This window comes from Modestobacter sp. Leaf380, assembly GCF_001424485.1.
Classification (GTDB): domain Bacteria; phylum Actinomycetota; class Actinomycetes; order Mycobacteriales; family Geodermatophilaceae; genus Klenkia.
Genome location: NZ_LMQC01000008.1, coordinates 1 through 56,616 on the forward strand (window position 1 = coordinate 1; position 56,616 = coordinate 56,616).

General features: G+C 74.9%; 59 protein-coding genes and 1 pseudogene (1 of these 60 only partly in view). 30 read left to right on the forward strand and 30 right to left on the reverse strand.

Going from position 1 to position 56,616, the window contains the following annotated elements; genetic code table 11:
• Positions 1–216 precede the first annotated feature (216 nt).
• Positions 217–693, reverse strand: coding sequence for a heme-degrading domain-containing protein (locus ASG41_RS06765; protein WP_056291634.1), 477 nt, complete (start codon positions 691–693; stop codon positions 217–219).
• Between the two features lie 58 nt (positions 694–751).
• Here ASG41_RS06765 and ASG41_RS06770 point away from each other — a divergent pair, with 58 nt between their 5' ends.
• On the forward strand, positions 752–1,888 hold the full coding sequence (locus ASG41_RS06770; RefSeq protein WP_056291638.1) for a hypothetical protein: 1,137 nt from the start codon (positions 752–754) through the stop codon (positions 1,886–1,888).
• Positions 1,889–1,906: 18 nt separating this feature from the next.
• On the opposite strand, the gene ASG41_RS23465 is transcribed toward ASG41_RS06770, so the two are convergent.
• The gene (locus ASG41_RS23465) at positions 1,907–2,059 is read right to left on the reverse strand and encodes an ANTAR domain-containing protein (RefSeq protein ID WP_157519119.1); all 153 of its coding nucleotides are present in this window, start codon (positions 2,057–2,059) and stop codon (positions 1,907–1,909) included.
• A 2-nt stretch (positions 2,060–2,061) separates the two neighbouring features.
• Here ASG41_RS23465 and ASG41_RS23470 point away from each other — a divergent pair, with 2 nt between their 5' ends.
• Complete coding sequence (locus ASG41_RS23470; RefSeq protein ID WP_157519121.1) at positions 2,062–2,220, forward strand: hypothetical protein; 159 nt, start codon at positions 2,062–2,064, stop codon at positions 2,218–2,220.
• A gap of 309 nt (positions 2,221–2,529) precedes the next feature.
• Here the strand turns inward: ASG41_RS23470 and ASG41_RS06775 are convergent, their stop codons facing one another.
• The 6 genes and pseudogenes from ASG41_RS06775 to ASG41_RS06800 form a co-directional block, all read right to left on the reverse strand.
• Positions 2,530–2,880, reverse strand: a complete 351-nt coding sequence (locus ASG41_RS06775; protein WP_056291641.1) for an STAS domain-containing protein — start codon at positions 2,878–2,880, stop codon at positions 2,530–2,532.
• 14 nt (positions 2,881–2,894) lie between these two features.
• Positions 2,895–4,661 (reverse strand): annotated as a pseudogene (gene ctaD / locus ASG41_RS06780) (cytochrome c oxidase subunit I).
• A 141-nt stretch (positions 4,662–4,802) separates the two neighbouring features.
• A complete protein-coding gene (locus tag ASG41_RS06785; RefSeq protein WP_235564582.1) occupies positions 4,803–5,093 on the reverse strand; it encodes a hypothetical protein in 291 nt (96 codons plus the stop codon).
• 2 nt (positions 5,094–5,095) lie between these two features.
• Complete coding sequence (locus ASG41_RS06790) at positions 5,096–5,689, reverse strand: hypothetical protein (RefSeq protein ID WP_082556663.1); 594 nt, start codon at positions 5,687–5,689, stop codon at positions 5,096–5,098.
• Between the two features lie 10 nt (positions 5,690–5,699).
• A complete protein-coding gene (locus tag ASG41_RS06795; protein WP_056291647.1) occupies positions 5,700–6,848 on the reverse strand; it encodes a zinc-dependent alcohol dehydrogenase in 1,149 nt (382 codons plus the stop codon).
• 208 nt (positions 6,849–7,056) lie between these two features.
• On the reverse strand, positions 7,057–7,341 hold the full coding sequence (locus tag ASG41_RS06800; protein WP_056291650.1) for a hypothetical protein: 285 nt from the start codon (positions 7,339–7,341) through the stop codon (positions 7,057–7,059).
• 74 nt (positions 7,342–7,415) lie between these two features.
• Here ASG41_RS06800 and fabG point away from each other — a divergent pair, with 74 nt between their 5' ends.
• The 3 genes from fabG to ASG41_RS06815 are packed head-to-tail and all read left to right on the forward strand — an operon-like array spanning position 7,416 to position 10,073.
• Positions 7,416–8,120 (forward strand): 3-oxoacyl-ACP reductase FabG, encoded by a 705-nt coding sequence (fabG, locus tag ASG41_RS06805; protein ID WP_056291654.1) that lies wholly within the window; start codon positions 7,416–7,418, stop codon positions 8,118–8,120.
• A 5-nt stretch (positions 8,121–8,125) separates the two neighbouring features.
• Positions 8,126–8,911 carry an enoyl-ACP reductase FabI gene (gene fabI, locus ASG41_RS06810; RefSeq protein WP_056291831.1) on the forward strand — a complete coding sequence of 262 codons (786 nt, stop codon included), beginning with the start codon at positions 8,126–8,128 and terminating at the stop codon, positions 8,909–8,911.
• Between the two features lie 31 nt (positions 8,912–8,942).
• Positions 8,943–10,073, forward strand: coding sequence for a ferrochelatase (locus ASG41_RS06815; protein WP_082556664.1), 1,131 nt, complete (start codon positions 8,943–8,945; stop codon positions 10,071–10,073).
• A gap of 22 nt (positions 10,074–10,095) precedes the next feature.
• Here ASG41_RS06815 and ASG41_RS06820 read toward each other — a convergent pair whose 3' ends face one another.
• Together ASG41_RS06820 and ASG41_RS06825 are read right to left on the reverse strand one after the other, a co-directional pair.
• Entirely contained in the window at positions 10,096–10,521 is a 426-nt protein-coding gene (locus ASG41_RS06820) for a hypothetical protein (protein ID WP_056291657.1), read from the reverse strand.
• Positions 10,518–11,468, reverse strand: a complete 951-nt coding sequence (locus tag ASG41_RS06825; RefSeq protein WP_056291660.1) for a WcbI family polysaccharide biosynthesis putative acetyltransferase — start codon at positions 11,466–11,468, stop codon at positions 10,518–10,520. Before ASG41_RS06825 ends, ASG41_RS06820 begins: the two co-directional genes overlap by 4 nt.
• Before the next feature lie 80 nt (positions 11,469–11,548).
• Between ASG41_RS06825 and ASG41_RS06830 the strand changes: the two genes are divergently transcribed.
• Positions 11,549–12,775 (forward strand): MFS transporter, encoded by a 1,227-nt coding sequence (locus ASG41_RS06830; RefSeq protein WP_235564584.1) that lies wholly within the window; start codon positions 11,549–11,551, stop codon positions 12,773–12,775.
• A gap of 1 nt (position 12,776) precedes the next feature.
• Here ASG41_RS06830 and ASG41_RS06835 read toward each other — a convergent pair whose 3' ends face one another.
• Entirely contained in the window at positions 12,777–12,974 is a 198-nt protein-coding gene (locus tag ASG41_RS06835) for a hypothetical protein (RefSeq protein WP_056291663.1), read from the reverse strand.
• 95 nt (positions 12,975–13,069) lie between these two features.
• On the opposite strand from ASG41_RS06835, the gene ASG41_RS06840 reads away from it, so the two are divergent.
• Together ASG41_RS06840 and ASG41_RS06845 are read left to right on the forward strand one after the other, a co-directional pair.
• A complete protein-coding gene (locus ASG41_RS06840; protein WP_056291665.1) occupies positions 13,070–13,717 on the forward strand; it encodes a dihydrofolate reductase family protein in 648 nt (215 codons plus the stop codon).
• Between the two features lie 8 nt (positions 13,718–13,725).
• A complete protein-coding gene (locus tag ASG41_RS06845) occupies positions 13,726–14,361 on the forward strand; it encodes a maleylpyruvate isomerase family mycothiol-dependent enzyme (protein WP_235564587.1) in 636 nt (211 codons plus the stop codon).
• Between the two features lie 4 nt (positions 14,362–14,365).
• Here the strand turns inward: ASG41_RS06845 and ASG41_RS23475 are convergent, their stop codons facing one another.
• The 5 genes from ASG41_RS23475 to hrpB all read right to left on the reverse strand — a co-directional run bounded on the left by ASG41_RS23475 (position 14,366) and on the right by hrpB (position 20,389).
• Positions 14,366–14,701 carry a hypothetical protein gene (locus ASG41_RS23475; protein WP_056291671.1) on the reverse strand — a complete coding sequence of 112 codons (336 nt, stop codon included), beginning with the start codon at positions 14,699–14,701 and terminating at the stop codon, positions 14,366–14,368.
• Positions 14,702–14,766: 65 nt separating this feature from the next.
• A complete protein-coding gene (locus ASG41_RS24590; protein ID WP_235564588.1) occupies positions 14,767–14,931 on the reverse strand; it encodes a hypothetical protein in 165 nt (54 codons plus the stop codon).
• 233 nt (positions 14,932–15,164) lie between these two features.
• Complete coding sequence (gene malQ / locus ASG41_RS06860; RefSeq protein ID WP_235564589.1) at positions 15,165–16,985, reverse strand: 4-alpha-glucanotransferase; 1,821 nt, start codon at positions 16,983–16,985, stop codon at positions 15,165–15,167.
• 67 nt (positions 16,986–17,052) lie between these two features.
• Positions 17,053–17,877, reverse strand: coding sequence for a CoA ester lyase (locus ASG41_RS06865; RefSeq protein WP_235564590.1), 825 nt, complete (start codon positions 17,875–17,877; stop codon positions 17,053–17,055).
• A gap of 46 nt (positions 17,878–17,923) precedes the next feature.
• A complete protein-coding gene (hrpB, locus tag ASG41_RS06870; RefSeq protein WP_056291680.1) occupies positions 17,924–20,389 on the reverse strand; it encodes an ATP-dependent helicase HrpB in 2,466 nt (821 codons plus the stop codon).
• A 117-nt stretch (positions 20,390–20,506) separates the two neighbouring features.
• Between hrpB and ASG41_RS06875 the strand changes: the two genes are divergently transcribed.
• The 5 genes from ASG41_RS06875 to ASG41_RS06895 all read left to right on the forward strand — a co-directional run bounded on the left by ASG41_RS06875 (position 20,507) and on the right by ASG41_RS06895 (position 25,182).
• The gene (locus tag ASG41_RS06875) at positions 20,507–21,556 is read left to right on the forward strand and encodes a TIGR03885 family FMN-dependent LLM class oxidoreductase (RefSeq protein ID WP_056291683.1); all 1,050 of its coding nucleotides are present in this window, start codon (positions 20,507–20,509) and stop codon (positions 21,554–21,556) included.
• A complete protein-coding gene (locus ASG41_RS06880; RefSeq protein ID WP_056291686.1) occupies positions 21,553–23,232 on the forward strand; it encodes an alpha-amylase family protein in 1,680 nt (559 codons plus the stop codon). The genes ASG41_RS06875 and ASG41_RS06880 overlap by 4 nt, the downstream gene beginning before the upstream one ends.
• 75 nt (positions 23,233–23,307) lie before the next feature.
• A complete protein-coding gene (locus tag ASG41_RS06885; protein WP_056291855.1) occupies positions 23,308–23,904 on the forward strand; it encodes a helix-turn-helix domain-containing protein in 597 nt (198 codons plus the stop codon).
• A 133-nt stretch (positions 23,905–24,037) separates the two neighbouring features.
• Positions 24,038–24,547, forward strand: a complete 510-nt coding sequence (locus ASG41_RS06890) for a hypothetical protein (RefSeq protein ID WP_056291689.1) — start codon at positions 24,038–24,040, stop codon at positions 24,545–24,547.
• 74 nt (positions 24,548–24,621) lie between these two features.
• Positions 24,622–25,182, forward strand: coding sequence for an isochorismatase family protein (locus tag ASG41_RS06895; RefSeq protein WP_056291691.1), 561 nt, complete (start codon positions 24,622–24,624; stop codon positions 25,180–25,182).
• Between the two features lie 13 nt (positions 25,183–25,195).
• Here ASG41_RS06895 and ASG41_RS06900 read toward each other — a convergent pair whose 3' ends face one another.
• The 3 genes from ASG41_RS06900 to ASG41_RS06910 form a co-directional block, all read right to left on the reverse strand.
• A complete protein-coding gene (locus ASG41_RS06900; RefSeq protein WP_056291694.1) occupies positions 25,196–25,969 on the reverse strand; it encodes a sulfite exporter TauE/SafE family protein in 774 nt (257 codons plus the stop codon).
• Positions 25,966–26,751, reverse strand: a complete 786-nt coding sequence (locus tag ASG41_RS06905) for a sulfite exporter TauE/SafE family protein (protein WP_056291858.1) — start codon at positions 26,749–26,751, stop codon at positions 25,966–25,968. Before ASG41_RS06905 ends, ASG41_RS06900 begins: the two co-directional genes overlap by 4 nt.
• Before the next feature lie 69 nt (positions 26,752–26,820).
• Positions 26,821–29,445, reverse strand: coding sequence for an RNA helicase (locus ASG41_RS06910; RefSeq protein ID WP_056291697.1), 2,625 nt, complete (start codon positions 29,443–29,445; stop codon positions 26,821–26,823).
• A 163-nt stretch (positions 29,446–29,608) separates the two neighbouring features.
• Between ASG41_RS06910 and ASG41_RS06915 the strand changes: the two genes are divergently transcribed.
• Positions 29,609–30,466 carry an SDR family oxidoreductase gene (locus tag ASG41_RS06915; RefSeq protein ID WP_235564592.1) on the forward strand — a complete coding sequence of 286 codons (858 nt, stop codon included), beginning with the start codon at positions 29,609–29,611 and terminating at the stop codon, positions 30,464–30,466.
• On the opposite strand, the gene mmuM is transcribed toward ASG41_RS06915, so the two are convergent.
• A complete protein-coding gene (gene mmuM, locus ASG41_RS06920; protein ID WP_056291700.1) occupies positions 30,463–31,365 on the reverse strand; it encodes a homocysteine S-methyltransferase in 903 nt (300 codons plus the stop codon). The genes ASG41_RS06915 and mmuM overlap by 4 nt on opposite strands.
• A gap of 14 nt (positions 31,366–31,379) precedes the next feature.
• On the opposite strand from mmuM, the gene arfB reads away from it, so the two are divergent.
• Positions 31,380–31,817, forward strand: coding sequence for an alternative ribosome rescue aminoacyl-tRNA hydrolase ArfB (arfB, locus tag ASG41_RS06925; protein ID WP_082556667.1), 438 nt, complete (start codon positions 31,380–31,382; stop codon positions 31,815–31,817).
• Positions 31,818–31,824: 7 nt separating this feature from the next.
• On the opposite strand, the gene ASG41_RS06930 is transcribed toward arfB, so the two are convergent.
• Entirely contained in the window at positions 31,825–32,202 is a 378-nt protein-coding gene (locus ASG41_RS06930; RefSeq protein ID WP_157519123.1) for a hypothetical protein, read from the reverse strand.
• Between the two features lie 31 nt (positions 32,203–32,233).
• The gene (locus ASG41_RS06935; protein ID WP_056291707.1) at positions 32,234–32,785 is read right to left on the reverse strand and encodes a carbonic anhydrase; all 552 of its coding nucleotides are present in this window, start codon (positions 32,783–32,785) and stop codon (positions 32,234–32,236) included.
• A gap of 178 nt (positions 32,786–32,963) precedes the next feature.
• Here ASG41_RS06935 and ASG41_RS06940 point away from each other — a divergent pair, with 178 nt between their 5' ends.
• The 3 genes from ASG41_RS06940 to ASG41_RS06950 are packed head-to-tail and all read left to right on the forward strand — an operon-like array spanning position 32,964 to position 38,370.
• Positions 32,964–35,510, forward strand: a complete 2,547-nt coding sequence (locus ASG41_RS06940; RefSeq protein ID WP_056291711.1) for a molybdopterin oxidoreductase family protein — start codon at positions 32,964–32,966, stop codon at positions 35,508–35,510.
• A complete protein-coding gene (nirB, locus tag ASG41_RS06945; RefSeq protein ID WP_082556668.1) occupies positions 35,510–38,062 on the forward strand; it encodes a nitrite reductase large subunit NirB in 2,553 nt (850 codons plus the stop codon). Before ASG41_RS06940 ends, nirB begins: the two co-directional genes overlap by 1 nt.
• On the forward strand, positions 38,059–38,370 hold the full coding sequence (locus ASG41_RS06950; protein ID WP_056291714.1) for a Rieske (2Fe-2S) protein: 312 nt from the start codon (positions 38,059–38,061) through the stop codon (positions 38,368–38,370). Before nirB ends, ASG41_RS06950 begins: the two co-directional genes overlap by 4 nt.
• Positions 38,371–38,374: 4 nt before the next feature.
• Here the strand turns inward: ASG41_RS06950 and ASG41_RS06955 are convergent, their stop codons facing one another.
• Both ASG41_RS06955 and ASG41_RS06960 read right to left on the reverse strand, forming a co-directional pair.
• On the reverse strand, positions 38,375–39,115 hold the full coding sequence (locus tag ASG41_RS06955) for a hypothetical protein (RefSeq protein WP_157519125.1): 741 nt from the start codon (positions 39,113–39,115) through the stop codon (positions 38,375–38,377).
• Between the two features lie 20 nt (positions 39,116–39,135).
• On the reverse strand, positions 39,136–39,915 hold the full coding sequence (locus ASG41_RS06960) for a hypothetical protein (RefSeq protein WP_056291721.1): 780 nt from the start codon (positions 39,913–39,915) through the stop codon (positions 39,136–39,138).
• A 146-nt stretch (positions 39,916–40,061) separates the two neighbouring features.
• On the opposite strand from ASG41_RS06960, the gene ASG41_RS06965 reads away from it, so the two are divergent.
• On the forward strand, positions 40,062–41,489 hold the full coding sequence (locus tag ASG41_RS06965; RefSeq protein WP_056291726.1) for a NarK/NasA family nitrate transporter: 1,428 nt from the start codon (positions 40,062–40,064) through the stop codon (positions 41,487–41,489).
• Between the two features lie 103 nt (positions 41,490–41,592).
• Here the strand turns inward: ASG41_RS06965 and ASG41_RS06970 are convergent, their stop codons facing one another.
• The 3 genes from ASG41_RS06970 to ASG41_RS06980 form a co-directional block, all read right to left on the reverse strand.
• Positions 41,593–42,711 (reverse strand): uroporphyrinogen-III synthase, encoded by a 1,119-nt coding sequence (locus tag ASG41_RS06970; RefSeq protein WP_056291878.1) that lies wholly within the window; start codon positions 42,709–42,711, stop codon positions 41,593–41,595.
• 91 nt (positions 42,712–42,802) lie between these two features.
• Positions 42,803–43,687 (reverse strand): polysaccharide deacetylase family protein, encoded by an 885-nt coding sequence (locus tag ASG41_RS06975; RefSeq protein WP_056291729.1) that lies wholly within the window; start codon positions 43,685–43,687, stop codon positions 42,803–42,805.
• A gap of 18 nt (positions 43,688–43,705) precedes the next feature.
• Positions 43,706–44,953, reverse strand: coding sequence for a YeeE/YedE family protein (locus ASG41_RS06980; RefSeq protein ID WP_056291732.1), 1,248 nt, complete (start codon positions 44,951–44,953; stop codon positions 43,706–43,708).
• Between the two features lie 55 nt (positions 44,954–45,008).
• Here ASG41_RS06980 and ASG41_RS06985 point away from each other — a divergent pair, with 55 nt between their 5' ends.
• The gene (locus ASG41_RS06985; RefSeq protein ID WP_056291737.1) at positions 45,009–45,218 is read left to right on the forward strand and encodes a hypothetical protein; all 210 of its coding nucleotides are present in this window, start codon (positions 45,009–45,011) and stop codon (positions 45,216–45,218) included.
• A 7-nt stretch (positions 45,219–45,225) separates the two neighbouring features.
• On the opposite strand, the gene ASG41_RS06990 is transcribed toward ASG41_RS06985, so the two are convergent.
• On the reverse strand, positions 45,226–45,807 hold the full coding sequence (locus ASG41_RS06990) for a uridine kinase (RefSeq protein WP_056291740.1): 582 nt from the start codon (positions 45,805–45,807) through the stop codon (positions 45,226–45,228).
• Complete coding sequence (locus tag ASG41_RS06995) at positions 45,804–46,868, reverse strand: MBL fold metallo-hydrolase (protein ID WP_056291746.1); 1,065 nt, start codon at positions 46,866–46,868, stop codon at positions 45,804–45,806. The genes ASG41_RS06990 and ASG41_RS06995 overlap by 4 nt, the downstream gene beginning before the upstream one ends.
• Before the next feature lie 19 nt (positions 46,869–46,887).
• Here ASG41_RS06995 and ASG41_RS07000 point away from each other — a divergent pair, with 19 nt between their 5' ends.
• The 10 genes from ASG41_RS07000 (at position 46,888) to ASG41_RS07045 (ending at position 55,917) form a co-directional block, all read left to right on the forward strand.
• The gene (locus ASG41_RS07000; protein WP_235564593.1) at positions 46,888–47,340 is read left to right on the forward strand and encodes a PH domain-containing protein; all 453 of its coding nucleotides are present in this window, start codon (positions 46,888–46,890) and stop codon (positions 47,338–47,340) included.
• 314 nt (positions 47,341–47,654) lie between these two features.
• Positions 47,655–48,284: a translation initiation factor IF-3 gene (gene infC, locus ASG41_RS07005; protein WP_235564598.1), complete on the forward strand. Its 630-nt coding sequence runs from the start codon at positions 47,655–47,657 to the stop codon at positions 48,282–48,284.
• 37 nt (positions 48,285–48,321) lie between these two features.
• Positions 48,322–48,516 (forward strand): 50S ribosomal protein L35, encoded by a 195-nt coding sequence (rpmI, locus tag ASG41_RS07010; protein WP_056291754.1) that lies wholly within the window; start codon positions 48,322–48,324, stop codon positions 48,514–48,516.
• Positions 48,517–48,556: 40 nt separating this feature from the next.
• Complete coding sequence (gene rplT / locus ASG41_RS07015) at positions 48,557–48,943, forward strand: 50S ribosomal protein L20 (protein WP_056291759.1); 387 nt, start codon at positions 48,557–48,559, stop codon at positions 48,941–48,943.
• 84 nt (positions 48,944–49,027) lie between these two features.
• Positions 49,028–49,819: an RNA methyltransferase gene (locus tag ASG41_RS07020; RefSeq protein WP_056291762.1), complete on the forward strand. Its 792-nt coding sequence runs from the start codon at positions 49,028–49,030 to the stop codon at positions 49,817–49,819.
• Between the two features lie 99 nt (positions 49,820–49,918).
• A complete protein-coding gene (locus ASG41_RS07025; RefSeq protein ID WP_056291766.1) occupies positions 49,919–50,671 on the forward strand; it encodes an ABC transporter ATP-binding protein in 753 nt (250 codons plus the stop codon).
• Positions 50,668–51,438 carry an ABC transporter ATP-binding protein gene (locus tag ASG41_RS25200; protein ID WP_157519131.1) on the forward strand — a complete coding sequence of 257 codons (771 nt, stop codon included), beginning with the start codon at positions 50,668–50,670 and terminating at the stop codon, positions 51,436–51,438. The genes ASG41_RS07025 and ASG41_RS25200 overlap by 4 nt, the downstream gene beginning before the upstream one ends.
• Positions 51,435–52,718: an MFS transporter gene (locus tag ASG41_RS07035; protein WP_056291771.1), complete on the forward strand. Its 1,284-nt coding sequence runs from the start codon at positions 51,435–51,437 to the stop codon at positions 52,716–52,718. Before ASG41_RS25200 ends, ASG41_RS07035 begins: the two co-directional genes overlap by 4 nt.
• Positions 52,715–54,199, forward strand: a complete 1,485-nt coding sequence (locus ASG41_RS07040; RefSeq protein WP_056291776.1) for an ABC transporter substrate-binding protein — start codon at positions 52,715–52,717, stop codon at positions 54,197–54,199. Before ASG41_RS07035 ends, ASG41_RS07040 begins: the two co-directional genes overlap by 4 nt.
• Positions 54,196–55,917, forward strand: coding sequence for an ABC transporter permease subunit (locus tag ASG41_RS07045; RefSeq protein WP_056291779.1), 1,722 nt, complete (start codon positions 54,196–54,198; stop codon positions 55,915–55,917). The genes ASG41_RS07040 and ASG41_RS07045 overlap by 4 nt, the downstream gene beginning before the upstream one ends.
• Here the strand turns inward: ASG41_RS07045 and ASG41_RS07050 are convergent.
• Positions 55,897–56,616, reverse strand: partial view of an MFS transporter gene (locus tag ASG41_RS07050; protein ID WP_056291782.1) — the 3' portion only. 474 nt of this gene lie beyond the right edge of the window; 720 of the gene's 1,194 nt are visible here — the last part of the coding sequence; its start codon lies off the right edge, out of view; the stop codon is at positions 55,897–55,899. The two genes, ASG41_RS07045 and ASG41_RS07050, sit on opposite strands and share 21 nt — an antisense overlap.

Consider the following 56,616-nt stretch of genomic DNA (forward strand, 5'->3'; position numbering starts at 1 on the left):
CTACGCGCTGCACGTCATCGCCCTGGTCAGGCTCTCCGCCCACCAACCCACCCGCGACTACGCCGAACGACGACGAGCCCAAGGCCTCAGCAACCTCGAGATCATCCGCTGCCTCAAGCGCTACATCGCCCGCGAGATCCACCACGTCCTGACCACTTGACGAGGCATAGGAGCATCTCTGGGGACCGACTCCCGGGAACGACTCCTGGGAACGACTCAGCCCGGCAGCCCGAGCACCTCACCCAGCACCCGGACCACGAGTGCGTGGTCGGCCAGCTGCGGCAGCCCGGACACCGCCACCGTGCCGACGCACCCGGTGCCGCGGACCAGCACCGGGAACGCGCCCCCGTGCGCGGCGTACACGCGCGGGTCCAGCCGGGCCGAGTCCTCGAAGCTGCTGCCCTCGGCGCGGAACCGCTCGCCGACCAGCAACGAGGAGTGCCCGTACCGGTCGACGACGGCGCACTTGCGGTCCAGCCAGCCGTCGTTGTCGGCCGAGGCGCCGGGCAGCGCGCAGTGGAACAGCCGCTGGCCGTTGCGGCGCACCGACACGGCCACCGGCAGCCCCTCGGCCAGTGCGGCGTCGCGCAGGGCGCTGCCCACCTGCCACGCGGTGGCCTCGTCGAAGGCGTCGAAGACCAGCCGGTCCTCCTGGGCGTGCAGCTCGTCCAAGGACGGGCGGTCGGTGTCCACGCGCCCAGTGTGGCCGACGTCCCCGGTTCTCCCGGGGCCGAGCTGGGCAGGTGCAGTCGTGCCCACCGCCGTCCGCCGCCGCCTGTCCCACCTCGTCCGGCGGCTGGATGCCGACCGGTACCTGCAGCTGCTGCTGCTCGGGTTCGGCGGGTCGATCGTGGTCACCCGGCTGTACCTGGAGGCCACCGACTACCCGACGGTCGGCGGGGACACCCTGCACATCGCGCACGCCGTCTGGGGCGGGCTGCTGCTCTTCGTGGGCGGCCTGCTGCCACTGGTGCTGGCCAACCGCTCGGCGATGCCGTGGGCCGGGCTGCTCACCGGCATCGGCGCCGGCCTGTTCGTGGACGAGATCGGCAAGTTCATCACCACCGACAACGACTACTTCTTCGCCGCCGCGGCCCCGGTGGCCTACGCGGTCTTCGTGCTGGCGATGTGGCTGTACTTCCGGGTCCGCGGCCAGCGCGACGACAGCCCGCGCTCGCAGCTGCACGCCGCCCTGGAACTGCTGGGCGACGTGGTGGACGGCGACCTGTCCCGCGGCGACCGCCGGGAGCTGGAGCGCCGGCTGGAGTCCGCCTGCAGCTCCGGCGTCGAGCGGCACGCCCGGCTGGCCGGGGACCTGCTGGAGCTGACCCGCAGCGGCGCCCTGGACGACGCGGTCGCCGAGCCGGGTCGGCTGCGCCGGCTGCTGGACCGGGCCGACGGGTGGCTGGACCGGCACCTGCACGCGACCCGGCTGCGCCGGATGACCACCGGGGCGCTGGCGGTGCTGGGCGTCGTGGCCGTCAGCGACCTGGCCGTCGTGGGCTTCATCGGCGTCGACCTGCTCGACGGCACCACCAGCGACCTCGCCGACGCCGCCAACGACTACGCCGCCGTCGGCATCCAGGACGCGCTGGGGACGACGCTGCTGCTGTCCCGGGTCGCCCTGGACCTCGTGGTCGGCGTGCTCCTGCTGACCGCCGCCGTCGCACTGCTCCGCGGGAGGGACCGGCGTGGCATCGAGATCGGCCAGGCCGGCCTGCTGCTGGCCCTGACCGTGGTCAACGTGCTGCTCTTCTACACCCAGCAGTGGGTCGCCTCCGGCGCCGCCGTCCTGGAGCTCGCGGCCCTGGGCCTGGTGTGGCGCTTCCGCCGGGAGGCGCTGGGGGAGACCCCGGACGGTGCGGACCACCGGCCCGACGACCGCTGAGGGCCGCCGGGCCGGTGCTCAGCCGCGCCCGGTCCGGGACGGCGGCAACGGCACCTCCCCGGTCCGCACCAGCTCCGCGGCGGTGTCGCGCAGCGTGCGGTTGCTGTTCTGGCTGGCGATCGCCAGCAGCCCGAAGACCTCGTCCGGGGTGACCCGGAACCGCTCGAGCACCGATGCCCTGGGCCATCCCGATCTCGCGGCTGCCGGCCAGCGCGCTCTTCAGCGACTCCACCTCCTCGGTGAGCCCGCCGCCCCACACCGCCAGCGCGGCGTACGTCGCCAGGGTCGCCAGGGTCGCCGCCACCTCGGGGTCGGCGAAGGCGTCCCGCTGACCGGCGTAGAGGTCGAGCCCCCCGATGACGTCGTCCTGCCCGCCCCGGTCCAGCGCGGTGCGGGTGACCGAGCTCGCGGCGTCCATCCGGTCGCCGAACCGGCGCAGCCGGCTGCCGATCTCGGCGTACAGCGCGGCCAGGTGCCGGGCGTCGGCGACCTCGTCGTCGGATCGGGTCACGAGGTCAGCCCTCGACCGGGGTCGGCCGCGCCGACGGTGGGACCCGGTTGCCGGGTACGACAGGGGAGTGGGCACGGGGGCTCCTTCTCAGCGGTGCGACGAGGGCGTGCTCGCGTGCCACCGAGGTGGGTCAGACGAGGTCGAACTGGTCGATCAGGCCGGTGATCCGCAGCGGGTGCAGGACGGCCCGCCGGGTGCCGCAGCGCAGCCGCAGCCGGCTCCCGGCCGGGGACTCCCTGGCCAGGTGGGCCAGCGCGGCCAGCCCGCCGGCGTCCAGGAACTCGACCCCGGTCAGGTCCAGCACCGGGCGCTGCGACACCCGGCAGGCGGCGCAGGCCAGCAGCAGGGGGCCACTGAGGTGGTCGAGCTGGCCGGCCGCACGCACGACGAGGTCAGGGGTGCGCTCGACGACCACGTGGCAGTCGGGGGTGGTGACCTCGGTCGGTCCGGTGTCGGTCCGGCCGGCACGCCGTGGGCGCACCTGCCGGGTCCTCGTCATGTCGGGTCCGGGTCGTTGGGCCCGTGCCGGGGGCCGGTCTCGGAGACCACGCCGTCGACCCCGGCGTAGGGCTCACGGCCCTTGTGGTGGCCGGCGTAGGCCTCGTCGTGCAGTCGCTGCTGCATCTCCGGGTGGTGCAGCTCGAACGCCGGGCGCTCCGAGCGGATCCGTGGGATCTGGGTGAAGTTGTGCCGCGGCGGCGGGGACGACGTCGCCCACTCCAGGGAGTTGCCGGCCCCCCACGGGTCGTCGCGCATGGCGAGCTGCCCGTGCAGCCAGGACTTCCGCAGGTTGTAGGCGAAGGGGAGCACGGAGGCCCCGAGGACGAACGAGCCCACCGTGGAGATCGTGTGCAGCACGGTGAACTGGTCGGTGCCCAGGTAGTCGGCGTACCGGCGCGGCATGCCCTCGGCGCCCAGCCAGTGCTGCACCAGGAAGGTGGTGTGGAAGCCGATGAAGGTCAGCCAGAAGTGGACCTTGCCCAGTCGCTCGTCCATCATCCGGCCGCACATCTTGGGGAACCAGAAGTAAACGCCGGCGAAGGCCGCGAAGACGATCGTCCCGAAGAGCACGTAGTGGAAGTGGGCGACGACGAAGTAGCTGTCGTTGAGGTGTCAGTCCAGCGGCGGCGAGGCCAGCAGCACCCCGGTCAACCCGCCCAGCAGGAAGGTGACCAGGAAGCCGATGGAGAACAGCATCGGCGTCTCGAAGGTCAGCTGGCCGCGCCACATGGTGCCGATCCAGTTGAAGAACTTGATCCCGGTGGGGACGGCGATCAGGTAGGTCAGGAAAGCGAAGAACGGCAGCAGCACCTGGCCGGTGGCGTACATGTGGTGCGCCCAGACGGTGAAGGACAGGAACCCGATCGCGATGGTGGCCGCGATCATCCCCTTGTAGCCGAAGAGCGGCTTGCGGCTGAAGACCGGGATGACCTCGGTGACGATGCCGAAGAACGGCAGCGCCACGATGTAGACCTCGGGGTGGCCGAAGAACCAGAACAGGTGCTGCCACAGCATCGGGCCGCCGTTGGCCGGGCTGTACACCTGTGCCCCCAGGTGCCGGTCGGCCAGCAACGCCATGAGCGCCGCGGTGAGGATCGGGAACGCGACGATGATCAGGATGCTGGTCACCAGGATGTTCCAGGTGAAGATCGGCATCCGGAACATCGTCATGCCCGGGGACCGCAGGCAGACCACGGTGGCGATCATGTTGACCCCGCCCAGGATCGTGCCCAGGCCGGAGACGGCGAGCCCGGCGATCCACAGGTTCGCGCCGGCACCGGGGGTGTGGGCGACGTCGTTGAGCGGGGCGTAGGCGTACCAGCCGAAGTCCGGTGCCCCGCCCGGGGTGATGATCCCGGCCATCACGATGAAGGCGCCGAAGAGGTACAGCCAGTAGGAGAACGCGTTCAGCCGCGGGAAGGCGACGTCGGGCGCACCGATCTGCAGCGGCAGGACCAGGTTGGCGAACCCGAACACCAGCGGCGTCGCGAACAGCAGCAACATGATCGTGCCGTGCATGGTGAACAGCTGGTTGTACTGCTCGTTGGACAGGAACTGCAGTCCTGGCCGCGCCAGCTCGCCCCGGATCAGCAGGGCCATGAACCCGCCGATGAGGAAGTACGCGAACGTGGTGGCCAGGTACATCAGGCCGATCGTCTTGTGGTCGGTCGACCGGATCAGGGCCAGGAAGCGTGAGCCTCGCGCGGCCGGCGGCTGCTCGGGCGGCCGGCTGACGACCGGCTGCGGGACGAGGGCGGTCATCGGGGGACCAGGGGCACGGGGCGGCTCCCAGGGAGACCTGCGCCGCGGTCCACCGGGCGCAGGTGCGAGGCGCTCCGGTGGCTCAGAGACCGATCGCAGACCAAACAGTTCCGCAGCCGCTGCGCAACAGCGGTGCCGGCGTCAGGGTCGCGGGTCGGTGCGCACCCAGCCGCGGTCGTCCCGGCGGCTGCCCTGGGCGGCCTGGCAGCGTCGGCAGACCAGCTGCACCTCCTCGGCGTGCCGGCCCGAGGACGGCTGCACGTCGCTCCAGCTCACGTGCGGGAACCGGGTCAACCGGGAGCGGCTCAGCGACAGCCCGCAGCGCGTCTCGTTGCGGCCGCGCTCCCAGGCGTGCACCTCACCGGCCGGGTACCGGACGCCGTCGTCGGGGTCGCGCCACTGGCCGGTGGCCGCGACCGTGGTGCCCGACACCCTCACCGGTGGCGCCGGGACAGCTCCCGCCAGAGCACGCGGCCGCCCAGCGTGACGGCGCCGGCCACCGCGGCCCAGGGGCCGGCGGCGACGAGCGGGTCGACCACGTGGTGCCGACGGTCGCTGCGCCCGGACCGGGAGGACAGCCCACCGGCGGTGACCTCGCTGCGCAGCCCGGTCGCCGGGACGTCGGGACGCCGGGAGACCAGTGAGCGCAGGTGCGCCCCGCCGGCGTCGACCCGGTCCCCGACGACCAGCAGCAGCCAGTGCGCCAGGCGGGCCTCGCTGAAGCGCCGGTAGGCGTAGCCCCGGATCGCCCCGGAGACCCCGTGCAACGGCTGGGCGGTGCCGAAGACCGGGGTGACGAACGCGTGCTCCACCGATCGCTCGCGGCCCTCCCACCCCGGCTGCCGTTCCGGGAAGTCCCAGTGCGCGCCGGTGGAGTCCGGGGCGTACTGCAGCTTGGGCGAGGACGGCCGGTCGGCCGGGTCCAGGTCCACGCCCCAGCCGGGGATGCGGGCGCGCAGCTCCTCCCGGCTCGGGGCCGGGGTCCGCTTGTCGCGCACGTAGGCGCTGGGGATCTGGTCGTCTGTCACGGGGCCCTCCTCAGGCCGGTCCGGGCACGACGAGCGGCTTGATGCAGCCGTCGAGCTTGGCGGAGAACACGTGGTAGGCCTCGGGGATCTCCTCCAGCGGGAAGCGGTGGGTGACCATCGCCCGCGGGGTCAGGTGGCCGTTGCGTACGTGCTCGAACATCCGCGGCCACTGGCGCTTGACCGGGGTCTGGTTCATCCGCAGCGTGAGCCCCTTGTTCAGCGCGTCGCCGAACTTCACCGCGTTCGGGATCGGCCCGTAGGCGCCCACCACCGACACCGTGCCGCCCTTGCGGACGCCGTCGATCGCCCAGTTCAACGCCGTCGCCGACCCGCCCTGCAGCTTCAGCTTCGCGCCGGCCAGCTGCTGGGTCAGGTTCCCGTCGGCCTCGGCACCCACCGCGTCGATGACGACGTCGGCACCGAGGAAGTCCGTCTGCCTCTTCAGCTCCAGCACGACGTCGTCGACGGTGTCGTGGTCCAGGGTCTCGGCGTGGGCCATGGTGGCGGCCTTCGCCAACCGCTCGGCGATGTGGTCGACCACCAGCACCCGGCCCGCCCCCATCAGCCACGACGACTGCGCGGCGATCAGCCCGACGGGACCGGCGCCCAGCACGACCACCGTGTCGCCCTCGGCGATCTCCCCGAGCTGCGCGCCGAAGTAGCCGGTGGCCGCGGCGTCGGTGAGCAGGACGGCGTCCTCGTCGTGCATCCAGTCCGGGATCGGCACCGGGCCGACGTCGGCGAAGGGCACCCGGACGTACTCGGCCTGGCCGCCGTCGTAGCCGCCGGTGGTGTGCGAGTAGCCGTAGATCCCGCCGACCGCGGTGGCGTTGGGGTTCACGTTGTGGCAGTTGGACAGCAGCCCGCGGGCGCAGAACCAGCAGCTGCCGCAGGAGATGTTGAACGGCACCATCACCCGGTCGCCGACCGACAGCCGCTCGACCGACGGCCCGACCGCCTCGACGACGCCGACGAACTCGTGGCCGAACGTGTGACCGACCCGGGTGTCGGGCAGCAGGCCGTGGTAGAGGTGCAGGTCAGAGCCGCAGATGGCGGCCAGGGTGACCCGGACGATCGCGTCGTTCGGGTGCTCGATCGCGGGGATCGGCTTGTCCTCGACCCGGACGGAGTACGGGCCGCGGTAGACCATCGCGCGCATGGGGGCCTCTCGGCGTCGGCGCGGGCCGGACGGGTCTCACCGGCCCCCCGAGCCTGCCCCCGGACGCCCCGACGGGCCACCCGAGCCCGCACCGACCCGTCCCCGTCCCGACGCGAGACTGCAGGACGGCGACGGCGACGGCGACGCGCCGGGGGACGGCGTGGCGACGTGTCCGTCCTGCAGGGTCGTCCCCGGCATCCCGGTGGCGTCAGGGTCTGGCGAGCAGGGCCTCGACGGCGGGGGAGCGGCGCACCCGGATCTCGCGTCCGCGCAGTGCGGCGGCGTCCAGGTGGTCCAGCACCAGGTCCAGCCCGGCGGGGGACATCGCGGTGACCGACCCGGCGTCGATCGCGGCGACCGGGACCGGCTCGCGGCCGTGCCGGGCGTGGAAGTCCGCGACCACCTCGGCGGTGACCGCACCGGCCAGGCACAGCACGCCGCCCTCGGAGGTGTTGAGCAGTCGCACCAGCCCCGGTGCCCCACGCAGGTCCATCCGCCCAGTGTGGCCGCCCGCAGCCCGACTAGGTTCACCGTGACGGACACGGGCGTGCAGCAGGGAGTGGTGGCGTGGGCAGGTCGGTGCTGGTGACCGGTGGCAACCGGGGGATCGGGCTGGCGATCGCCCGCTCGTTCGCCGAGCAGGGCGACGCGGTGGCGGTCACGCACCGGGGCAGCGGGGCCCCCGAGGGCCTGTTCGGGGTGCAGTGCGACGTCACGTCCAGCGCGGACGTGGACGCCGCCTTCACCGCGGTCGAGGAGCACCAGGGCCCGGTCGAGGTGCTGGTGTCCAACGCCGGCATCACCCGTGACGGGCTCCTGATGCGGATGAGCGAGGACGCCTTCACCGACGTCGTCGACGCCAACCTCACCGCCGCCTACCGGGTGGCCAAGCGGGCCGCGGCCAAGATGGTGCGCGCCCGCACCGGGCGGATGGTCTTCGTGTCCTCCGTCGTCGGGCTCACCGGTTCGGCCGGCCAGGTCAACTACGCCGCCAGCAAGTCCGGCCTGGTCGGGCTCGCACGCTCGATCAGCCGCGAGCTGGGCGGCCGCAACATCACCGCGAACGTCGTGGCGCCGGGCTTCGTGCGCACCGACATGACCGCGGAGCTGCCCGAGAAGCGGCAGCAGGAGATCCTGGGGCAGGTCCCGCTGGGCCGGTACGCCGAGGCCGACGAGATCGCCGGCGTCGTGCGGTTCCTGGCCAGCGAGCACGCGGGGTACATCACCGGGGCGGTCGTCCCGGTGGACGGAGGACTGGGGATGGGGCACTGATGGGCATGGCGGAGTCAGGGATCCTGGCGGGCAAGACGATCCTCGTGGCGGGTGTGCTGACCGAGGCGTCGATCGCCTTCTCGGTCGCGCGGATCGCGCAGGAGCAGGGCGCCACCGTCGTCCTGTCGAACTTCGGGCGGGCGCTGAGCCTGTGCCAGCGGATCGCCAAGCGGCTGCCGCAGGAGGCCGCCGTCGTCGAGCTCGACGTCACCGACACCGAGCACCTGGCCACCCTGGCCGAGCGCCTGAAGGCGGTGCTGCCCGAGGGCGCGCAGCTCGACGGCGTCGTGCACTCCATCGGCTTCGCGCCGCAGGAGGCCATGGGCGACGGGTTCACCGAGGTCGCGTGGGAGCACGCCGCCACCGCCTTCCAGGTCTCGTCCTGGTCGCTGGCCTCGCTCACCCAGGCCTGCCGGCCGCTGTTCGGCGACACCGCCTCGGTGGTCGGGCTGACCTTCGACGCCACGGTCGCCTGGCCGGTCTACGGCTGGATGGGCGCGGCCAAGGCCGCGCTGGAGTCCACCTCCCGCTACCTGGCCCGCGAGCTGGGCCCCGAGGGCGTCCGGGTCAACCTGGTCGCCGCCGGCCCGCTGCGCACGATGGCCATGAAGTCCATCCCAGGCAGCAAGCAGTTCGAGGAGGCCTGGGAGGGCCGGGCGCCGCTGGGCTGGTCGGTCACCGACACCGAGCCCGCCGGCAAGTCCGTGGTGGCGCTGCTGTCGGACTGGTTCCCGGCGACGACGGGGGAGATCGTGCACGTCGACGGTGGCTTCCACGCCGTAGGCGTGTGATGTCACAGTCACGCGGTCGGGGACTCATCTGATGCCGCAGGCACTCGACGTCGCGATCACCCCTGCCGGGCAGGCCCCGGACGAGGACCCCTCGCTCGCCGTCCGGAACAACGGGGGCGTCGACCCCTCGTCGGCCCCGGCGCCCGCGGGCCGCAGGGAGGCGGTGCTGTTGCTGTCCTTCGGTGGTCCCGAGGGCCCCGAGGACGTCATGCCGTTCCTGGAGAACGTCACCCGCGGCCGCGGCATCCCGCGGGAGCGGCTGCTCGACGTGCAGGAGCACTACCTGCACTTCGGCGGCGTCAGCCCGATCAACGAGCAGAACCGGGAGCTGATCGCCGCCATCGAGGCGGACTTCGCGGCCAACGACCTGGACCTGCCGGTCTACTGGGGCAACCGCAACTGGGCGCCCTACGTCGAGGACGCCTGGGCGCAGATGGCCGCCGACGGCATCGAGCACGTCTACGTCTTCCCGACGTCGGCGTTCGCCTCGGCCTCGGGCTGCCGGCAGTACCACGAGGACGTCGCCCGGGCCCGTGCCGTGCACCGCAACGAGGCGCCGACGGCGGAGAAGATGCCGCACTACGGCGACCACCCGGGCTTCGTGCGGGCCAACGCCGACGCGCTGCGCACGGCGCTGGAGTCGCTGCCGGCCGACGTGCGGGACACCGCACGGCTGGTGGCCACCGCGCACTCCATCCCCGACGTGATGGCCGCGGTCGCCGGACCCGAGGGCGGGCAGTACCAGCGCGAGCTGCTGGCCTCGGCCCGCCTCGTCGTGGACGAGGTCGTGCCCGGCCGTGACTTCGACCTGGTCTGGCAGTCCCGCAGCGGACCGCCGTCGGTGCCGTGGCTGGAGCCCGACGTCAACGACCACCTGGAGGCGCTGGCCGCCGACGGGACGCGGGCGGTCGTGCTCTTCCCGGTGGGCTTCGTGTCCGACCACATCGAGGTCATCTGGGACCTGGACAACGAGGCCAAGGAGACCGCCGAGCGGCTGGACCTGGGCTTCGCCCGGGCCAGCACCGCCGGCACCCACCCCGGCTACGTGTCGATGGTGCGCGAGCTGGTGCTCGAGCGCCGCGGCGGCAGCGAGCCGCGGCTGGGCACGAACTGCCCGGCGGCGTGCTGCTACGTCGCCCGGCCGGCCCGCCGCCCGAGCTGAACCCCGGCGGCAGGTGACCCGGTCACCTGCCGCCGGTCCACCCGGCCGTCATGGCCTGGACGACCGACCACTGGGCCGGGCTGAGCCACGACGGGTTGCTGCCCGCCGGCATCCGCAGGACCTCGGCGCTGCGCGCCACCGGGTCGGCGAGCAGCGCCTCCCGGGGCACCGGCTCGGGCAACCGCCGCCAGCGCGCCGGGAGCACCGGCCCGTCCTCGCCGGGTTCCACCGGCCCGGTCACGACGCCGACCGCGTGCACGCCCGGGTCGGCCCGGCCGCTGACCCACAGCACGCACGGCTGGCCCGCCGTCACCAGGTCCAGCCGGTAGGACGGGCGCACGCACCGTGCCAGGTCGACCTCGGTGTCCGACGCCCAGCCGGCGTCCAGGGCCCGGGCGGACTTCAGCAGCCAGGCGCCGATGTCCGCGCGGGTCAGCCGCGCCGTCACCCCAGCGCGTCCAGCCGGCTGCGGTGCTTCTCCACGGCCCGGACGGCGATCCCCGGCTGTCGGGCGTAGAGCTCCAGCTGGGCCCGCGCGATCTCGGGCCACGGCACGTCCCGGCCACCGATCGTCCAGCCCGGCCGGGGCGTGCCGTCCAGCCCCAGCGCGTCCAGCACGCCGGGGTGCAGCGGGGCCAGGCTGCCGCCGAGCATCTGGTGGTCGGGCACCGCGGGCTCCCCGGACCAGCCCAGGGTGGACAGCACCCCGGCGCCGACGGCGTGCAGGGTGGCGTTGGCCGGGTGGTTCACCGTCCACATCGCGGCGGCACCCCCGGCCACGACGGCGTCGGTGGTGTCCACGTCCAGCGCGGCGTTCCGGCGGCGCAGCTCGGCCTGGGAGGCGGCGGCCAGGTCCCGGACGGCACCGGGGTCGGGGGTGGCGTCCTCCAGGTGCTCGAGGGCCGCGTCGACGTCCAGCCCGCGCACGGCGGCGTCCAGCAGGCGCAGGTCGTGGTAGTCGGTGACGGGGGCGTCGACCCGGGCGCCGGCCTCGTCGTGGGCGTGCACCTGCCAGGGGAACAGGCCCTCGTAGTAGGTGGTGGGCACCCGGACGACGCGGGACCCGCTGCCCAGCAGGGCGACGAGCTGCTCGCTGCCGCAGCCGGGCACCCGGTACTCGTCGCGTACCGGCTGGGTCACCAGCACCCCGGCCAGCGGCAGCAGGGCGTGCAGCCGGGCGACCTCGGCCTCGTCCATCTCGAACACCGGGGGCAGCCGGACGAACTCGACGCCGTGGCCGGCGCCGGTTGGGGCGACCATGCGGCGGATCGACTCGGCCTGGCAGTTGCCCCAGACGAAGCCGACGGTGCCCGCCTCGACGGTGTCCGGGGAGAGCTCGCTCCAGCGGCGCAGGTGCTCGGGGACGCTCGGCGCCTCGACCTCGTGGGTGGTCACCGGTCCATCCTGGGGGCCCGGACGTGACATCGGCGACCCCGGCTGGCCCCGGGGGCCGTCGCTGACGCAGGGTGGGCCACGTGTCGGTGACGGTGGAGCTGCCCGAGGGACACCGGGCGGGGGAGCGCGGGCTGCACCGTGCCTCGCTGGCGGTCTTCCTGGCCGGCGTCGCCACGTTCGCGATGCTCTACGAGCCGCAGGCGCTGCTGCCCGAGCTGGCCCGGGCCTTCGACGTCACCCCGGCCGGGTCGACGCTGTCGATCTCGGTGGCCACGGTCGCCCTGGCGATCGGGCTGCTGGTGCTCGGTCCGCTGTCCGACCGCCGCGGCCGCACGACGATCCTGCAGGTCAGCCTGGCCTCGGCGGCGGTGCTGGCGGTGGCGATCGCGCTGTCGCCCAGCTGGGAGCTGCTGCTGGTGCTGCGCGGCGTGCAGGGCTTCGCGCTCGCCGGGCTGTCCGCGGTGGGCGTGGCCTACCTGCGCGAGGAGCTGCACGGCTCGGTGAGCTCCCGGGCGATCGGGCTCTTCATCGCCGGCAACGCGATCGGCGGCCTCACCGGCCGACTGCTCGGCGGCTTCCTCACCGACCTGGGCGGCTGGCGGTTGGCCCTGGGCGGGGTCGCCGCACTCGGGGTGGCCTGCGCGGTCGCCGTCCGGGTCCTGCTGCCGGCACCCCGCCGCTTCGTACCGGTGGACCGGCAGGGCTCGCTGCTGCGCTCGCTGGGCAGTGCGTTCACCGACCCGGCGCTGCTCATGCTCTACGGGATGGCGGCGTGCCTGATGGCCGCGTTCGTCGCGGTCTACAACGCGGGCACGTTCCGGCTGGAGTCCGAGCCGTACCTGCTCTCGCCGTCGATCGCCTCGCTGGTGTTCCTGGCCTACCTGCTGGGCTCGGCCAGCTCACCGACGGCGGGCTGGCTGGCCGACCGGCTCAGCCGCCGCCTCGTCGTCCCGGTCTCCATCGTGGTGATGGGCGGTGGGGTCGCGCTGACCCTGCTGGCGCCGCTGTGGTGCTTCGTGCTGGGGCTGTGCGTGCTGACGGTCGGCTTCTTCTCCGCGCACGCGGTCGGCAGCGGGTGGGTCGCGGCCCGGGCCTCGCTCGGTGGCCGGCCGGTCGGGCAGGCCGCCTCGCTGTACTCGTTCTGGTACTACGTCGGTTCCTCGGTCGGCGGCACGCTGGCCGGGCGCGCCTGGCAGGGGTCCGGGTGGCCCGCCGTCGCCCTGCTGGCGGGCGGGCTCACCCTGGCCACGCTGCTGCTCGCGCTGGCGCTGGTCCGCACCAGGTCGCTGCACCCGCAGCTGCGTTAGGTCACGCGGTCGCGTCGTGCTCGTCGGCGCCACCGGGCGCGGCGTCGTCGGAGCCGACGGCCTGGCGCTCCTGCTCGGTGCGGTGCTCCAGCACCTCGTCGGTCAGGTGCGGGGCCTTGGCGTGCTCCTGGCGGTCCTTCGGTGCGTTCTCGGTCGGGGTCATCACGTCGTCCAGGGACGGGGTGTCGGGTGCGCTCATGCGGGAGGCCCTTCCCGGTGCCGCGGGGTGCACACACCGATGAGTCCGGGAGCGGGAGGCAGTCTGTCCCGCGACGACCCCTGACCGGAGGACCCATGGCGCAGCAGGTGCGGGTGCAGAACTTCACCGTCTCCACGGACGGCTACGGCGCGGGGGAGGGCCAGAGCCCGGAACGCCCCTTCGGGCACGCGGACCCCGGTGAGCTGATGGCCTGGGCGCTGGGGACGGCGAGCATGCCCGGCATGTCCCGGCCCGACGGCAGCCGCGGCCTGGAGGACCGGCTGGTCCGCGACTTCGGCAACGGCATCGGCGCGGAGGTGATGGGGCGCAACAAGTTCTCCCCGCACCGCGGCCCGTGGACCGACCTGGAGTGGCAGGGCTGGTGGGGGGAGGACCCGCCGTTCCACACCCCGGTGTTCGTCATGACCCACCACGAGCGGCCCTCCTTCACGCTGTCGGACACCACGTTCCACTTCGTGTCCGGTGAGCCCGCGCAGGTGTTGGAGCAGGCGCTGGCCGCAGCCGGCGGGGGCGACGTCCGGCTCGGCGGTGGGGCGCAGACCATCCGTGCGTTCCTGGACGCCGACCTGGTCGACCAGCTGCACGTCGCCGTCGTGCCCCTGGAACTGGGCGGCGGCAGCCGGCTGTGGGCCTCCCCGGCGGAACTGGACGACCGCTTCCACCACGAGGCGGTGCCCAGCCCGACCAGCGGCGTCGTGCACCACCTGCTCTGGCGATGGTGACCGGCCCCGTGCCCACCGACGCCGAGCTGTGGCGCGCAGCGGCGCGGGAGCGGGCGGCGCTCGCCGACGACCTCGCGACGCTGACCCCCGAGCAGTGGCGGCAGCCCAGCCTCTGCCGGGGGTGGGACGTCGAGGAGGTCGTGGCGCACCTGACCGCGGCGGCCAGCCTGGGCCCGGCGGCCTGGGTGCGCAGCATGGCGCGGGCCCGGTTCCGGTCCGCCGAGCACAACCGGCGGCAGGTGGCGCGGCACCGTGGGGCGACGCCGGCGGAGACGCTGGAGCGCTTCCGGGCGGTCGTGGACAGCACGACGGCACCGTCGGGGCACACCCCGGCCTACGTGGGCGAGGTGCTCGTGCACGCGGAGGACGTCCGCCGCCCCCTCGGGCTGACCCACGACCCGGACCCGGCTGCGCTGGCCGCGGTCTTCGGCTTCGCGGTGGGTCGGGACTTCACGGTGGCCGGCCGCACGACGTCGGCCGGGCTCGCCCTGCGGGCCGACGACGGGCCGTCCACCACCGGGGAGGGCCCGGAGGTCACCGGTCCGACGCTGTCGCTGCTCATGGCGGTCGCCGGCCGGGCGGCCCACCTCGTGGACCTGCGCGGGCCGGGGGTCGCGGTCCTCCGGGGACGCCTGGAGACCTGACCGGTCAGTCGCCCGCGGGTGGTCCCGACGACCGGCCCTGGTCCAGGGCGTAGCGCTCCAGCCACCGCACGACCACCTGCCGGGACCCGGCGTCCAGGCGGCCCGTCGAGACGGCGCGGCCGTCCAGGAGCACCTGGCCCGTGGGCAGCAGGTGGAGCTGCCCGGGGTCGGCCCCGCTCGACAGCAGCCAGCCCACCCGCTGGGTGCGCAGCGCCGGGCCCGGGACGAGGACCGCCCCCGGGTTGCCCAGGGACCGCAACCGGTCCAGGGCCGAGGCGATGAGGGCGTCCAGCTGAGGATCCGCGGGAGAGCGGTCGCGTCGTCGTCGGAAGAGGTCCACGGGCCACTCTCGGCGCACCCCGCCGGACCTGCAGCCGAGCGGCAGGACCACCTGGATCCGGAACCTCAGCCCTGTTTGAGCTGCTCAGCGGACAGCCAGGCCTCGACCAGCACCGGCCCGTGCTCCCCGACGACGGCGTAGGCGACCCGGCCGTGCCAGCCGTCCTCGCGCTGGCGCCACTCGACCAGCAGGCCCGGCCAGATGCCCGGGGCGTCGGGCGGGTCGCGCACCCAGCAGTGCCGACCGTGGCCCGACCCGGCTGGGCGTCCCGGGGGGCCACCCAGGCCGCCGTGCAGGGTGGAGGGGCCCGACGAGGGCGGCACCCCCGAGCTCGCCGCCCGGTCGGCGAGCGAGGGGCCGTGTCGTCCTCGGTTCATCCCTCCGGCCATGCCCGACAGCATGGCACGGGCTCGAACACGTGTTCGAACCACAACGGTGCAACTTGCGTGTCGGCTGCCCGAGGTCAGTCGAGCGCGTCCCCCAGCACCCGGGCCACTGTCTGCACGCCGCGGTGGCCGGCCAGCTCCTCGACCGGCACCGGCAGCGGGATCCGCCAGTTCGCCCGCTCCATCGCCCCGGGCACGTTGGGTCGCCGCTCGACGCCGAGCGCGTCGTCCAGCGTGGCCGACAGCAGCAGGCTCGGCGCGGTCGCCAGCAGCCGGTGGGCTGCCTCCACGGCCTTGGCCGGGGTGGCCCGCTTCGCCGGCCCCTCGGGGGCGTCGGTGAGGTGCGCCAGCAGCTGCTTGCGGTCCCGCTTCAGCTGCTTCTCCTCCCCGGTCCCCAGCTCCACCTGCTCGCGCACGTCGGAGCCGGTCCAGAGCCCGGCCACGGTCGGCAGGTCGTGCGTGGTGATCGCGGCCATCGCCTCGGCCGGCCACGCGGCGGGGGCGTCGTCCTCGAACCAGAGCAGGCGGTAGGACAGCACGCCGTGCTCGGCCATGGCCTCCCGGACGCCGTCCTCGACGGTGCCCAGGTCCTCCCCGACGACGACGGCCTGCGCGCGGTGGCTCTCCAGCGCGACGATGCCCAGCATGTCCTCCGAGGGGTACCGGACGTAGGCGCCGGCGGTGGCGTCGTCCCCGGCGACCCACCACAGCCGAAACAGGCCCATGACGTGGTCGATGCGCAGCCCGCCGGCACCGGCCATGGTCGAGCGGATCGACTCGATGAAGGGCGCGTAGTCCGCGGCACGCAGCTTCCAGGGCACCAGCGGCGGGGAGCCCCAGTCCTGGCCCTTGCTGTTGAAGGCGTCCGGGGGAGCGCCGACGCTGACCCCGGTGGCCAGCACGTCCTGCCAGGCCCAGGCGTCCGCGCCGCCACCGGAGACGCCGATCGGCAGGTCCTGGATGACGGTCAGGTCGCCGGTGGCCGCGGCGAGCTGGGTGTCCAGCAGCCACTGCAGCCAGGCGTGGAAGGCGACCTGCTGCTCGTGGTCGGCCACCCAGGCACGGACGCCGTCCGACCGCGGGTCGCGCAGCTCGGCCGGCCAGTCGGGCCAGTTCGCGCCGTGCGCGTCGGCGACCGCGGCCCAGGTGGCCCAGTCCTGCAGCGGCTGGCCCTGGTGCCACCACCAGTCGCGGAAGCCCGCGGGGGAGTGGTCGGCGTCGAAGGTGCGCTGCAGGACGGCCCGCTTGAACGCCCAGACGGCGTCCCGGTCGGTCAGCTCGCGGCCGTTCAGCTCGGCGGCGGTGGCCCGGTCCTGGTCGCTCAGCCGTGCCCCGGGGACGTCGTCCAGGCGCAGGTAGAGCGGGTTGCGGAAACGCCGGGTGGCCGGCAGGTAGGGGCTGTCCTCCTGCTCGGGGCCGGGACCCACGGCGTGCAGCGGGTTGACCAGCACGAAGCCGGCGCCCTGCTGCTGGGCCGTCTCGCGGACGGTGCGCAGGTCGGCCAGGTCGCCGATGCCGGCGCTGCCGTGTCCGCGCGCGGCGTAGAGCTGCACCGCCCAGCCCCAGCTGCGCTCGTCGGGCAGCCAGCAGCGGCCCGGGGTGACGACGAGGAGCCGGTCCCGGCCGTCGGGGGTCTGCAGCCGGTGGTAGCCGAGCGGGAAGTCCTCGTCGAGCTCGCCGTCGACGTCGCGGCGCCCGCCGCCCTCCAGGACGACGACCGCGTGGTCGACCTCCAGGGCGTCGCCGGGCCGGGCGACGATCGGGGCGGTGTCCTCGAGGTCGGCCGGGGGTTCACCGACGACCGCGCGGATCGCCTCGATCGTGGACTGCTCGACGGTGTGCACCTCGTCGAGGGCGTCGAGCCAGGTGGCGTCGATGCCCCAGCGGTCGGTGGTCACGCGGTGGTCACCTGGAGGAGTCGTCACGGGTCGATCCTCGCCGACCCGTGACGACCTCGCAGGGTGCTCAGGCGGGCTGGATGCCCAGCGCCGTCGCCAGCGTGGTGATCTTGCGCGCACGACCCAGCCGGGGCAGGTCGCTGCCGTCCCGGATGACCTGGCCGCGGGCCTCGAAGTCGGCCAGGAAGTCGGTGGCCCAGGCGACGTCGGAGGGGGTGGGGCTGATCACCTCGTTGATGACCGGCAGCTGCTCGACGTCCAGGCAGAGCTTGCCGGTGAGGCCGAGGGACACGGTCACACCGGTGGCCTCGCGCAGCACGCCGTGGCTGGAGCCGACGGTGGGGCCGTCGATCGGGCCGGGCAGGCCGCCGATCCGGCTGCCCACGACCAGCCGGGAGCGCGGGTAGGCCATCGCCAGGTCGTCGGCGGCGGTGCCGGTGTCGCGGCGGTAGTCGCCGGACCCGAACGCCAGCCGGAAGGCACCGCGCGCGGAGGCGATCCGGACGGTCTCCTCGATGCCCAGTGCGGACTCCACGAGCGCCAGCACCCGGGTCGAGCCGCCGAGGCGGTCGAAGGTCTCGGTGACGTGCTCGGCGGCCTCGGTCTTGGCCAGCATCACGCCGGCCAGGCCCGGGAGGCCGGCCAGGGCGTTGACGTCGTCGGCCCAGAACGGGGTCGAGTGGTCGTTGATCCGGACCCAGGCCTGGCGGTCGCGGGCGGTCGAGAGGTACTCGACGACGGACGCGCGGGCCTGCGGCTTGGCCTTGGGGTCGACGGCGTCCTCGATGTCCAGGATCACCTGGTCGGCCCGCGAGGCCAGGGCCGCGTCGAACTCGGCGTGGTCGCGGGCGCCGTTGACCAGCAGCCAGGAGCGGGAGATGTCGGCTTCCACGTGTCGTCTCTGCACGCGGCGATCATCCCCGTAGGACCGTGGTCACTCAGGGGCGGGGCTTGGCGCGTCTCGTCGGGACCGCGCGGGCGGGGTCCTCGGGCCACGGGTGCTTGGGGTAGCGGCCCTTGAGCTCGCTGCGCACGGTCGGGTAGCCGGTGGTCCAGAACCCGGCCAGGTCCCCGGTGGTGGCGACGACGCGCCGGGCCGGGGACAGCAGCTCCAGCCGCAGCGGCCGGCCGGCGACGGTGGGGGTCTCCGACCAGCCGAACGCCTCCTGCACCCGCATGGACGCCGTCGGGCTCTCCGGGTTGGCGTAGTCGACCCGGTGACCGGTGCCGCCGGGCACCACCACCTTCTCCGGCACCGCCTCCTCCAGGGTCCCGGCGACCTGCCAGGGCACCAGCGCCCGCAGCGCGGCGACGACGTCGAGCCGGCGCAGGTCGGCCCGGCTGCGCGCGGCCTGCACCTGGGGGGTGGCGCCCAGCGCGCTGCGCAGCGCGCCGTCGTCGACGTCGGGCCACGGGTCGCCCAGGCCGGCGTGTGCTGCGGCCAGCCGTTCCCGCAGCGACGTCGCGGCCGGGGTCCAGCGCAGCAGCGACAGGCCCTCGGCGCGCAGCCCCTCGGCGACGGCGGCGGCCACCAGGGCCGGGTCCGGGTCGGGCAGCGGGCGCTCGGTGAGCACGATCGCGCCGAGCCGCTCGACCCGGGCGGCCCGCACGTCGCCGTCGCGCCAGAGGACCTCGGGGCCGTCGGTGTGGTCGCCGGCCTCCAGCGCGGTGCCCTGGTCGAGGGCGACGGCGAGCCGGACCCGGGCGTCGCGTCGGCCCGGGGCCCGGTCGGCGGCGGCGACGGCGATCCACTCGGCGCCGGCCAGTGCCGTCCCCTGCGGCAGCTCGGCGCCGGTGCCGGCGGCCAGCAGGTAGGTGCGTTCGGTGCGCGGCCGGCGGCGGGCCAGCCACTCCGGGTGCGCGAGCGCGGTGACCAGCCCGGCGGCCTGGTCGTCGGTGAGGTCGGTCCGCCGGACGTCGGGCACGGCGCGCTCCAGCCGGGCCACCTCGTCCCGCCATGCGCCCGAGTCCCGCCCACCCCGGCCTCCCCGCGCCTCGCGGAGCGCGGCGACCAGGTCGTCCGAGCGCGGGCTGCTGTCGGCCGACAGCAGGGCGACCACCTCGGCGGCCCGGCGCCGGCCGGCCAGCGGGGCGCCGTCGACCAGCGCCCGGGCCAGCCGGGGGTGCGCGCCGACCGCGGCCAGCCGGCGGCCGCGGTCGGTCACCCGGCCCTCGGCGTCGACGGCGCCCAGGGTGCGCAGCGTCTCCCCGGCCACCGTCATCGCCGCCTCGGGCGGCGGGTCCAGCAGGGCGAGGCCGGTGCCTCCGGGGGCGCCCCAGGACGCGAGTTCCAGGGCGACCGCGGTCAGGTCGGCGGTGGCCATCTCCGGCTCGGGGGCGGCGGGACGGCGGGCGTGCTCGGTCTCCGACCACAGCCGGTAGACCCGGCCCGGGCCCTCCCGCCCGGCCCGGCCGGCGCGCTGCGTGGTGGCGGCCTGCGAGGCCGGCACGGTCACCAGGGCGCCCAGCCCGCGGGACAGGTCCACCCGCGGCGTGCGGGCCAGGCCCGCGTCCACGACGACCCGGACGCCGGGGACGGTCAGGCTGGACTCGGCGACGTCGGTGGCCAGCACCACCCTCCGTCGGGGCCCGGAGGTCAGCGCGGCGTCCTGCTCGGCGGCGGGCAGCCGACCGTGCAGCGGCCGGACGTCGACGTCCAGCCCGCCCAGCCGGCGCTGCACCCCGCCGATCTCCGCGGCGCCGGGCAGGAAGACCAGCACGTCGTGGTCGGTCTCGGTGAGCGCACGCCGGACGGTGTCGGCGACGGCGTCCAGCAGCCGGGGGTCGACCCGGGTGCCCAGCGGCGGCTGCACCGGCGGCCGCGGCGGGCACCAGACGGTCTCGACGTCGAAGAGCGCACCGGTCGCCTCGACCACGGGGGCGTCCCCGAGCAGGGTGCTCAGCCGCTGCGCCTGGGCGGTCGCCGACATGGCCAGCAGTCGCAGCTCCGGGCGCAGCGTCGCCCGGACGTCGAGGGCGAAGGCCAGTGCCAGGTCGGTGTCGGTCTGCCGCTCGTGCACCTCGTCGAGCACCACGGCGTCGACCCCGGGCAGCTCGGGGTCGGCCTGCAGTCGGCGCAGCAGCAGGCCGGTGGTGACGACCTCGACCCGGGTGGCCGCCGACCGCCGGGACTCCCCGCGGACGCTGAAGCCGACCCGGTCGCCCACCCGCTCACCGACCAGCGCGGCCATCCGGCGGGCGGCGGCGCGGGCGGCCACCCGGCGGGGTTCGGCGACCAGCACGGTGCCGCCCGCGGCCAGCTCCAGCGGCACCAGCGAGGTCTTGCCGGTGCCGGGGGGAGCGACCAGCACCGCGGTGCCGTGGGCGGTGAGGGCGGCGGTCAGTTCCCCGAGGACGGCGCGCACCGGCAGGTCGGTGCCGGGCGTCCCGGGAGGTGGCAGCACGCCCCCAGTGTGGCCGCCCCGCCCCGCCCCGGCCCCCGACGAGGGAACGGGCCCGGCAGCTGGTTGGGCAGCGCAACCCGGGATGCCCGGAACCAGACCAGCCGATAGACAGACGCCATGACCGTGATCGGCTTCCACGCCTCGCACGAGCAGATCCCACCGCGGGACCTGCTCGCCGCCGTCCAGCACGCCGAGCAGGTCGGCTTCACCGCGGCCATGTGCTCCGACCACTTCGAGCCCTGGAGCGTCCGGCAGGGCCAGTCCGGGTTCGCCTGGGCCTGGCTCGGCGCCGCGATGGCCACCACCTCGCTGCCCTTCGGGGCCGTCAACGCCCCCGGTCAGCGGTACCACCCGGCGGTCATCGCGCAGGGCATCGCGACGCTGGACCAGATGTTCCCGGGCCGGTTCTGGATCGCCCTGGGCAGCGGCCAGCTGATGAACGAGCACATCACCGGCGGCAAGTGGCTGCGCAAGGAGCAGCGCGACGCCCGGCTGCGCGAGTGCGTCGACGTCATCCGCGCCCTGCTGGCCGGTGAGGAGGTCACCCACGACGGGCTGGTCACCGTCGACCGGGCCCGGCTGTGGACCCTGCCCGAGCAGCAGCCCGCGTTGATCGCCCCCGCCGTCACCCCGGACACCGCCCGCCGCGGCGCCGACTGGGCCGACGGCCTGATCACCATCAACCAGCCGCACGACCGGCTCCGCGAGGTCCTCGCCGCCTACCGCGACGCCGGCGGCCAGGGCCCGGCCACCCTGCAGCTGCACCTGTCCTGGGCCCCGGACGCCGACCAGGCCATGGAGACCGCCTACGACCAGTGGCGCTCCAACGTGCTGCCCCCGCCGCTGTGCTGGGAGCTGGAGGGCGCCAAGAGCTTCGACCAGGTCGCCGCCCTGGTCAGCCGGGAGGACGTCGCCCAGGCCGTGCGGGTGTCCGCCGACCTCGGGCAGCACGCCGCCTGGATCGCCGAGTACGCCGAGCTGGGCTTCGACCGGGTCGTGCTGCACCACGTCGGGCAGACCCAGACGCCGTTCCTGGACGCGTTCGGTGAGCACGTGCTCCCGCAGCTGGACGTCGAGGCGCCCGAGCCGACGCTGGCGATCGACCCGCCCGGCCCGCCCGGGCCGCGCCGCCCCGAGCAGGAGCCCCAGCCGGCCGTGCTGGCGTGAGGATCACCGACACCGCGGACCTGTGGTGGAAGAACGCGGTCCTGTACTGCCTGGACGTCGAGACGTTCATGGACTGGGACGACGACGGGGTCGGTGACTTCACCGGCCTGGCGCAGCGGCTGGACCACCTGGTCGACCTCGGCGTCACCTGCCTGTGGCTGATGCCCTTCTACCCGACCGCCGAGCGCGACGACGGGTACGACATCACCGACTTCTACGGCGTGGACCCCCGGCTGGGGAACCACGGCGACGTCGTCGAGGTCATCCGGACCGCGCACGACCGGGGCCTGCGGGTCATCGCCGACCTGGTCGTCAACCACACCTCCGACCAACACCCCTGGTTCAAGGAGTCCCGGAAGTCGAAGGACAACCCGTACCGCGACTGGTACGTCTGGCGCTCGGACACCCCGCCGGACACCAGCGACCAGGTGGTCTTCCCCGACCAGGAGGACTCGATCTGGGAGCTGGACGAGAAGACCGGCGAGTACTACCTGCACCAGTTCTACAAGTCCCAGCCCGACCTCAACGTCACGAACCCGGTGGTCCGCGACGAGATCGCCAAGATCGTCGGCTTCTGGACCCAGCTGGGCCTGGACGGCTTCCGGATGGACGCCGTCCCCTTCCTGCTGGACACCTCCGGCAACGGTGACGGCGAGGCCGGCCGGCTGCCCGACCCGCACGCCTACCTGCGCGACATCCGGGCGTTCCTGGACCGCCGCACCAACGGCGGGATCCTGCTCGGTGAGGTCAACCTGCCCTTCGAGGAGCAGCTGACGTTCTACGGCGGGACCGACGGCGACGAGCTGACCATGCAGTTCGACTTCATCGGCATGCAGGCCACCTACCTGTCGCTGGCGCGCGGTGACGCCGGCCCACTGGTGACCGCGCTGCAGGGCCGACCGACGACGTCCCCGGACTCGCAGTGGGCGACCTTCGTGCGCAACCACGACGAGCTCACCCTGGACAAGCTGACCGAGGACGAGCGCCAGGAGGTCTTCGCCGCGTTCGGTCCGGAGCCGGAGATGCAGATCTACGACCGCGGCCTGATCCGGCGGCTGCCGCCGATGCTGGACGGCGACCCGCGGCGCATCCGGATGGTCTACAGCCTGCTGTTCTCCCTGCCCGGCACCCCGACGCTGTTCTACGGCGAGGAGATCGGGATGGGGGAGGAGCTGTCGGTGGGCAGCCGGCTCGCCGTCCGCACGCCGATGCAGTGGACCTCGGGCACCAACGGCGGGTTCTCCCGGGCGAAGGCCGCCAAGCTGCCCGGCCCGGTGGTGACGGGGGGCTATGCACCGGAGTTCGTCAACGTCGCCGACCAGCGCAAGGACCCGGACTCGCTGTTGTCGTTCTTCCGGAGGTTGATCAGCCGCCGGCGGGAGTGCCCGGAGCTGGGCTGGGGCGACTTCCAGGTGCTCGAGCAGCCGCACAGCGCCGTCCTGGCGCACCTGTGCTCCTGGGACGACGGGGCCCTGGTCGCGGTGCACAACCTGGGCGCGGAGCCGGTGACGGTGCCGTTGCAGCTGGCCGACTGCGGGCCCGAGCACCTGCTCGCCGACCTGCTCGTCGACGGCACCACCGCGATGGACGCCGACGGCTGCGCCGAGCTGACGCTGGAGGGCTACGGCCACCGCTGGCTGCGGGTGGTGGCCCCGGGGACCCGGCGGATCCGCTGAGTACCCGGGTCGGCATGTCGACACGTCGACATGCCGACCCGGCACCGGTGCTTGCCGCTCTGGCACGCTGGGGCGGTGAGCACCTCCGAACCGGCCCTGGACGTCGTGCTGGCCGGGGTCGGCCCACGGCTGCGGGCGCTGCGGCTGCGCAAGGACCTGACGCTGACCTCGCTGTCGGCGACCACCGGCATCTCGGTGAGCACGCTGTCCCGGCTGGAGTCCGGTGGCCGCAAGCCCACCCTGGAGCTCTTGCTGCCCATCGCCCGGGCGCACGGTGTGGCCCTGGACGAGCTGGTCGGGGCACCGCCGGTGGGCGACCCGCGGGTGCGCTCGGCGCCCATCGAGCAGCACGGCATGGTCATGTGGCCGCTGTCGAACCAGCCCGGCGGGCTGCAGGCCTACAAGCTCCTGGTCAGGCCGGGGGAGCCGCGGGCGGAGCCGGAGCAGAAGGTGCACGAGGGCTACGACTGGCTCTACGTGCTGTCCGGCCGACTGCGGGTGGTGCTGGGCGAGCACGACCTGGTGCTCAAGCGCGGCGAGGTCGCGGAGTTCGACACCCGCACACCGCACTGGTTCGGCGCCGCCGACGACCGGCCGGTGGAGCTGCTGGCGCTGTTCAGCAAGCAGGGGGAACGGGTGCACGTCCGTGCCCGCCCGAAGGGCTCGGCCTGAGCTGCACGCTGGGTCACCGGGCGGGCGCGCCCCGCACCGACGTCCCGTGCGGGAGTCGCGGGTGACCGACCCTCCGGCGGACCTCCCGGGGGTGTCGGGGGTCCCGCCTACGGTCGCCGCGGAGGTGCCACCCATGACCGAACGACCGCTCGAGCAGACCCCGCGGCCGCTCCCGACCGCGCCGCCCTTCCCCACCGACCCCCCGCCCGCCGTGGGGGAGACCGCCGAGCCGCCCTACGACCCCGCCGCCCCACCCCTGCCGACCGCGCCGGTGCCCGGGCCGCCCCCGCGCCGGGCGGCCTCGGTGCAGCCCCGGGTGTCCTTCGTCCGGATGGGCCCGTGGGCACCGGTCGCCGGCGCCGTGCTGGGCCTCGTGGTCGGCCTCGTCGTCGTCCTGGTCGGTCTCGCGCCGGTGGACCTGTCGTTCGCCCAGCGGCTGGCCTCGGTGTTCCTGTGCCTGGGCCTGGCGCTGCTGGGTGCCGGCGGGGTGCTCTTCGCCGACGAGGTGCGGGTCCGCCGGCGCAGCGTCGGCGCGCAGTCGGCCGAGGTCGTGGCCGGCCTGCTCAACGGGCTGACCCCGGCGCGCTTCCTGGTCGGCTCGGCCGGCTTCGTGCTGCTGCTGGCGGCGTACGTCGCCCGTTGACGGTCCGGGGCCGTTCCGCCGGGTCGGTCCGTGACAACCTGACCGGCGTCCCGACCGCCGTCCCTGGAGGCCCCGTGCCCGTCCCGTCCCTGGCCCCCGGCCGCACCGCACTGGTCGTCGTCGACCTGCAACGCGGACTGGTCGGCCGCGACGTCGCCCCGCACCCGGCCGACACGGTCATCGAGAACGCGCTCCAGCTGGCCGAGGCGTTCCGGGCGGCGGGCGGCACGGTCGTGCTGGTGCGGACGGAGCCCCGGGAGGGTGCCGGGCAGCCGGTGGACGTCGGGGGCGGCCCGCAGCCGACGATGGGCGACGTCGTCGACGAGCTGCGGCCCCTCGGTGACCTGACCGTCGTGAAGCACACCTGGGGCGCCTTCCACGGCACCGGCCTGGACGCCGGGCTGCGTGCCCGCGGGGTCGACACCGTCGTGCTGGCCGGGCTGACGACGAACCTGGGCGTCGAGTCCACCGCGCGCGCCGCCCACGAGCACGGGTACGCCGTGGTCGTGGTGGAGGACGCGATGAGCAGCCTGGACGCCGCGATGCACGAGTTCGCCGTGGGCCGGGTCCTCCCGCTGCTGGCCCGCGTCACGACGACGACCGCCGCGATCACCGCCCTGACCGCCTCCGCCTGACACGACCCCGGGCTCAGCCGAAGGCCTGGAACCCCAGCTGGAGGGCCAGACCCAGGCCGACGACGGCGATCACCCGGCGCAGCACCGTGCCGTTGACCCGGCGGACCACCCGCGGGCCCAGCCGCCCGCCGACGAAGAGCCCGATCGCCAGCGGCAGCGCCGACCACCAGGCGATGTCGGCGAAGACCGCGTAGCCCAGCGCCGCGATCCCGTTGGCCGACCCGACGACGACGTTGCGCAGCGCGTTGCCGCGCGGCACGGTCTCCCCGGTGGCCAGCAGAAGCAGCGCCAGCATCAGCACGCCGGCGGCCGCACCGAAGTAGCCGCCGTAGACGCCCACCGCGCAGGTCGCCGCGGCCAGCCCCCAGGTGTGCCGGCGCGGGCGGTGGGCCTGCGCGACGGCGCCCTCGACGGCCAGCTCCCGCGGTGGGCGCTGCACCAGGATCGCCAGTGCGGCCGCCCCGATGAGGAAGGGCACCACCTTCTCGAAGACGCCGTCCGGGGTGGTCAGCAGCAGCACCGCGCCGATGACGCCACCCACCGCGGCGGCCGGGACCAGCAGCAGGACCCGGCTCTTCTGCCCGGTCAGCTCGACCCGGGAGGCACTCGCGGCACCCAGGGCGTTGGTGATCAGCGCGACGGAGTTGGTCACGTTCGCCGTCACCGGGGGCAGGCCGGTGGCCAGCAGCGCCGGGTAGCTGACCAGCGAGGCCATCCCGGCGATGGAGCCGGTCAGCCCACCGCCGACGCCGGCGACGAGCAGGAAGAGCCACTGCCAGACGCTCACCGGGTCACCAGCACCACGATGGCGACGACCCCGAGGACGACGATCGCGGTCCGCAGCACCGTCGAGGGCAGCCGCCGGCCGTAGCGGGAGCCCAGCCAGCCGCCGACCAGCGAGCCGGCGGCCACCAGGCCCGCGGCCCGCCAGTCGATCCGGTCGGTGGCGACGACGACGTAGGTGACCGCGGCGACGGCGTTCACGCCCAGGGTCAGCACGTTCTTGATCGCGTTGAGCTGCTGCAGGGAGTGCGGCAGCAGCAGGCCGAAGAGCCCGATCTGCAGCACGCCCTGGCTGGCGGCGAAGTAGCCGCCGTAGGTGCCGGTGGCGTAGGCGCTGCCGAACAGCGCCGCGGTGCGGCCGGGGCCGACCCGGTCGGTGGGCGAGGGGCCGGTGCCGGTGCGGCGGCGGGCCAGCCACCGGGCCAGCAGCGGCTGGGTCGCGACCAGCACGACGGCGAGCGCGACCAGGCCGGGCACCACGGCCTCGAAGGCGGAGGCGGGCAGGTGCAGCAGCAGGAACGCCCCGGTCAGCGCGCCCAGCACCGAGGCCGGCAGCAGCGTCAGCACCAGCCGGCGCTGCCCCCGCAGCTCCCGCCGGTAGCCGATGGCGCCGGTCAGGTTGCCCGGCACCAGGCCCAGGGAGTTGGACACGGTGGCGGTCACCGGGGGCAGCCCGACGGCCAGCAGCACCGGGAAGGTCACCAGCGTGCCGGACCCCACGACGGCGTTGATGGAACCCGCGGCCAGCCCGGCGAGGGCGACCGCGACCATCTCCCACCCGCTCACGTCGGCATCGCCGCGAGCGTCGCACAGGACCCCGCTGTGACCGGGCACACGGTTGCCCCGGTCAACGGGTCAGTCCTTGCGGCCGGCCTCCACCAGGCGGATGACCGCCGTCCCCTCCTCGTCGGAGGCCTCCAGGTCGACCTCGACCTCGAAGCCCCAGTCGTGGTCACCGGCCGGGTCGTCCAGGATCTGGCGCACCCGCCAGAGGCCGGGCTCGGACTTGTCGATGACCAGCAGTGCCGGGCCGCGGGCGTCGGCGCCGGTCTCGACGGTGGCGTGCTCGGCGAAGTAGGCCTGCACGACCTCGCCCCAGGCGTCGGCGTCCCAGCCGGCGGCGGCGTCGAGCTGCCCCAGGTCGTACCAACGGCGGCGGGCCCACAGCTCGACCCGGCGGAAGAGCTGGTTGCGCACCATCGCGGTGAACGCGCGCTCGTTGCCGGTGACCGGCCGCGGCCGGGCCGGGACGGCGACCGGGGCGTCCAGCGGCGCCGAGGGGTTGGTGAGCTCCTCCCACTCGTCCAGCAGCGAGGAGTCCACCTGCCGGACCAGCTCGCCCAGCCACTCGACGATGTCGGTGACGTCCTCGGTCCGGGCGTCGGCGGGCACCCCCGAGCGCAGTGCCTTGAACGCATCGGACAGGTAGCGCAGCACCGCACCCTCGGAGCGGGTCAGCTGGTACTCGTTGACCAGCTCGCGGAAGGTGAACGCCTTCTCCCACATGTCCCGGACGACGGACTTCGGCGAGAGCTGGGCGTCCGCGGCCCACGGGTTGCCCGCCCGGTAGGTCTCGAAGGCGTACTCCAGCAGCTCCTCCAGCGGCTTGGGGTACGCGATCTCCTCGAGGAGCTCCATCCGCTCCTCGTACTCGATCCCCTCGGCCTTCATCTGCGCCACGGCCGCGCCCTTGGCCTTGTTCAGCTGGGCGGCCAGGATCTGCCGCGGGTCGTCCAGGGTGGCCTCGATGACCGAGACGACGTCCAGGGCGTACGTGGTCGCCCCGGTCGAGTCCGGCACCGACGGCGAGGGGTCGGTGGTCGTGGGGTCCAGCAGCCCGATCGCGGCCAGCGCGAAGGTGGACAGCGGCTGGTTCAGCGCGAAGTCCGGCGGCAGGTCCACGGTCAGCCGGTAGCGCCGTCCGTCGGGCTCGGGGACCTCGAGCCGCTCGACCACCCCGGCGGTCAGCAGCCCGCGGGTGATGCCGATGGCCTCGCGGACCAGCCGCAGCTGGCGCTTGCGCGGCTCGTGGTTGTCGGTGAGCAGGTGCTGCATCGCCGCGACCGGGTCGCCCGGGCGGGCCAGCACGTTGAGCAGCATGCTGGTGGAGACCCGCAGGTGGCTGCTCAGCGGCTCGGGCTCGGCGGTCACCAGCCGCTGCTGGGTGGCCTCGCTCCACGGCACCATGCCCTCGGGGGCCTTGCGGCGGACCAGCTTGCGACGCTTCTTGGGGTCGTCGGCGACCTTGGCGAACTGCTTGAGGTTCTCCACTTCGTGCTCGGGCGCCTGGACGACGACCGTGCCCGCGGTGTCGAAGCCGGCCCGGCCGGCGCGCCCGGCGATCTGGTGGAACTCGCGGGCGTTGAGCAACCGGGTCCGGGTGCCGTCGTACTTGCTCAGCGCGGAGAACACCACGGTGCGGATCGGCACGTTGATGCCCACGCCCAGGGTGTCGGTGCCGCAGATGACCTTGAGCAGACCGGCCTGGGCCAGCTGCTCCACCAACCGCCGGTACTTGGGCAGCATCCCGGCGTGGTGCACGCCGATGCCGTGGCGCACCAGCCGGGACAGCGTCGTCCCGAAGGCGCTGGAGAACCGGAACCCGCCGATCAGGTCGGCGATGGCCTGCTTCTGCTCCTTGGTGGAGACGTTGACGCTCATCAGCGCCTGGGCCCGCTCCAGGGCCGAGGCCTGGGTGAAGTGCACGACGTAGACCGGGGCCTGCCAGGTGTCCAGCAGCTCCTGGATCGTCTCGTGCATCGGGGTGGTGGCGTAGTAGTGCGTCAGCGGGACCGGGCGCTCGGCGTTGGCGACCAGCGCGGTGTCCCGCCCGGTCCGCCGGGTGAGGTCCGCGCGCAGCTCGGTGGTGTCGCCCAGCGTGGCCGACATCAGCAGGAACTGCGCCTCCGGCAGCTCGATGAGCGGGACCTGCCAGGCCCAGCCGCGGTCGACGTCGCCGTAGAAGTGGAACTCGTCCATGACGACGAGGCCGATGTCGGCGCCGGCGCCCTCGCGCAGGGCGATGTTGGCCAGCACCTCCGCGGTGCACGCGATGATCGGGGCCGAGGCGTTGACCGAGGCGTCCCCGGTGAGCATGCCGACGTTCTCCGCGCCGAAGACCCCGCACAGCGCGAAGAACTTCTCGCTGACCAGTGCCTTGATCGGTGCGGTGTAGAAGCTGACCCGGTCGGCGGCCAGCGCCGCGAACAGCGCCCCGGTGGCCACCAGCGACTTGCCCGACCCGGTGGGGGTCGCCAGCACCACGTTGGCCCCGCTGACCAGCTCGATCAGCGCCTCCTCCTGCGCCGGGTACAGCACGGTGCCCGAGCGGGCGGCCCAGCCGGCGAACCGCTCGAAGAGCCCGTCGGGGTCGGTGCCCAGGTCCAGCAGGTCCAGCAGGTCGGCACCGTCGTCCAGCAGTGGGACGGCGGTGTCGGAGGGCAGCGCGGTGGCCGGTTCGTCAGCGGGGGAGAGCGTCATCGTGGGGAACAGCGTCCCCTACGGCCCAGACGTTCCCGCGCCAACTCCCCCACGCCAACTCCTCCACGCCAACGCCCCCGCGTTCGGACGACGGGACCCCGGGTAGCCGCCCCGCACGACGCGAGACCAGCGCGCCGGCAGCACCGCAGCACAGGAGGACCCCGTGAGCGAGCCCCGTCCCGACAGCCAGCCCGCCCAGCAGCAGACCCCGCCCGGGACGCTGGGGCAGATGGACCCCCAGCCCGACCACGGTGAGGAGAGCTACCGCGGCTCCGGCCGGCTCACCGGCAAGGCCGCCGTCGTCACCGGGGGCGACAGCGGCATCGGCCGCGCCGTGGCGATCGCCTTCGCCCGGGAGGGCGCCGACGTCCTCATCGCCTACCTCGACGAGGACGACGACGCCCACGACACCGCCCGGTGGGTGGAGGAGGCCGGCCGCCGCTGTGTGCTGGTCCGCGGCGACCTCGCCGACCGCGCGCACGCCAAGACCGTCGTCCCGAAGGCGGTCGAGGAGTTCGGCAGGATCGACGTGCTGGTCAACAACGCGGCCTTCCAGATGACCCGGGAGTCCCTGGAGGAGACCCCCGACGAGGAGTTCGACCACACCGTCGCACTGAACCTGGGGGCGATGTTCACCCTGTCCAAGGACGCCGTGGCGCACATGGGCGCGGGCGGGTCGATCATCAACAGCTCGTCGGTGAACTCCGACATGCCCAGCCCGACGCTGGCCGTCTACGCGATGACCAAGGCCGGCATCGCCAACTTCACCGCCAGCCTGGCCCAGCTGTACGCGGAGAAGGGCATCCGGGCCAACAGCGTCGCGCCCGGCCCGGTGTGGACGCCGCTGATCCCCTCGACCATGCCGGCGGAGAAGGTGGAGTCCTTCGGCGAGCAGGTGCCGATGGGCCGCGCCGCCCAGCCCGCCGAGCTCGCACCGGTGTACGTGCTGCTGGCCAGCGACGAGGCCAGCTACGTCTCCGGTGCCCGGGTGGCCGTCACCGGGGGCAACCCGATCCTCTAGCCGGCGCGCACCGCTGCGGCGACCTCGGCGATGTCGGCCGGCCGGACCCGGCAGCAGCCGCCGACCAGCCGGGCGCCCGCGGACAGCCACGCGGAGACGTCACCGACCCCGGGCGTGCCCGTCCACGCCCGGGCGTCGGCGTCCCAGGCCTCGCCACTGTTGGGGTAGACCACCACCGGCTTGCCGCTGGCCACCCGCGCCCACACCACCGCCGGGACGACGGCGGCCGGGTCGGTGCAGTTGACGCCCACGGCGACCACCTGCTCCACCCCGCGCACCATGCCCAGCACGTCGGACAGCAGCTCCCCGCGCCGGGTGCGGGCCACGCCGCCGGCCCCGGTCACCGCCGACACCGAGAACCACGCGGGGACGTCGAGCGCGGTGACCTCGGCCAGCAGTGCCTCCACCTCGGCCGCGGCGGGCAGCGTCTCGCAGGCCAGCACGTCCACCCCGGCCTCGGCCAGGGCCTGCAGCCGGGGCCGGTGGAAGGCACGGAGCTCCTCGACCGTCACCTCGTCGACGTACGCGCCGGTGTACTCCGAGCCGTCGGCCAGGTACGCCCCGTACGGGCCCACCGACCCGGCCACCCAGCCCTCGGGCGCCCCTTCGCGGGCCAGCTGCACCGAGCGGGCGATGAGCGCCCGGGCCTCGTCGGCGTCGATGCCGGCGGCGGCGAAGCCCGGCACCGTGGCCTGGTAGCTCGCCGTCGTCGCCACCTGGGCGCCGGCCGCGGCGAACGCGGCGTGCGCGTCCCGGATCGCGCCCGGGTCGTCGCGCAGCAGCCGGGCCGACCACAGCGCGCTGGTCACGTCGTGCCCGCGGGACTCCAGCTCGGTGGACAGCCCCCCGTCCAGGACGACGGGACCGGTGGACAGTGCGGCGGCGAGGGTCGGGGGCACGGGAGGATGGTCCCGTGCCCACCGACGACGCCTCCGGCGACCTCCCGGTCACCGCCCGGCTGACGGTGCCCGCGGCGATGCTGGGCTGGCGGTTCAGCCGGTCCTCCGGGCCGGGCGGGCAGGGCGTCAACACCGCCGACAGCCGGGTGGAGCTGTCGGTGCGGGTGCTGGAGGTCCCGGGGCTCACCGAGCACCAGCAGGCCCGGCTCGCGGAGCGGTTGGGGTCCCGGCTGGTCGACGGCGTGCTCACGATCGCGGCGTCCGAGCACCGGCAGCAGCTGCGCAACCGGGAGGCCGCCCGCGCCCGGATGGCGATGGCGATCGGCCAGGCGCTGGCGCCGCCGGCCCCGCCGCGGCGCAAGACCAAGCCGACGCGGGGGTCCAAGGAGCGGCGGATCACCGCGAAGAAGCAACGCGGTCAGCTCAAGAAGCAGCGCGGCACCCTGGACTGAGCCCGGCTCAGTGCCAGTCGAACGCCTCGGGTGACCCGGGCCACCAGCAGGGCTCGCCGTCGGCACCGCGGGCCCACAGCCGGGCCACCGCGCCGTCGACGACCACCGCCCGCTTCTCGTCGCGGACCAGCGACGTGCAGCCCATCGGCGGCATCGGTGCCTCCTCGGCCGAGGGCGCGGGCTCGTCGGGCAGGTGCACCCGGGTCAACACGGTCCGGGTGCCCAGGAACGTCCCGGTGGCCTCGTGCCGGACGTCCAGCACGGCCGGTCCGGGGCCGGGCCAGTCGCCGAACACCGGACCGGCCGCGATCAGGCCCTCGGCCGCGGCCAGGTCCTCGGCGGCCCAGGCGTCGGTGTCACGGGTGTCGTAGCGGGAGCGCGCCACGCCGGCCATGCTGCCCGGTGGGGTGAGCGGGTCAGGAGGCGGCGAGGTGCACCCGGCCCGGACGGGCCACCCGGCGGTCCCCGCGGCCGGGGACGGCCACCTCGCGCAGTTCGTGGGTCGCCACGTCGTGCACGAAGCCGCGCACCGCCTCCGGGTAGAGCAGGAAGGCCGAGCGCCGCAGCCGGCGGACCGACTGGGCGACGTCGGCCTCCAGGTCGGTGAAGGACTCGATCGCGAAGGACGGCGCGACCCCGGAGTCGGCCAGCAGCTCGGCGCGGAACCCGTCGTCGGTGATCTTCTGCATGCCGCAGTCGGTGTGGTGCACCAGCACGACCTCGACGGTGCCCAGCCGGCGCTGGGAGATCGCCAGGGACCGCACCACGTCGTCGGTGACGACGCCGCCGGCGTTGCGCAGCACGTGCGCCTCGCCCGGAGCCAGCCCCAGCACGTCGAAGAGGTCCAGCCGGGAGTCCATGCACGTCACCACGGCCACCCGCAGCCGCGGCTCGATCGGCAGGTCGGCCGGTGCCTGGGCGGCGGCCCAGCTGCGGTTGCGGACGACGAGGTCCTCGGTGGCGGTCACGGTGTGGCTCCTCGGGGTGCGGCGGTGCTGTCCTCCTGGTCATCGGCACGGCCTGGACCAGGCACGATCCCCAGGACGGGGGAGCGCACGACCGTCCCCCGACACCGGTGAGGTCCCCGGAACGCGACCTTGACGCGGTGGTCTCCACCCCGACACGGGCGGCCCGCAGGCTCCCCCCGTGACCACCTCCGCGCCGTCCCGCACCCGGACGACGCAGACCCACTGCCCGTACTGCGCGCTGCAGTGCGGGGTGACGATGACGGCGGGGGACCGACCGGCCACCCTGGTGCCGGCGGACTTCCCGACCAACCGCGGCGGGCTGTGCTCCAAGGGCTGGTCGGCGCCCGAGCTGCTGGACCACCCGGAGCGGTTGACCCGTCCGCTGGTCCGCGCCGTCCCCGGCGACCGGACCTCGGCGTTCGTGGAGACCAGCTGGGACGCCGCCCTCGACCTGGTGGCCGCCGCGATCGGCCGCACCCAGGCCGCGCACGGCCGGGACGCCGTCGGCTGCTTCGGCGGTGGCGGGCTGACCAACGAGCAGGCCTACCAGTTCGGGAAGTTCGCCCGGGTGGCGCTGCGCACCTCCCAGATCGACTACAACGGCCGGTTCTGCATGTCCTCGGCGGCCGGCGCGGCCAACCGGGCGTTCGGCCTGGACCGGGGGCTGCCGTTCCCGCTGGCCGACATCGGCGACGCCGACGCACTGCTGCTGGTGGGCAGCAACCCGGCCGACACCATGCCCCCGGCGATGCAGTACCTGGACGCCTCCCGCGAGCGCGGCGGCCGGCTCTTCGTCGTCGACCCCCGCCGGACGGCGACCGCCCGCGCCGCGGAGCTGCACCTGCAGGCCCTGCCGGGCACCGACCTGGCGCTGGCCAACGGCCTGCTGCACATCGCGATCACCGACGGCCTGGTCGACGAGCAGTACGTCGCCGCCCGCACCACCGGCTGGGACGCCGTCCGCGCCGGGGTGCAGGCGTACTGGCCCGACCGGGTGGAGCGGCTGACCGGGGTGTCGGTGGCCGACCAGCGCCGCACGGTCCTGGCTCTGGCCCGGGCCGAGAACGCGGTGGTGCTGACCGCCCGCGGCGCCGAGCAGCACCGCAACGGCACCGACACCGCCCAGGCGTGGATCAACCTGGCCCTCGCGCTGGGCCTGGTCGGCCGACCGGGCAGCGGCTGGGGCACCGTCACCGGCCAGGGCAACGGACAGGGCGGGCGCGAGCACGGCCAGAAGGCCGACCAGCTGCCCGGCTACCGGATGCTCGCCGACCCCGTGGCCCGGGCACACGTCGCCGGCGTCTGGGGGGTCGACCCCGACTCCCTGCCGCAGCCCGGCAAGAGCGCCTTCGAGCTGCTGGACGCCCTGGGCCGGGAGGTGCGCACCCTGCTGGTGCTCGCCAGCAACGTCGCGGTGTCGGCGCCCGACGCCCGCCGGGTGGTGCGCCGGCTGGGCGACCTGGACTTCCTCGCCGTCAGCGACTTCTTCCTCTCCGAGACCGCCGAGCTCGCCGACGTCGTCCTGCCCAGCGCCATGTGGGCCGAGGAGGACGGCACGATGACCAACCTGGAGGGCCGGGTCATCCGCCGCCGCAAGGCCCTGGACCCGCCCGGCGAGGCGCACGACGACCTGGCCCTGCTGGCCGACCTGGCCGACCGGCTCGGCGCGGGCGCGCACTTCAGCGCCGACCCGCAGACCGTGTTCGCCGAGCTCGGCCGGGCCAGCGCCGGCGGCAAGGCCGACTACGCCGGCATCACCTGGGAGCGGGTGGACGCCGAGCAGGGCGTCTTCTGGCCCTGCCCGACCCCCGACCACCCCGGCACCCCGCGGTTGTTCCTCGACCGCTTCCCGACGCCGGACGGCCGGGCCCGCTTCGTCCCCGTCGACCACACCGACGCCCACGAGACCCCGGACGACGCCTACCCCTACGTGCTCACCACCGGCCGGGTGATGGCGCAGTACCAGTCGGGCACCCAGAGCCGGCGCAGCCGCAGCCTGCAGCTGGTCGCCCCGGCCCCGCGGGCCGAGCTGCACCCCGACCTGGCCGCCCGACTGGGCATCGCCCACGACGACGTGGTCGAGCTGACCACCCGGCGCGGGGCGGCCCGGTTCACCGCCACCGTCACCGACGCGATCCGGCCCGACGTCGTCTTCGCGCCCTTCCACTGGGGCGGCGGGTCCAGCGCCAACGCGCTCACCGACGCGGCCCTGGACCCGATCAGCCGCATGCCGGCCTTCAAGACCTGCGCCGTCGCCGTCGCCCGCGTGGGCGGACCCGTCGAGCAGGTGCCCGCCCCCACGTCCCAACCCGTGCCCCTCGTCCTCGAGACCGCACCCCGCACCCCGCTCACCCCGTCCCGGAGGAGAACCACAGCCGTGAAGAGCACCCCGAGGTTCCTGCAGGGCGTCTTCCCGATCGTCGGGGAGGGCCTGACCAAGCCCGGCCCGGTCGACCCGGCCCTGACCTACACCGTCCCCTCCGGGGCCAGCGCCCAGGCGCTGTACTTCCGCGGCGGCAACTCCACCGCCGAGCTGGTCTACGTGCTGCTGGTGCGCGACGGCGAGCCGGTGCGCTGGTTCCCGATCGGGGCCAAGGGCGACGTGCACGTGCCGCTGCGGGTCGTGGAGGACCTGCCCGGCGGCAGCGTCGTCACCCTGCACGTGGCCGCCCCCGAGGGCGTCACCGGCGAGCTGGTCGTCGACCTCGGGCTGGTGGAGGTCTGATGACGGTCCTGGAGAACGCGGTCCTGGGTGGCCGCCCCGCCGGGCTCACGACCCTGGCCTTCGACGAGACCGACACCCGGGCCCGGGTCGTCGTGGTCGGCAACGGCATGGCCGGGGCGCGGTTCGTCGAGGAGGTCCTGGACCGGGACGGCGGCGAGCACTTCGCCCTCACCGTCTTCGGCGACGAGCCGCACGGCAACTACAACCGGATCATGCTGTCCCCGGTGCTGGCCGGGGAGGCCGACGAGGCCGACATCGTCCTCAACAGCCACGACTGGTACGCCGAGCGGGACGTCGACCTGCGCGCCGGCGTCCGGGTCGAGCGGATCGACACCGCGGCCAAGGTCGTGCACGCCGCCGACGGCACCGCCACGCCCTACGACCACCTGGTGCTGGCCACCGGCAGCCACTCCTTCATCCCGCCGATGACCGGCGTCCGCACCGCCGACGGGTCGCTGCTCGACGGCGTCGTCGGGTTCCGCACCATCGACGAGACCCGGCAGATGCTGGCCGCCTCGCGCACCCACCGGAAGGCCGTCGTCATGGGCGGCGGGCTGCTCGGGCTGGAGGCCGCCCGCGCCCTGCAGGCGCAGGGCATGGAGGTCGAGCTCGTGCACGCGATGGGCTGGCTGATGAACGCCCAGCTCGACGTCGAGGCCGGCGGGGTGGTGCGGCGCAGCGTTGAGGAGCTGGGCATCACGGTGCACACCGGCGCGATGGCCACCGAGGTGCTCTCGGCCCGGGTGCAGGGCACCGACCGGGTCGCCGGGGTGCTGCTCAAGGACGGCCGGCGGCTGGACTGCGACCTGCTCGTCGTCGCGGCCGGCGTCCGCCCGCACACCGACGTCGCCGTCCGGTCCGGCATCGAGGTCGAGCGGGCGGTCCTGGTCGACGACCACCTGGCCACCGACGTGCCCGACGTCTACGCGATCGGCGAGTGCGCCCAGCACCGCGGCACCGTCTACGGCCTGGTGGCCCCGGCCTGGGAGCACGCCACCGTGCTGGCCGACCGGCTCACCGGCACGGACCCCGACGCTGCCTACACCGGCTCCCGGACGGCGACCAAGCTCAAGGTCGCCGGTGTCGACGTCGCCGTGATGGGGGTCAGCACCCCCGAGCGGGACTCCGACGAGTTCCTGGTCATCTCCGAGCCCAAGCGCGGGGTGTACCTGTCCGTCGTCGTCCGCGACGACCTGCTGATCGGCGCGACGTTGGTCGGCGACACCCGGAAGGTCGCCTTCCTGACCCAGGCCTTCGACCGCGGGACGCCGCTGCCGCCCGAGCGGATCCGGCTGCTGGTCGACCTGTCCGACGGCGACGCCGAGGTGGGCGTCGCCGAGATGCCCGCGGACTCCCAGGTCTGCAACTGCAACGGGGTCTCCAAGGGCGCCATCTGCGGCGCGGTCGCCGAGGGCTGCACCTCGCTGCCGAAGGTCATGGACGCCACCCGGGCCGGCAAGGGCTGCGGTTCCTGCAAGGGCCTGGTGCAGAAGATCATCGAGTGGGCCGCCGACGGCGAGCTGACGGTCGAGGAGTCCGCGTCCTGGTACGTGCCGGGGGTGCCGATGCCGAAGTCGGAGCTGATCGCGGCCATCCGCTCGGAGGACCTGCGCAGCGTGTCCGCCGTCTTCGAGCGGCTGGCGCCCGGCGGCGCCGACGACGCGAAGTCCAAGATGGGGCTGGTCAGCCTGCTGCGGATGGTGTGGGGCAGCGAGTACGTCGACGAGCCCGACGCCAAGTTCGTCAACGACCGGGTGCACGCCAACATCCAGCGCGACGGCACGTTCTCCGTCGTCCCGCAGATGAAGGGCGGGGTGACCACGCCGGCCCAGCTGCGCAAGATCGCCGACGTCGCGGAGAAGTACGAGGTGCCGATGGTCAAGGTGACCGGCGGCCAGCGGATCGACCTGCTCGGCGTCCGCAAGGAGGACCTGCCGAAGATGTGGGCCGACCTGGGCATGCCGTCGGGCTATGCCTACGGCAAGTCGATGCGCACGGTGAAGACCTGCGTGGGCAGCGACTTCTGCCGGTTCGGCCTGGACGACTCCACCCAGCTGGGCATCGACCTGGAGACCCGCTTCCAGGGCGTGGAGAGCCCGGCCAAGATCAAGATGGCCGTGGTCGGCTGCCCGCGGAACTGCGCCGAGGCCTACGTCAAGGACGTCGGCGTCGTCGCGGTCGGGGCCGGCCGGTGGGAGGTCTACGTCGGCGGCGCCGCCGGTGCCTCGGTGCGCAAGGGCGACCTGCTGGCCACCGTCACCTCGACCGAGGAGGTGATGACCCTGGTCGGCCGCTTCCTGCAGCTGTACCGGGAGAACGGCAACTGGCTCGAGCGCACCTACGACTTCGTGCCCCGCTGGGGCCTGGACCGGGTCAAGGAGACCCTGCTCGAGGACGCCGAGGGCATCTGCGCCGACCTGGATGCCGGCATCCAGCGCTCGATCGACGCCTACACCGACCCGTGGGCCCAGGACCTGGCGACGCCGTCGTCCCCCGGGCAGTTCCGCACGTCGCTGCCGCTGACCGTGCTGCCGCAGGTGCCGGTCCGATGACCACGGCCCTGCAGTCCCACGTCGTCGGGCGGGTGGACGAGGTGCCGGTGGGGGAGGGCCGGGCGTTCACCGTCGGCGACACCTCGGTGGCGGTCTTCCGGCTGCGAGACGGGTCGCTGCGCGCGGTCGCCGCGTCCTGCCCGCACGCCGGCGGCCCGATCGCCGACGGCCAGTCCGACGCCCGGGTGGTCGTCTGCCCGCTGCACCTCAACGCCTGGCGCTGGGACGGCACCCCCACCACCGGCGCCGCCCCGCTGCCGGTCTACGCCGTCCGCGAGCAGGACGGCGACCTCGTCGTCGAGGTCTGACCACTCAGCGCCAGAAGACCGCCCGGCGCAGCGTCCAGACCCGACCGTCGGCGTGCACCTCCACGACGGGGCGGAGCCGACGGCGGAGCAGGCTCCGGCGGTGCCGGATCGTGAACGCCCCGTCGAGGTGGGCCCGCGCCGCCCGGGCCATCTGACGGACCGCGTCGGCCTTGTGCGCCTCGACGTCGTCGTACTCGAAGGACATCGCGGAGGCGTCGAGGTCGTCGAACACCCACACCTCCACGACCTCGTCGGAGACCTGCAGACCGGCGTGCCGTGCGCCGTCCGCGGAGGTGAGCACCACCTGATGGGTGTGCCGGTCCGGCTCCCGGTGGTCCCGCAGCACCTCGGGCCCGAAGACCTCGTCGACCACCTGACGGAGGACCGCGCCGATGTCGATCACGGCGGCCGCCGGCGTCCACCGCGGCTCCTCCAGGACCCGGGTGTCGGCGGCCGATGGCTGCCGTCGTCCCGCGGCCTTCTCCACCCTCCGGCGCGCCGCCACCTCCGCGACCCGCTCGAGGTGTGCCGCCCGGGACGCCTCGATGTGTTCGAGCGCTCGCAGCAGCTCGGTCTCCCGCCACCGACGGCCGGTCGCCCCCACGCGTGACCGCAGCGCCGCGCGGGTGGCGAGGAAGCCGAGCGGCGCGTGGTGGTTCGCGAGGAGTGAGTGGAGGGCAGCGACCCGTTGGCCGAGCGGCCGGTCGGCATCGAGCACCCGACGCACCGTCGCCGACCAGCTCATCGGGTGACGGTGACCAGCTGTCAGGCCAGCGCGGTCAGCGCGGCGGTGACGTCGTCGGCGCGGACGAAGTCCAGGGCCAGCAGCCGGTGCACCAGCACCCCGCGGCGGGTCAGCCGCAGGTCGGCCGGGCGCAGCCGGGGCACGGCCGAGCCGCCCGGGCGGGGAACGGCGACCGGTGGGTCCAGCAGACCGGCCTGCTGCAGCTCGACCAGGTCCTCCAGCGCGCCCCACGTCGTCCAGGCGCGGGGGTCGGTCGGCAGCGGGGTGAGCGGCAGCGGGTGCCGCTCACGGCGGCCGACCGCGGCCAGCAGCGCGAGCTGCCGCCAGCTCAGCCGCTCGACGGTGCGCAGCGTGCGGTCGGCGAGAGCGGCGTCGACGTCGGGGGAGGTGACCACCTCGGCCAGCAGGCAGCCCAGGTGTCGGACCCGGCGCTCGTCGGCGGACGCGCGGGCGGCCAGCAGCACGGCCTCGCCCACCTCGCGGGCGGCGACCCGACCACCGGCGCGCTCGGTGAAGAAGCCGTCCGTGCGCACCCGGCGGTCCCGGTGGGACAGCGTCACCCCGTGCTCGACGGCGAAGGCCAGCGCGGCGCCGGCCCGGCCGCGCTCCCGGCGGGGCAGCGCACCCTCGGCGAGGTCGTCGGCCAGCTCGCGCAGGCACGCGGAGAACCGGTCGTCCAGCTGCATCGCGGCGTCCGCGGGGGAGTAGACGACGGTCGCCGCCGGGCCGGTCATCGACCCGGCGATCGCGAACCCGGACTCGATGAGCGCGCGGCCCGGGGCAGTGCTGGCGTCCGTCACGCCGTGATCATCCTGTCCCGCAGCGCGGACCGCAGCCCCGCGTGTCCAGGTCCTCACCACGTCGGGTCACCACCCGTGCGGGGAACGGAACACAGGTCTCCCGCGCGGGCAACGGCCGGGTCACCGGGGACCGCCAGGGTCTGCCCATGGCCGCAGGCACCGACGTCACCCCCACCACCTCCGACCCGGTCCCCGTGCCGCCGACGACCCACCGTGGTCGCTTCGGCGGTCGGTGGATCGACGACTGGCGCCCGGAGGACCCGCAGTTCTGGGCCGCCACCGGCAAGCGGGTCGCCCGCCGCAACCTGTGGTTCTCGGTGTTCAGCGAGCACATCGGCTTCTCGATCTGGAGCCTGTGGTCGGTGGTGGTGCTCTTCCTCGGCCCGGCCTACCTGGCCGCCGGCACCTTCACCGGCGAGCCCCCGGAGGTCGCGGCGCAGAAGTTCCTGCTGACCGCCCTGCCCACCGCGCTCGGCGCCTTCGTCCGGTTGCCCTACACCTTCGCGGTCGCCCGGTTCGGCGGCCGGAACTGGACGATCGTCTCCGCGGCGCTGCTGCTGGTGCCGACGGTGGTCACCGCGCTCGTGCTGGAACCGGGCGTCAGCTACTCGACCCTGCTGCTGGTGGCCTGCCTGGCCGGCGTCGGCGGCGGCAACTTCGCCAGCTCCATGACCAACATCAACGCCTTCTACCCCGAGCGGGAGAAGGGCTGGGCGCTGGGCCTCAACGCCGGCGGCGGCAACCTGGGCGTGCCGGTCATCCAGCTGGTCGGGCTGCTGGTGCTGGCCACCGTCGGTGCCGAGCACCCCCGCGTCGTCCTGCTGGTCTACGTGCCCTTCATCGTGCTGGCCGCGGTCGGTGCGGCCCTGGTGATGGACAACCTGACCACGATGTCCAACCAGCCGCGGGCACTGCGCGACGCCGCCCGCGAGCGGCACACCTGGGTGATGTCCTTCCTCTACATCGGCACGTTCGGCTCCTTCATCGGCTTCAGCTTCGCCTTCGGCCAGGTGCTGACCAACCAGTTCGCCGACTCCTTCGCCACCCCGCTGGCCGCGGCCTCGCTGACCTGGCTCGGCCCGCTGCTGGGGTCGTTGATCCGACCGGTCGGCGGGAAGCTGGCCGACCGGTTCGGCGGCGCCCGGATCACGATGGGCAACTTCGTGGCCATGGCGGGCGGCGCGCTGGTGGTCTTCGTGGCCAGCAAGGTGGGGTCCCTGCCGCTGTTCGTCGTCGGATTCGTGCTGCTGTTCGTGCTCAGCGGCCTGGGCAACGGCTCGACCTACAAGATGATCCCGGCGGTCTTCCGGGTGCAGGCCATGGACCGGGTCGCCGCCGGGGAGGACACCGTCGTCGCCGACCGGTACGCCCTGCGGATGTCCGGCGCCGTCATCGGCATCGCCGGCGCGGTCGGTGCCTTCGGTGGGGTGCTGGTCAACCTGGCGTTCCGGCAGTCGTTCCTGACCACCGGCACCGGAGACAGCGCCTACCTGGTCTTCATCGCCTTCTACCTGGTCTGCGTCGCCGTCACGTGGGCGGTCTACCTGCGCCCGGGGACGACGGTCCGCGTCTGATCACACCGCGTCTGATCACACCGCGTCTGATCACACCGCGTCTGATCACACCGCGTCTGATCACACCGCGTCTGATCACACCGCGTCTGGTGACAGCGCTCGATCACACCGCCAGGCGGTAGCCGCGCTTGACGACGGTCTCCACGACCGGTGCGCCGAGCGCGGCCCGCAGGCGGGTGACGGCCATCTCGACGGCGTGCGCGTCGGTCCCGCCCGACAGCTCGGTGAGCAGGTCCGGGCGGGACACGACGGCACCGGGACGGCGGGCCAGCGAGCGCAGCACCGCCATCGGCGCCGGGGCCAGCTCGACGAGGCGGCCGTCGACGACCGCGGCGTGGCCGCGCACCTGCAGGTCGTGCCCGCCGCAGCGCAGCACCGGGTCGCGCTCGGGCAGCCGGGCCACGACCTCGCGGGCCAGCGCGCCCAGCCGGGCCCGCTCGGGCTGCACGGTGGCGATCCCGGCGGCCTCCAGCGGCCCGGCGGTCACCACGCCCACGGCCACGGCCAGGACGCCGTCCGCGAACCCGGCGAGCACCCCGGAGCGGACGCCCTCCTCGGCGGCGACCTGCAGCAGGCTGGCGGCGGCCGGGGCGGAGGTGAAGGTGACGGCGTCGACGGACCGGGCGGCGATGGCGTGCACCAGCCGGCGCAGCGGCGCGGTGTCCTCGGGCAGCACCCAGCGGTACACCGGCACCTTCAGGACGACGGCGCCGGCCTCGCCCAGCCCGGTGACCAGGTCCGGCAGCGGGTCCCCGTGCAGCTGGACGGCGATCCGCCGTCCCTCCAGCGGGCCCTCGGCGCCGGAGAGCAGGTGCTCGAGCACCTCGGCGGAGCTCTCGGACTCCGGGGACCAGGCGTCGACGAGCCCGCCACCGCGGATCGCGCCCCGCGCCTTGGGGCCGCGGGCCATCACCCGGGCCCCGGTCAGGTGCTCGACCAGCGGCAGGTCCCAGGCGTCGGCGGCCTCCAGCCAGCCGCGGAACCCCACCCCGGTGGTGGCGACGACGAGGTCCACCGGGGCGCGGAGCACCTCGCGGGTGGCGGCGACCAGCTCGGCGTCGTCGGACAGCGGGACGATCCGGATCGCCGGGGCGCTGACGACCCGGGCACCGCGGCGGTCCAGCAGTGCGGCCAGCTCCTCCGAGCGGCGCGCCGCGGTGACCGCGACGGTGTAGCCGGCCAGGGGGAGCGGCCCGGGGGCCGGGGCGGTCTCGTCGCTCACGGTCACCCGTCCATGGTGTCGCGTTCGTGTTCCGGGGGTGTGTCCAGACCCTGGTCAGCGGCCCGGCCGGGCTGTGCGGGCCGCCCGCGGGTCACGTCCCGGGGTCTGGCGAGGCGGCGTGCCGGGCGATCGCGCCGGCGGTGGTCAGCCAGACGTCGTCCCGGTGGGCGGCGACGTGCTGCAGGGCCGCCCGCAGTGGCCGCAGCCGGTGCGGCTGGCCCACCACGTAGGGGTGCAGTGCGATGCCCATGACCAGCGGCGCGCTGCGGGACTGCTCCAGCATCTCGTCGAAGGTGGCGACCACCATGTCGGCGAACTCCGGTCCCGACACCTGCCGCGCGACGACGGCCGGGATGTCGTTGAGCTCCTGCGGGTAGGGCACCGACAGCACACGCCCGCCCCCGCGGGTGGCGAACCAGGTGGGCTGGTCGTCGTGCGACCAGTCCAGCAGGTAGGAGTAACCGGCCTCGGCCAGCAGGTCCGGGGTGACGTCGCTCTGGGAGATCCACGGGCCGAGCCAGCCGGCCGGGGGGTGCCCGGCGCGGGCGGTGAGCTCCGCGGTCACCTCGGCGATCAGCGCGCGCTCGTCGTCCTCGGTGAGGTCGGCCTGCCGCTCGGCGTTGGTGCGGCCGTGCCCGACGAGCTCGTCACCGCGGGCCAGGAACGCCTCGACCAGGCCGGGGCAGTCGGTGAACACCCGGCTGTTGGCGATCACGCTGGTGGGCAGGCAGAGCGCGTCCAGGGTCTCCAGCAGCCGCCAGGCACCGACCCGGTTGCCCCAGTCCCGCCAGGCGTAGTTGAGGACGTCGGGGTCCCCGCCGCCGGGTGCCAGCTGGGCGCCGCGGCCGGACCCGAAGTCGAAGGTCTCCAGGTTCAGCCCCAGGTAGACGGCCAGCCGCTTCCCGCCGGGCCAGTCGTAGACCGGGCGGTCGGGGAGCGCGCTGTAGCCGTAGCGGCCGTGCCGGGGGGTGCTCACCGCCCGAGCATGCCGGGGTCAGCAGACGCTGTCGCGCGGGGCGGGGACGCCGAGGCCGAACGCCCGCCGGGCGCGCAGCCCGACCCAGGTGCCGCCGAGGGCGGCGATGCCCCAGACCCAACCCGACGCGCTGCCCGAGGCGATGCCGGCCAGGTAGGCGCCGATGTTGCAGCCGCTGGCCAGCCGGGCCCCGATGCCCATCAGGACGCCGCCGAGGACCGCGGCGGCCGCGGTGCGGGCCGGGATGCCGCGGTGCAGCACCCACGCGCCACCGGCCGCCGATGCCAGCGCGGCGCCGACCATGATGCCGATGTCGGTCAGCGAGACCGTGTCGGTGAGCACCGGGGCGGCCAGCTGACCGGCCCGGGACCCCGACCAGTACAGCCACTCCTCGGGGTGCAGCCCGACCAGCTGCAGCAGCTTGGAGCCCCACAGGGTGAAGGCGCTGGTGATGCCCCACGCCCCGCCGGACACCAGCAGCACCCCGGCGCCCAGCACCGACAGCACCAGCGCGCCGACCCACAGCGGCCACGACCCGCGCAGCACCCGGGCGGCCCCGGTGGCGGTCGGTGGGGGCTCGGTGGGCGGGGGCACGCGGCGCCGCTGGACGGCGGTCGCGACCAGCCAGACGAGGGCCAGCAGCATGATCGTCACCGCCCACGACCCGGCCCAGCCGATGTGCTCGGACAGCACGAGGGCGGGGAAGGCCGGCAGGTCGTCGACCAGCGGGAACGCCCAGGCGTAGAGCACCGTGCCGGTGATGAAGCCCGCCAGGGTCAGCAGCACCGAGGACTGCCCGGAACCGACGGCGAACAGCGTGCCGGACGCGCAGGCGCCACCGAGCTGCATGCCGACGCCGAACAACGCGGCCCCGGCCACCAGGCCGACACCCAGCGTCCCGGCGGAGGGTCCCGGTGTCTCGCCGAACAGGCCCGTGCCGGTGCCCAGCACCAGCGCGAAGAGCGTCGCCGTCGTCCCCAGCAGGAGGGTGTGCGCCCGCAGTCCGCTGCCGTTGCCGACCGCGACCAGCTGGCGCCAGGCCGAGGTGAACCCGAACCGGGAGTGGAACAGCGCCGCACCCAGCCCGAGCCCCAGCAGCAGCAGGACGGCGCGCTGCGCACCGTGCTGGCTGCCCACCCACGCCGTCAGTGCGACGGCCAGCGCGGCGGCCACGGCCAGCGGGACTCGGCGGACGGCGGGCGCCGGCGGTGCGGTCGGGACGGGGGAGGAGGTGGGGGGTGGGGCGAGCAGAGCGGGGAGAGCCACGCCCGGCCACGGTAGTCACCGGGCGGACCGGACGGTCCTGGGTCACCCTGCCCGCATGAGCCTGCGACTGCGTCGTCCCCTGACCGTCCTCGTCACCGGTCTGGCGGTCCTCACCGCCGGCGGCACCCTCACCGCCTGCGGCGGCGGGGTGGCCGACAGCGTCGAGGAGCAGCAGGAGGAGCAGCAGGACGACCAGGAGGACCAGCAGGACGACCAACAGGACGACCAGGAGGACCAGCAGGACGACCAGGACGACGACGACTGACCCGGGGTCAGAGCAGCGCCCAGCTCCCCGCCGGGGGCGGGGCCGGCGGGTCGCCGTCCACCGCGAGGTCGGCCCGCCCCCGGGTGTCCTCCCGGGCGAACACCTCGGCCTCGGCCGCCGCCCAGGCCGGCTGGAAGGCCGCCATCTGCGCGCCACCGCGGGCCGCCCACCGGCGGGCGCACACCCCCGGCGGTGCCTGCACCCACACCAGCAACGACACCCGGTCGGCCAGCCCCCGCGCCCCGCAGCCGCAGCCCTCGACCACGAGCACCTCCCCGGCCGGCACCGTCGTGGGCGTCGCGAACTCGGCCCGCGCCCAGTCGTAGGCGGGGAACACGGCGTCGCGCCCCGCCGCGACCGGTTCCAGCACCCACTCGGCCAGCCGCCGGGTCACGCCCTCCAGCGTCCAGCCCTCGTACAGGTCGTCCAGGTGGACGACGGGCGCGCCGAGCTCTGCGGCCAGCTGGTCGGCGAACGTGGTCTTGCCCGAGCCCGCCGGCCCGTCCACGCAGACCAACCGGGTGCGGCCCAGCCGGGGCGTCGCCGTCCGCACCCGGGCCGCGAGGTCGGCGAGCGCGACCGTCCTCACCGCTGGGCGGCGGTCCACCCGGGCACCGGACCCGGCGTGGGGACGACGTCCCCGCGGCTGGCCAGCAGCCGCACGTGGGCGTCGGTCTCGGTGACCGCGAAGACCCGCATCCCGCGCTCGTAGGAGGACCAGGGCCGGGACCAGGTGAGGTGCGCGGCCAGCTCCCACGGGGTGCTGCCCGGGTGTGCCCGGACGGCGGCCAGCAGCTCGGCGAGCCGGGTCTCGTGGTGGTCCAGCAGCTCCTGGGCGCGGGTGGCCAGCCCGGTGAACCGCCACTCGTGGGCGGGCAGCACCTCGGTCGGCTCGGGCCGGTCGCGGACGGCGCCCAGCGAGGACAGGTAGTCGCGCAGCGGGTCCGGTGCCCCGCCGGACTCGGTGGAGATGTTGGGGCTGATCCGGGGCAGCACGTGGTCCCCGGACAGGAAGAGGCCGGTGCGCTCCTCGGCGAAGCACAGGTGCCCGGCGGTGTGCCCGGGGGTGTGCACCGCCCGCAGGGACCAGCCCGGGAAGTCGGCCACGTCGCCGTCGAGCAGGTCGCGGTCGGGCACCGCCATCTCGGTGAACCGGGTCCACCGCTCCGGGCTGCCCACGTCGGCCGCCGCGGTGTCGGTGTCGGCACCCAGGCCGACGAGGAACTCCACGTTGCGGGCGACCGCCTGGGCGCCGTCCCGGCGGTTCCAGGCGCGGACGACGTCGCCGTCGGCCGGGTGCATCGCGATCCAGGCACCGCTGGCCTCCCGGACGCGGCCGGCCAGGCCCAGGTGGTCGTAGTGCATGTGGGTGACCAGCACGCCGCGGACGTCCCCGACGGAGCTGCCGATGCCGGTCAGGCCGCCGGTGAGGGCCTCCCAGCCGGGCTCGGAGAGCCAGCCGCAGTCGACCAGCCCGATGCCGCCACCGGTGAGCGCGAAGGCGTAGACCGACACGTAGCGCAGCGGGCTGTGCGGGATCGGCACCGGGATCGACCACAGGTCCGGGCGCAGCTGCTCCACCGGGGGGAGCGCCCTGGCCTGCCACGCGGCGTGCTGGGCGGTCCCGGTGATCTCGCTGGCGGTCGACACGACTGGGACAGTAGGGGGCGTGAGCGCACCCACCGTCCCGGCCACGATCGAGGCGACCCCCCGGCGGATGCGGATCTGGTTCGCCCTCATGGCCGTGCTGGTGGTGGCCGTGATGGTGACCGTGTCGATCCTGCTGAAGTCCTCCACGACCGGCGTCGTGGCCTTCCGGACGTCGGACCAGGTGGCCACCACGGGCATCGGCCTGGCCATCGGCGGGGCACTGCTCTACTGCGCCCGCCCGCGGCTGCGGGCCTCCGCCGAGGGGCTCGAGGTGCGCAACATCGTCAACACCGCGCTGGTGCCCTGGGACCAGGTGCGGGCGGTCCGGTTCGACGAGCACTCGCCCTGGGCGAGCCTGCTGCTGAGCAACGAGGACGAGATGTCGGTGCTGGCCGTGCAGGCCGCCGACGGCGAGCGCGCGGTGCGCGCGGTGGAGGGCATGCGGGCCCTGCTGGCCGCCAGCCGTGTGTGAGGGGTAGTCTTGGCGACGCCTCACCCCGCTACATGAGGCGCACCAACCGCGACGGCCCCGCCCCGGGCTGTCGCACCAAGAGGAGCCCGCTCCCACCTGGCGCCGTCACAGGCGCCCAGGTCCCCGGAAGAACGGGGCCGGTCCGCCGGTCCCGTCTCGCCCCACCTGCTCACGCGGGTCGAGGGCGTGACCGGACGAGTGGGCCCCGTCGGCACAGCCGACGGGGCCACCACTCGTTCGGCCAGTGACCTCCCGGGTCGGGACGCTGACTCCTCATCGCTGAACGCAGAGGAGAGGCCATCACCGAGCCCCGCATCAACGACCGCATCCGCGTCCCCGAGGTCCGCCTCGTCGGACCCGAGGGCGAGCAGGTCGGCATCGTGCCGATCGGCGAGGCCCTGCGCCTGGCCCAGGACTCCGAGCTCGACCTCGTCGAGGTCGCTCCCATGGCCCGGCCGCCCGTCGTCAAGCTGATGGACTACGGCAAGTACAAGTACGAGGCCGCTCAGAAGGAGCGCGAGGCCCGTCGTAACCAGACGCAGACCGTCATCAAGGAGATGCGTCTGCGGCTGAAGATCGACCCGCACGACTACGAGACCAAGAAGGGCCACGTCGTCCGCTTCCTCAAGGGCGGCGACAAGGTCAAGATCACCGTGATGTTCCGCGGTCGCGAGCAGTCCCGCCCGGAGATGGGCTACCGGCTGCTGCAGCGTCTGGCCGGCGACGTCACGGAGCTGGGTGTCGTGGAGTCCAACCCCAAGCAGGACGGCCGCAACATGGTCATGGTCATCGCGCCGCACCGGAACCAGGCGGCGCAGCAGGCCCAGATCGTGGAGCGCAAGAAGGCCAAGGCCGCCGAGGCCGAGCCCGCCGCCGCACCGGCACCCGCACCCGCAGCGGCCCCGGCCGCGCCGGCGCAGCCCGCCGAGGCCGACCAGGCCTGAGCCGGCCCGACCCAGACCACCGAAGAGGACCGAGGACATGCCGAAGAACAAGACCCACAAGGGCACGGCCAAGCGCATCCGCGTGACCGGCTCCGGGAAGCTCGTCCGCGAGCACACGAACAACCAGCACAAGTTCGAGGTGAAGTCCTCCTCGCGCAAGCGCCGTGTGAAGGGGACCGAGGTGCTGTCGCCCGCCGACGCGCCCCGCATGAAGAAGCTGCTCGGCATCTGAGCCGGCCCCCCACCCACACACGATCTAGAGGAGTACTCACGTGGCACGCGTGAAGCGGGCGGTCAACGCCCAGAAGAAGCGTCGGACGACTCTCGAGGCCGCCAGCGGCTACCGGGGGCAGCGTTCGCGTCTGTACCGCAAGGCCAAGGAGCAGCTGCTCCACTCGGCCACCTACGCCTACCGCGACCGCAAGGTCCGCAAGGGCGACTTCCGCAAGCTGTGGATCACCCGGATCAACGCCGCGGCCCGCCAGAACGACATGACGTACAACCGCTTCATGCAGGGCCTGAAGCTGGCCGGCATCGAGCTGGACCGCAAGGTCCTGGCCGAGCTGGCCGTCAACGAGCCCGCCGCCTTCGCGGCCCTGGTGGAGTCCGCGCGCGCCGCGGTCGCCGCCGCCCCGAACCAGACCGGCGTCGCCGCCTAGTTCGAGCAGCACCCCACGACGCCGCCGGCGCCGGGCAGCCGCCCGGTACCGGCGGCGTCGTCGTCTGTCCCCCGAGAGGACCCCGTGACCGAACCGCTGACCGAGCGCAACGCCCGCGTCGCCGCCGCCCGCAAGCTCACCCGCCGGGCCGGTCGCGACGCCGCGGGGCTGTTCCTGGCCGAGGGCCGGCAGTCCGTGGTCGAGGCGCTGGACACCGGGGGAGCGGTCGAGGTCTTCGCCACCGAGGCCGCCGCGCACGCCCACCGCGACCTGCTCGCCGGCGCCGGGGTGCCGGTGCGGGTGGTCACCGAGAAGGCCGCCGCCGGGCTCAGCGAGACCGTCACCCCGCAGGGGCTCGTCGCGGTCTGCCCGCTGCGTGACGTCTCCGCGGGGACGCTGGCCAGCGACCCGCCGCGGCTGGCCGTCGCGCTGGCCGAGCTCAACGACCCCGGCAACGCCGGCACCGTGCTGCGCACCGCCGACGCCTGCGGGGCTGGCACCGTGGTCTTCGGCGCGGGGTCGGCCGACCCCTTCCAGGGCAAGGTCGTGCGCAGCTCGGCGGGCAGCCTCTTCCACGTCGACGTCGTCCGCTCCGCACCGCTCGAGCCGCTGCTGGACGACGTCCGGGCGGCCGGGGTGACCGTGCTGGCCGCCGCCGGGGACGGCGAGGTCGCCCTGGACACCGCCGGGGACGACGGCCTGCTCGCCGGGCCGGTGCTGTGGCTGTTCGGCAACGAGGCCCGTGGGCTGGACGCCGGCCTGGCCGCCCGCGCCGACCACCGGGTCCGGGTGCCGATGCGCGGTCGGGCGGAGTCGCTGAACCTGTCCGTCGCCGCCGCGATCTGCCTGTACGCCACCCAGCTCGCCCAGGGCTGAGGGCACCGCACGTCCACCTCTGCCTGAGCAGATGCGCAGTCGTTGATGCGAACTCCTTGCAGTTAGGGTCGGGTCTCACCCACCCGAGGAGCCCGCTCAGTGCTGCACGTGCACGACCTGACCGTCCGGGTCCCCGGCGGCCCCCTCGTGGACGGCGTCTCCTTCGCGGTGGCGCCCGGCGAGCGGGTCGGCGTCGTCGGCGCCTCCGGGGCCGGGAAGTCCCAGCTGGTCGCGGCCCTGCTCGGCCTGACGCCGCCCGGCCCGACGGTCAGCGGCAGCGTCCGGGTCGAGGGCACCGAGGTCGTGGGGGCGTCTGCCGCCGCCTGGCGCCCGCTGCGCGGCCGGGTCACCGCCCTGGTCGCCCAGGACCCGGGGACCGCGCTGGACCCGCTCACCCGGGTCGGCCGGCAGGTCGCCCTCCCGCTGCGTGCCCAGGGGGTGGCCCGCGGGGAGGCCCACACCCGGGCATGGGCGCTGCTGGCCGAGGTCGGTCTCGACGGGCTGGCCCGCCGGTACCCGGCGCAGCTGTCCGGTGGGCAGCGGCAGCGGGTGGCCCTCGCGCTGGCCCTGGTCGGCGCCCCGCGGCTGCTGGTCGCCGACGAGCCCACCTCGGCCCTGGACGTCACCGTGCAGGCCGGCGTGCTGGACCTGCTGGACCGGGTCACCGGCCCGGGGCTGGCGGCGCTGCTGCTGGTCACCCACGACCTCGCCGTCGCCACCCGGCTGTGCTCCCGGCTGCTGGTGCTCGAGGGCGGCCGGCTGGTCGCCGACGGGCCGGTCGCCGACGTGCTGGCCGATCCCCGGCTGGCCGACGTCGTCGCCGCGTCCCGGGCCCTGGCGGTGCACCGGTGACTGCCCCGCTGCTCGTCGCCGAGGGCCTGGGCCGGCACTTCGACCGGTCCGCGGCCCCCGCGCTGGACGGCGTCTCGCTGCGCCTGCACCCCGGCGAGCGGCTGGCGGTGGTGGGGGAGTCCGGGTCGGGCAAGACCACCCTGGCCCGGCTGCTGCTCGCCCTGGAGACCCCCGACGCCGGCACCGTCACCCTCGCCGGCCGGCCGGTCCGTCCCGGGTCCCCGCGCTCGCTGCGCTGGTTCCGGCGGGCGGTGCAGACCGTGCCGCAGGACCCGGCCCGCTCCTTCCACCCCCGGATCCGGGTCGGGGACGCCGTCGCCGAACCGCTGGCGTGCCTGCGGGTGCCCGGCGACCACACCGCCCGGGTCGCGCAGCTGCTGGTCGCCGTGGGTCTGGAGCCCGATGCCGCCCGCCGGTGGCCGCACGAGTTCTCCGGCGGCCAGCGGCAGCGGCTGGCGATCGCCCGTGCGCTCGCCCCGCGCCCGCAGGTGCTGGTCGCCGACGAGCCGGTGAGCGCGCTGGACGTCGTCGTCCGGCTGCAGGTGGTCGACCTGCTGCGCGAGGTCAGCGAGGCCGAGGGCCTGGCCCTGCTCGTCGTCTCCCACGACCTGGGCGTGGTGCAGCACCTGGCGCACCGGGTGCTCGTCCTGGACGCCGGCCGGCCGGTCGAGGAGGGCCCGGTCGGGCAGGTGTTCGGGCACCCCGCCAGCCCGGTCACCGCCCGGCTGTTGGACGCCGTCCCGACGCTGGCGGAGGTGGGCTCGTGACCCGGGCCGGGCGCGGGTGGGCGCCGTGGGTGCTGGTCCGCCGGCTGCCCGCCGTCCCGCGGTTGCTGCTGGCCTCCCAGCTCGCCTTCAACATCGGCTTCTACCTGGTCGTGCCGTTCCTGGCGGTGCACCTGAGCGAGGACCTCGCGCTGGCCGGCGGCGTCATCGGGCTGGTGCTGGGCATCCGCACCTTCAGCCAGCAGGGCCTGTTCTTCCTCGGTGGCGGGCTGGCCGACCGGTTCGGCGTCAAGCCGGTCGTGGTCGTCGGCTGCGTCATCCGGATCGCCGGCTTCCTCGTGCTCGCGGTGGTGCAGAGCCTGCCCGGGGTGCTGCTGGGTGCCGTGCTCGTCGGGTTCGCCGCCGCGCTGTTCTCCCCGGCCGTGGAGTCCGCGCTGGCCGACCAGGGCCGCCAGCTGGAGGAGGCCGGCGTCGCCACCCGGGCCGAGGTGTTCGGACTCGACGCGATCGCCTCCAAGCTCGGCTCGGTCACCGGCCCGGTGCTCGGTGCGCTGCTGCTCGCCGTCCCGTTCGGGGTCACCTGCGTGGTGGCCGCCGGGGTCTTCGTCGTCGTCCTGGTCGCGCACCTGGTGCTGCTGCCCCGGGACCTGCGCACCGGCGTCGGCGAGGTCGAGCCGATGACCGCGGGCTGGGGCCAGGTGCTCCGCAACCGGCGCTTCCTGGCCTTCACCGTCTGCTACTGCACCTACCTGCTGTCCTACAACCAGCTGTACCTGGCCCTGCCGGTCGAGCTGACCCGGGCCACCGGCGGCCAGGGCGCGCTGGGCTGGCTGTTCGTACTGGCCGCGGTCAGCGTCCTGGCCTTCCAGCTGCCGGTCACCGCCCGGGCCCGCCGCGCCGGGGCCCGCCGGGCGCTGCCGCTGGGCTTCGCGCTGATGAGCGCCGGGTTCCTGCTGGTCGCCGTGCTGGCCCCGCTGGCCCCGGCCGACGGCGTGCTGGCCCTCGCCCCGGCCGTCGGGTTCGTGCTGCTGCTCTACACCGGCCAGATGATCGCCGTCCCCGTCGCCCAGGACCTGGTGCCCCGGCTGGCCGGCGAGCGCCGGCTCGGCGCCCACTTCGGGGTGCTGGCCTCGGCCGGCGGGCTGGCCGTGCTCGTCGGCAGCACCGGGATCGGTGCGCTGCTCGACCTCGCCGAGACCCCGCAGCCGGCGGCCGCCGTCCCCTGGCTGGTGCTCGCCGCACTGCCCGCGGCCTCCGCCGTCGGCCTCCTCCTGCTCACCCGCCGCATCGTCCCCGCCCCCCAGCCCGTAGGAGCCCCGTGAAGCGCCGCACCGCCCTGCTCGCCGCCCCGGTCGTCCTGCTCGGCGGCTGCTTCTCCGGCAGCGGTGACGCCGGTGCTGACGGCGCCGACCGGATCCGGCTGGCGCTGGCCTTCCCGCCGGTGGCCGCGCTCTCGCCGTGGACCGACGACGCCGTGCTGCTGACCCGGATGGGGGCCGCGGAGAGCCTCGTCGTCTTCGACGCCTCGGGCACCGCGCAGCCCCAGCTCGCCACCTCCTGGGAGTCCGTCGACGAGCGGACCGCGCTGGTAGACCTGCGCGCGGACGTGGTCTTCCACGACGGCACCCCGATGGACGCCGAGGCCGTCGCCGGGTCGCTCAACGCCGCCGCCGCGGCCGCCGACCCGCCGCTGCGGGTGCTCGCCGGTGTCGGCCTGACCGCCACCGCGGTCGACGAGGACACCGTCCAGGTGCAGGCCGCACAGGCCGACCCGCTGCTGGTGCAGCGGCTGGGCGCCCCGGCGCTGGTGGTGCTGTCCCCGGCGGCCTACACCGACGGTGCCGCCCCCGACCCGGTCGGTCACGGCACCGGCCCCTACGCGATCACCGCCGTGCAGGGCGCCGAGTCGGCCACGCTGGACGCGGCCACCGGGTACTGGGACGGCACCCCGGCCGCCGACGGGGTGGACGTCCGCTTCGTCGACGACGCCGGCGCGCGTGCCGCCGCGCTGCGCGCCGGTGAGCTCGACGTCGTCCAGGGCATCCCGATCGCCCAGCTGGCGACCCTCTCCGACGACGAGCGCGTGGTGACGACGTCGCTGCCGCGGGTCACCGCGCTCTCGCTGAACACCGCCTCCGGCGTCTTCACCGACCCGGGCCTGCGGGCCGCCGCGGTGGCCGCCGTGGACCCCGGCCCGGTGGTGGACGGCGTCTTCGAGGGGCAGGCCGACGAGGCCCCCGGCCTGCTCACCGACGCGACCCTCGGCGCCGCCGCCCGCCCCGCACCCTCGCTGCCGGCCGCGGCCGACCCGGCCGGGGCGTCGATCCGGCTGGCCACCTACGACGACCGGCCCGAGCTGCCCGAGGCCGCCGCGGTGCTCGCCGAGCAGCTGCGCGGTGCCGGGTTCACCGTCGAGGTGGTCGTGCAGACCTATGCCACCCTGGAGCCCGACCTGCTCGCCGGTGCCTTCGACGCGGTGCTGGGCAGCCGGCTCACCCTGCTGGACACCGGTGACCCGATCGGCTACTTCGGCACCGACCACACCTGCGAGGGCGGCTACAACCTCGCGCGGCTGTGCGACCCCGCCGTCGATGCCGCGGTGGCCGCCGCCGGGGAGCTGACCGACCCGGTCGCGCGCCGGCAGGCCGCCGCCGACCTGGAGGCCGCGGTGCTCTCCACCGGGGCGGTCGTGCCGGTGCTGCACGAGCAGAGCCGGACCGGGGTGGCCCAGGCCGTGCAGGGCGTGGGGGAGGACCCCTTCGAGCGGCAGGTCGTCACCGTCGCCACCACGACCGGCCGGTGACGCCGGTCCTCTCCCGGCTCACCCGCCCGCTCGGCGTCCTCGGCGCCCTGGTCGGCGCCGCACTGCTGGTCGGTGCGCTGCCCTGGTTGTCCGGGGACGACCCGGCGCTGGGCGTGCTCCGGGCCCGGGAGGTCGACCGAACCGCCGACCCGGCGGCCCTGGCGGCCGTCCGCGACCGGCTGGACCTGCCGGCCGACCCGGTCACCGGCACCCTGGGCTTCCTCGGCCGGCTGGTCACCGGCGACCTGGGCACCTCCTGGGTGTCGGGTGCACCGGTTGCGGACACCCTGCTGCCGGCCCTCGGCGTCTCGCTCACCGTCGCCGGCACCGCCAGCCTGGTCGCTCTCGTCCTCGCGGTGCTGCTCACCGTGCCCGCCCTGCTGCGGGCCGCCGACGGACGGCTCACCGGGGGCGGCGCGGGGGCCGCGGTGGGCGGCGCACTCGCGGCGCTGCCCGAGTTCGTGCTGGCTGTCCTGCTGGTGTCGGTGGTCGCCGTGGGCTGGGGCCTGCTGCCCACCTCGGGCTTCACCGGGCCGGCGAACCTGGTGCTGCCCGTGCTGGCCCTCGGCGTCCCCGCGGCCGGGGTGCTCGCCCGGCTGCTGGCGGGGGCGGTGGCCGCGGTCGCGGGGGAGTCCTGGGTGCGCACCTGGCGGGCCGCGGGGGTGCGGCGCGGGGCGGTGGTGACGGCGCTGGGCCGGCGGGCGCTGAGCGTCGTCGTCCCGCAGGTGTTGCTGCTGCTGGTCGGCACCCTCGGCGCGGCCGCGGTGGTGGAGGCGGTCTTCGACCTGCCCGGCCTGGGCGGGCTCGCGCTGGACGCCGCGCTCGTGCCCGACGTGCCGGTCGTGCAGGCCGCCGTGGTGCTGCTCGTGGGCCTCGGGCTGCTCGTGGGGGGCGGCGGCGTGCTCGCCCACCGGCTGCTGCTGGGCCCGGCACTGACCGGCAGCGGGTTGACCCCCGAGGTCGTGCCCGCCGGACGGCGTCCCCGGCGCGCGGCGCTCGCCGTCGCCACGGTGCTCGCCCTGGCCGTGCTGGCCGGGCTGCTGCGCGACCCGGCGGCGCAGGACGTCGGCGCCCGGCTGGCGGCACCGTCCTGGGCGCACCCGTTCGGCGCCGACCCGCTGGGCCGGGACGTGCTGGCCCGGTTCGGGCACGGTGCGCTGGTCTCGGTGGGCCTCGCCGTGGCACTGGCCGCTGTCGCGCTGGCGGTCGGGCTGGCCGTCGGACTGCTCGGGCGCGCGGACCGGACCGGGACCGCGGACGTGCTCAACGCGCTGCCCGCCGTCGTCGTCGGCATCGTCGTCGCCGCGGTGGCCGGACCGGGACTGCTGTCGGCCTGCCTGGCCGTCGCCCTGGTGGCCTGGATCCCGCTGGCGGTGCACACCCGCACGCTCGCCGCACAGGCCCGGGCGTCGGGCTTCCACGTCGCCGCGGTGACCGGGGGAGCCGGGCACTGGCACTTGCTGCGCCGGCACCTGCTGCCCGTCGTCGGCCCCCCGGTCGTGCGGCACGCGCTGGTGCGCGTGCCGCACGCCGCACTGGCGCTGGCCGGGCTGTCGTTCCTCGGCCTGGGAGCCGGCGCGGAGTCCCCGGAGTGGGGACGGGCACTGGCCGAGACCACCGGCTACCTGGAGCGCGCGCCCTGGGTGGTCGCGGCACCGGCGCTCGGGCTGGTGCTGCTGGGTGTGGTCGCGGCGCTGTCAGACCCGCGCCCGCAGTGACCGGCCCAGCACCAGCACCAGCACCCCGGCCAGCACCACCGACAGCAGCGCCACCCGCAGGCTGAGCACGTCGGAGACGAACCCGATCAGCGGCGGGGACACCAGGAACCCGATCCGCAGCAGCAGGTTGACCGCGGTCAGCCCGACCCCGGTGGGCAGGCCGGGCAGCGCGTCGGCGGCGGCGTAGACCGCGGGCACCAGCGTCGCCACGCCCAGCCCGGCGAGGGCGAACCCGACCACCGTCGTGGGCACCGACGGCAGCGCCAGCGTGAGGACGAAGCCGGCGGCGATGACCGCGCCGCCGACCCGGGCGACCCGGCGCTGGCCGAACCGGTCCACCACCCGGTCCCCGGTGAGCCGCCCGGCCGTCATCGCGACCTGGAAGGCCACGAACCCCAGCCCCGCGGTGACGACGGTGGCGCCCAGGTCGTCGCGCAGCCAGATGGCGCTCCACGAGGCCGCGGAGTCCTCCACGAACGCGGCGCCGGCGGCCAGCAGCCCGAGCACCACCAGCGCCCCGACGGCCGACCGGCGGGCACTGCGCACCCCGGCGACCGGTGGTGCCGCCTCGGTGGGTGTGGCGTCGACGTCGTCCCGGCCGGGGAGCATCCAGGCCCGGATCAGCACGGCGACGACGCCGAAGACCACCGCCGAGACGCCCAGGTGCACCTCCAGCGGAACGCCCAGCCCGGCGATGCC

Bases quoted from the DNA above. Each gene is read 5' to 3' on its own strand.
- fabI (WP_056291831.1), top strand. From the start codon at position 8,126: ATGGCGGAGTCAGGGATCCTGGCGGGCAAGACGATCCTCGTGGCGGGT.
- rpmI (WP_056291754.1), top strand. From the start codon at position 48,322: ATGCCGAAGAACAAGACCCACAAGGGCACGGCCAAGCGCATCCGCGTG.
- ASG41_RS06840 (WP_056291665.1), top strand. From the start codon at position 13,070: ATGGCGCAGCAGGTGCGGGTGCAGAACTTCACCGTCTCCACGGACGGC.
- ASG41_RS06815 (WP_082556664.1), top strand. From the start codon at position 8,943: ATGCCGCAGGCACTCGACGTCGCGATCACCCCTGCCGGGCAGGCCCCG.
- ASG41_RS06955 (WP_157519125.1), bottom strand. From the start codon at position 39,115: ATGAGCTGGTCGGCGACGGTGCGTCGGGTGCTCGATGCCGACCGGCCG.
- ASG41_RS06950 (WP_056291714.1), top strand. From the start codon at position 38,059: ATGACCACGGCCCTGCAGTCCCACGTCGTCGGGCGGGTGGACGAGGTG.
- ASG41_RS06875 (WP_056291683.1), top strand. From the start codon at position 20,507: ATGACCGTGATCGGCTTCCACGCCTCGCACGAGCAGATCCCACCGCGG.
- ASG41_RS06910 (WP_056291697.1), bottom strand. From the start codon at position 29,445: ATGACGCTCTCCCCCGCTGACGAACCGGCCACCGCGCTGCCCTCCGAC.
- ASG41_RS06800 (WP_056291650.1), bottom strand. From the start codon at position 7,341: ATGGACCTGCGTGGGGCACCGGGGCTGGTGCGACTGCTCAACACCTCC.
- nirB (WP_082556668.1), top strand. From the start codon at position 35,510: ATGACGGTCCTGGAGAACGCGGTCCTGGGTGGCCGCCCCGCCGGGCTC.
- ASG41_RS06835 (WP_056291663.1), bottom strand. From the start codon at position 12,974: ATGAGCGCACCCGACACCCCGTCCCTGGACGACGTGATGACCCCGACC.
- ASG41_RS06985 (WP_056291737.1), top strand. From the start codon at position 45,009: ATGAGCCTGCGACTGCGTCGTCCCCTGACCGTCCTCGTCACCGGTCTG.
- ASG41_RS06795 (WP_056291647.1), bottom strand. From the start codon at position 6,848: ATGCGCGCGATGGTCTACCGCGGCCCGTACTCCGTCCGGGTCGAGGAC.
- ASG41_RS06890 (WP_056291689.1), top strand. From the start codon at position 24,038: ATGACCGAACGACCGCTCGAGCAGACCCCGCGGCCGCTCCCGACCGCG.
- ASG41_RS06965 (WP_056291726.1), top strand. From the start codon at position 40,062: ATGGCCGCAGGCACCGACGTCACCCCCACCACCTCCGACCCGGTCCCC.
- ASG41_RS23470 (WP_157519121.1), top strand. From the start codon at position 2,062: ATGCCCTGGGCCATCCCGATCTCGCGGCTGCCGGCCAGCGCGCTCTTC.